The following is a 55,437-nucleotide window of genomic DNA, read 5'->3' on the forward strand; positions in this document are numbered from 1 at the left end:
ACTCCTTCGACCAGTGGGGCGTCGAACTCGGCAAGGTCCTCGCCAAGCGCGTCGAGCCCGCCCTCACCGAAGGCGCCGAGGTCCCCGGCCTCGACGCGTCCTCCCGGGCCCTGGTCGCCACCTACCGCGAGTTGCGCGGACGCTGATCCCCGGAAGCGGGCGGCGGCGAGCCGCCCGCTTCGCCGAACTCCCCGGCGATCACGGGAACGCGCACCCGGGGGAGTGCAAGTCGAGTCGTCCGCGCGGGAGTCGGACCGACGGCACATCGACCGTGCGGGACTTCCTCCCACCGCACCGGGCGGCCCGGGCGCTCTTCCACGTTCTCACCACGCCTCCAGCGGCACCCGGCTCCGGGCGGCGCGGGCCGCCGGGACCGCGGCGACCGCCGCCGCGCCCAGCACCGCGGCGGCGCCGAACGCCAGGAGCAGCACGGCGGACGGGCCGTCCGCCACCCCGGCCCCGATGCCGCTCGACCGGCTCTGCGCGTCGATCAGCCACCGCCCCAGCGGCGCCCCCAGCGCGGTGCCCGCCACCACCGCGGCCAGGGTCGTGCACACCGTCGCCGTGACCGTGATCCCCGTGATCTGCCGGGGCGAGAGACCGATCGCCCGCAGGGCCAGCAGATCCCGCTCGCCCTCGCGCACCAGCCCGCCGATCGCCGTCAGCAGTTCGATCAGGCCGATCAGGGCCAGCACCGTGATCAGCCCGACGACGACACCGCGCAGCGGGGAGAGCCCGTCGGCCGGGTTGGGCACGGTGTGCACGTCCAGCTGCCCGCGCCCGGCCGAGGAGAGCCGGTCCGCGACCGCCGCGGCGTCCGCGCCGGGGCGCAGCCGCAGCTCGTAGCGGCTCGGCGTGAGCCCGGGGTCGTTCTCGCGGAGGGTGTCGAGCGAGGTGGAGATGACCCGCCCGGCGTTCTCCGGTTCGATGCTGCGGCCGACGATGTGCAGGATCTGCGGCTGGTCGCCCACCGTCATCCGCACCCAGTCGCCGACCCGCACGTCCAGCAGGTTCAGCAGCCCCTGCCCGGCGACCGCCTCGTCACGGCCGAGCGCGGGCCGCCCCTCGGCCAGCGCGTAGGGATAGGGCTCGGCCCGGGTGCCGAGGCCGCGCAGGGCGATCGTGGAGGTCTGGCCCGGGACCAGCGCGGCGACCTCGACGCCCGGGTAGACCGCCGTGATACGCGGGTCCCCGGCGAGCAGCGCGCGGGTGTCCCGGGCGTCGATCCCGGGGTCGGGGTGCACGGTGAGCGCGGTGGGCAGGCCGATCCGCTCGGGGTCGCTGCGGAAGCGGTCGATGGTGCTCCAGGCGCTGAGCGCCACCACGATCAGCAGCAGCGGCAGCGCCAGCCGGGCGACCGTGGCGAGGGTGCGCGGACGACGGGCGAACGCGGTGTGCCAGCCCAGCACCAGCGCGGGGGACAGGCGTGGGCCGAGCAGCCGCCGGACCGGCCCGGACAGCCCGCCGCCCACCGGAGCGGCCGGCCGGGGCACCGGCACCGGAGGCACCCGCCCCGCCCGCCAGGCCGCGAGGCCGGTCGTCGCGCCGATGAACAGCACCGCGCACACCGGGACGGCGAACAGCGCCACCGCGTGCCCGGGCAGCCCCTGCCACACCCCGACCGCGTCCCCGAGGCGTCCCGGGAACCTCTCGCCCAGCGCCCCGATGAGCGCGGCCGCCGCGACGGCGCCGAGCAGGGCGTAGGCGAGATGCTGGAGCAGATAGCCGCGGACGACCTGGCCCGGGGTGAAGCCGATGGCCTTCAGCACCGAGATGTCCCGCAGATGACCGCGGATGCGGGTGGCGATCGCCCCGTGCACGGCGAGTCCGGCGGCGACCAGCGCGCCCAGCCCGAACAGGCCCAGCACCTGGCCGAGCAGCCGGTTGTCGCCCTGCGCCTCGGCCCGCGCCTGCTGCCAGGTGGTGACCTCGCCGACCGCGCCGGCGCCCATCAGGGTCACGGCGCGCTGGACGGCGTAGTCGGTGTCCCCGGGGTCGGTCAGACGCAGTCCGGTGACCTGGCCGCCCGGGTCGTGGACGGCGGAGGGCAGCGCCCAGACCAGTCCGGGCCGGCCGCCCGGCCGGTAGCGGGGCTCCGCGCTGTCGGCCACCCCGAGGACGGTCAGGGTCCGCCCCGTCCCGGGCAGCGTCAGCGTGTCGCCGGGGGCGGCGAGCAGGGCGCGGGCGAGGCCGGACTCCAGGACCACGCCGTCGGGCGAGGCCGGATCCAGCCAGTGGCCGGCGCCGAGCAGCGGGCGGCCCACCGAGGGAGGCTCGGGGGTGCCGCGCAGCTCCACCGAGGCGCGGGCGCCGCGCGAGGCGAGGGTGGCGGAGGCGGTGGGGTAGGGGCCGGCGACGGTGTCCACGCCGTCGAGGGCGGTCAGCTTCCCGGCGTCCGCGGGGCCGGCCGTGTGCAGCCACACATGGGCGCCGCGGGACTGGGTGAAGACCCGCTGCCAGGGGTTGGTGGCGTAGCCGAACAGGGCCGTGGCCAGCAGCAGGGAGAGCACGACGCCCGCGGTGGCGAGGACCAGGAACAGGGCCTCGCCGCGGTGCGCGCGCAGATCGGAGTGGGCCCAGCGCAGGGTGGCTCGCATCCGGCTCAGGCTCCCCGGGGATCGTCGTCGGACCGCATGTCAGTCCCTGAGCTCCAGGACGCCGGAGATCCCGGCGCGGCGCGGCGGGGTGTCGTCGGCGAGGGCCGCGTCGTCGGCTATCCGGCCGTCGAAGAAGCTGATCACCCGGTCCGCGGCGCTGGCCAGCCGGGCGTCGTGGGTGACCAGCAGGATCGTCTGGCCGCGCTGGTGGAACCGGGACAGCAGCCGCATCACCTCGCGGGTGCCGCGGCTGTCCAGGCTGCCCGCCGGCTCGTCGGCGAGCAGCAGCGGCGGATGGTTGACCAGGGCCCGGGCCAGGGCGACCCGCTGCTGCTCACCGCCGGACAGCTCGCCGGGCATGCTGCGCTCCTTGCCCGCCAGGCCCAGCCCGTCCAGCAGCTCCTCCCGCTCGGCGCGGGCCTTCCTGGGCGGGACACCGGCGAGCAGGGCTGGCAGTTCGACGTTGTCGGCGACCGACAGGTTCGACACCAGGTTGAAGAACTGGAAGACGATGCCGATGCGCTTCCTGCGCTCCACCGCCCAGCGCGCCTCGCTCCAGCCGTCCGTGGACTCGCCGTCCAGGCGGATGCTGCCGGCGTCCGGCCGCTGGAGCCCGCCCAGCAGATGCAGCAGGGTCGACTTCCCCGCGCCGGACGGCCCGGTGACCGCCGTGAACTCGCCGGGCGCCAGGGCGAGGTCGACGCCGCGCACGGCGTGTGCCGGGGCGCCCTCGCCGTGGTGCGTCTTGACCAGGCCCCGCGCGTGCAGCACGGGAGCGGGACGGTCGCTCATTCCAGCTCCTCCAGCTCCTCCTGGCAGCGCTCCAGCCAGTCGAGATCGGCCTGCAGATGCAGCATCGCGCCCTCGATGAGCAGATGGGCGATGCGGTTGTCGCGGTCCTCGGCGGCGGCCAGCTTGGAGAGGGTGCGCATGGTGGTGAGGTACTGACGCCGCTGCCTGTTGATGAGAGCGATCTGGTCGGCGAGGCCGGTCCGGGGGGCGAGGGCCAGTTTCATGAAGAACTCGTCCCGTACCCGCGGCTCGTCCTCGGTGTCCTCGAACCAGACGCTCAGCGCCTCCCGACCTGCGTCGGTGAGGTGGTAGACCTTCTTGTTGGGCCGGCTGGACTGCTCGACGTCCTCGCCCTCGATCAGTCCCGTCTTCTCGAGGCGGCCGAGGGTGACATAGATCTGGCCGACGTTCGGCTGAGGGTACGCCGAGCCCAGGAGTTGCTCAAGGTCCTGCTTGAGCTCGTAGCCGTGGGCGGGGCCGCGCGCGAGGAGTGCCAGGAGGGGCAGGCGCACTCGTGCTGTCCTCCTCGGTCCTGTGCAATGTGCGTAATGTGCGACGGGCCCTAGTATCGCGCATACCTAACAGGTATACATGGCCTCTGACCCGGGCGACGACGCCCGTGTGCCGGTGTACAGGGAGGAACCTATGCGGTGGATCCACACCGCCGGTAGGGGCCTCCTCGTCCTGCTCGTGGTGCTCACCGGTTACGCGGCCTCCGGGGTGCGGTCCCCGGAGGCGCCCGGAGCGGGTCGCGGCCCGCTGACGCTGGCCACCGCCGGTGACCTCACGGGCTATCTCGGGCCCCTGCTGGAGGGCTGGAACCGCTCCCACCCCGGTGAACGGGTCACCCTGGTCGAGCTGCCGGACTCCGCCGACGAGACCCACGCCCAGATGGCCATCGACCTGCGGGACGACGGCCGCGGCCGCTTCGACCTGCTGAACATCGACGTCAACTGGACCTCGGAGTTCGCCGCCGCGGGCTGGATACGCCCGCTGCCCCACGACCGCTTCCCGCTGGAGTCCTTCCTGCCCCCGGTCGTGGACACGGCCACCTACGACGGGCGGCTGTACGCCGTCCCCTACGTCACCAACGCGGGTCTGCTGCTGTACCGCAAGGACGTCCTGGCCGCCGAGGGCGAACAACCCCCGCGCACCTGGGCCGAACTGGAGCGGCTGGCGCGGACCGTCGCGCCGGAGCACGGACTGGACGGCTACGCGGGCCAGTTCCTGCCCTACGAGGGGCTGACCGTCAACGCGGCCGAGGCCGTCTACTCGGCGGGCGGCTCCATCCTCGGCGGTGAGGGCGAGCGGGTCACCGTCGACTCGGCCGCCGCCCGCGAGGGCATCGGCTTCCTGGCGCGCGGGGTGCGGGAGGGCTGGATACCCCGGCGGGCCCTGTCCTACAAGGAGGAGGAGTCCAAGGCGGCGTTCCAGGAGGGCCGGCTGCTCTTCCTGCGGAACTGGCCCTACGCCTACGTCGCCGCCTCCGCCGAGGGCTCGCCGGTCGCCGGGAAGGTCGGCGCGGTGCCGCTGCCGGGGCCCGACGGACCGGGCACCAGTGTGCTCGGCGGCTCCAACCTGGCCGTCTCCCGCCATGCCCGGCACCCCGACTCCGCGGCCCGGCTGATGGCGTACCTGACCAGTGAGCGCGTCCAGCGCCAGGTCCTCACGCGGGGCGCGCTGCCGCCGGTGCGGGCCGCCCTGTACGAGGATCCCGCGCTGGTACGGGCGTTCCCGTACCTGCCGACGCTGCGCGAGAGCGTGCTCACGGCCGCTCCGCGCCCCAAGAGCCCGCGCTACGACCAGGTCAGCCTGGTGGTGCAGGCGGTCGTGCGGGACGCGATGACGGGGCGCACCACGCCCGCCGCGGCGGTCCGCCGACTGGCGCGCGAGCTGGCCGCCGTCTCGGCTCGATAGTTACCTGTTAGGTAACGCGAAAATCTCATCTGACGGCCGAGTGCCGGTTTAAGTCCGCATTTGTACCCCCAACCCGCCAGTAGTATCTGTTCCCTTCATTGACACCTCTCGGACTCGCCTACATAACATGCATACATGTTGAGTAAGTACCGCTGGTGGCGGGACGCGGTGATCTACCAGGTGTACGTCCGCAGCTTCCTGGACAGCACCGGCGACGGCGTCGGCGATCTCGCCGGGGTGCGGGCCGGACTGCCGTACCTGAAGAAGCTCGGCGTCGACGGGATCTGGCTGAGCCCCTTCTACCCCTCGCCGCAGCACGACCACGGCTACGACGTCGCCGACTACCGCGACGTCGACCCCCTCTTCGGCGACCTCGCCGAGTTCGACCTGCTGATGGCCGCCGCCCGGCGGCTGGGCGTCAAGGTGCTGCTGGACATCGTCCCCAACCACTGCTCCAGCGAGCACCCGGCGTTCCGCGCCGCCCTCGCCGCGGCTCCCGGCAGCGCGGCCCGCGCCCGCTTCCACTTCGCCGACGGCCGCGGCCCGGACGGTGCCGAGCCGCCCAACAACTGGCACGCCATGTTCGGCGGCCCGGCCTGGACACGGGTCGACGACGGCCAGTGGTACCTCCACATGTTCACCCCGGAGCAGCCCGACTGGAACTGGCGCGACCCCGAGGTCGGCGCCGACTTCGACAGCACCCTCCGGTTCTGGCTCGACCGCGGCGTCGACGGCTTCCGTATCGACGTCGCCGCCGGCCTCTACAAGCACCCCGGACTCCCCGACTCCGACGACCCGGAGGCCGACGCCCGCACCCGCGACTCGGTCAACCCGCTCGCCTGGAACCAGCCCGAGGTGCACGAGGTGTGGCGGCACTGGCGGGCCGTGTGCGAGGAGTACACCGCCCGCGACGGCCGCGAACGGCTCCTGGTCGGGGAGGTGTCCGTGCCGACCGCGCGCGAACACGCCCGGTACGTCCGGCCCGACGAACTCCACCAGGCGTTCTTCTTCGACCTGCTCGGCGCGGCCTGGGACGCGGACGCCTTCCGCAAGGTCATCTCCGAGGCCATGCAGGACATCGCCGGCACCGGCTCCACGGTCACCTGGGTCCTCAACAACCACGACCAGGTCCGCACCGTCACCCGGTACGGCGAACCCGCGACCGGGGGCAGCGGCCTCGGCGCCGCCCGCGCCCGCGCCGCCGCCCTGCTGATGCTGGCGCTGCCCGGGGCCGCGTACATCTACCAGGGCGAGGAACTGGGGCTGCCCGAGGTCGTCGACCTGCCCGACGACGTGCTCACCGACCCGATCTACCGGCGCACCGGCAGCAGGGCCCGGATCCGCGACGGCTGCCGGGTGCCGCTGCCCTGGTCGGGACAGGCGTCACCGTTCGGCTTCACCTCCGGCGCCGAGGGCGCCCGGCCCTGGCTGCCGCAGCCGGAGTGGTTCGCCGAGCATGCCACCGACCGGGCCCTCGCCGACACCCGCTCCTTCTGGCACCTCTACCGCGACGGCCTCCAACTGCGCTCCTCACTGCCCCAGTTGGGTGAGGGGGAACTGCGCTGGCTGGACTCCGGGCCCGGCGTGCTCGCCTTCACCCGCGGCGACGGGGTCGTCTGCGCCGTCAACTTCGGTACGGCTCCCGCCCCCGCGCCGGTCTCCGGCACCCCCCTGCTGTCCAGCGGCCCCTGCCCGGCCGGTGTACTGCCCGGCTCCACCGCGGCCTGGTGGATCGGCGACCTCTGATTTTCCGTCAACTCCCCATCCTCGAAGGGACATCAACGATGATGCGACGACGCTCCACCCTGCTCATGAGCTGCACCGCCCTCGTCCTGGCGGTCGGCGCGAGCGCCTGCGGCGGCGAGCCCGTCTCCGCCGGCGGCGGCGAGAAGGACCTCGGCGGCCAGACCGTCACCGTCGCCGGCGTCTGGTCCGGCAGCGAGCAGAAGAACTTCCAGAAGGTGCTCGACGCCTTCTCCGAGAAGACCGGTGCCAAGACCCGGTTCGTCTCCACCGGGGACAACGTCTCCACGGTCGTCGGCAGCAAGATCGAGGGCGGCAACGCCCCCGACGTGGTGCTCGTCCCGCAGGTCGGCGTCCTCAACCAGTTCGCCGAGCAGGGCTGGCTCGAACCGCTGTCCGCGCGGACCGAGAGCGCGGTCGACGACGGCTTCGCGAGCGTCTGGAAGGACTACGGCAGCGTCGACGGCACCTTCTACGGCCTCTACTTCAAGGCCGCCCACAAGTCGACCGTCTGGTACAGCCCCGACGCCTTCGACCAGGCCGGGGTCGAGCCGCCGCGCACGTTCGAGGCGATGCTCAAGACCGGCCGGACCGTGTCCGACTCCGGGCTCGCCGCCTTCTCCGTCGCCGGACAGGACGGCTGGACGCTCACCGACTGGTTCGAGAACGTCTACCTCTCCCAGGCCGGACCCGAGAAGTACGACGCGCTCGCCGCCCACGAGCTGAAGTGGACCGACACCAGCGTGGTCGAGGCGCTCACCACCCTCGGCACCCTCTTCGAGGACGAACGGCTCATCGCCGGCGGCCGGGACGGCGCCCTCAACACCGACTTCCCCGGCTCCGTCGAGCAGGTCTTCGGCCCCGAGGCCGAGGCCGGCATGGTCTACGAGGGCGACTTCGTGGCCGGCGTCGCCAAGGACCAGTTCGGCAGGTCCATCGGCGACGACGCCAACTTCTTCCCCTTCCCGGCGGTCGGCGACGGCGAGGCGCCCGTGGTCAGCGGCGGGGACGCCGCCGTCGTCCTGAAGGACGGCAAGAACCCCGAGGCCGCCCAGGCGCTCGTGGAGTTCCTCGCCACACCGGAGGCCGCCGCCGTGTGGGCCGACGCGGGCGGGTTCCTCTCCCCGAACAAGAAGCTCGACCCCGCCGCCTACAGCGACGCCGTCACCCGCGCCACCGCCAAGTCCCTCACAGCAGCCGGGGACTCGGTCCGCTTCGACATGTCCGACCAGGCGCCCGCGGCCTTCGGCGGCACCAAGGGCGCGGGCGAGTGGAAGATCCTCCAGGACTTCCTGCGCGACCCCGCCGACCCGGAGGCGACCGCGGCCAAGCTGGAGGCCGCCGCGGCCAAGGCGTACAAGGACTGACGCGCCATGACCGCGACCCTCGTCAAGGAGACGAACCCGCCGCCGCCCGTCACGCTCCCCGGGCCCGCCCGGCGCCTGCGGCGGCGCGGGCGGATCGTCGCCCTCCTCTTCGTCCTCCCCGCGCTGCTGCTGCTCGGCGCGCTCGTCGTCTACCCCGTGCTGTTCTCCGTCGGCCGCAGCTTCTTCGACGCCTCCGGCACCCGGTTCGTGGGCGGCGACAACTACACGGAGATGTTCCGCGACCCCGCCACCCTCAAGGCCGTCCGCAACACCGCGATCTGGGTGGTGGTGGCCCCCGCCCTGCTGACCGGGCTCGGCCTGATCCTGGCCGTGCTGGTGGAGAAGGTCCGCTGGGCCACCGCGTTCAAACTGCTGCTGTTCATGCCGATGGCCGTGTCCTTCCTGGCCGCCGGCATCATCTTCCGGCTCGCCTACGACGAGGACCCCGACAAGGGCGTCCTCAACGCCGCCGCGGTCTCCCTGCACGACGCGGTCAAGGGCACCTCGCCCTACCCCACCGCCCGCGCCCGGGAGGGCCAGGGCCTGGACCTGGCCGCCGACGGCTCGTACCGCACCGGCGACGGCGTCTCCCCGGGCGAGAGCGTCACCCTCGGCCTGGTCGGCGTCCCGCCCGCGGACCTGCCCGCCGGTGCCGAGCCCGCCCACCGGGCGGCCGCCCGCCCCGCCGCACCCGGAGAGCTGAGCGGGGTCGTCTACCTGGACTTCACCCGCGGCGGGGGAGGAGAGGAGGGCGTGGTCGACCCGCGGGAGAGCGGGCTGCCCGGGGTCCGGGTGGAGGCGGTGCGCGACGGACGTACCGCCGCGACCGCGACCACCGCCTCCGACGGCTCCTTCCGCTTCGCGGACCTGGACCGCGGCCCGTACGAGGTACGCCTGCTGGCGTCGAACTTCGCCGCGCCGTACGAGGGGATCTCCTGGCTCGGGCCGGTGCTCGTCACCCCGGCGATCATCGGGGCCTACCTGTGGATCTGGACCGGGTTCGCGATGGTCCTGATCGGCGCCGGACTGGCGACGCTGCCCAGGGACGCCCTGGAGGCCGCGCGGATGGACGGCGCCAACGAGTGGCAGATCTTCCGGCGGATCACCGTGCCGCTGCTGGCGCCCGTGCTGACCGTGGTCTTCGTGACCCTGGTGATCAACGTGATGAAGGTCTTCGACCTGGTCTACATCATCGCGCCGGGACCGGTGCAGGAGGACGCCACGGTGCTCGCCACCCAGATGTGGCTGGTCTCCTTCGGCGGCGGCAACGACCAGGGGCTCGGCAGCGCCCTCGGCGTGCTCCTGCTGCTGCTCGTCGTGCCCGCGATGGTCTTCAACCTCCGCCGCTTCAGAAGGAGTCAGCGATGAACGTGATCCGCCGGGCCCTCGGCAGCGGTGCGGTACAGGTCTTCCTCGTACTGACCGGGCTTGTCTGGGTCACCCCGCTCGCCGGGCTGCTGGTGTCCTCGCTGAGGTCCGCCGAGGACACCGCGCGGGGCGGCTGGTGGACGGTGTTCACCAGTCCCGGTCAGCTGTCCGTGGACAACTACTCGGCGCTGCTGGAGAACGCCGGGATCACGCGGGCGTTCTGGAACACGGTGCTGATCTCGGTGCCGACCACCGTGCTGGTGGTGGTTCTCGCGGCGCTCGCCGGATACGCCTTCGCCTGGCTGGAGTTCCCCGGGCGGGACGCGGTCTTCCTGGTCGTGGTCGCGCTGTTGGTGGTGCCGGTGCAGGTCGGGCTGCTGCCGGTGGCCAAACTCTTCGGTCAGCTCGGGTTGTTCGGCACGATTCCCGGGGTGGTGCTGTTCCACGTCGCCTACGGGTTGCCGTTCGCGGTGTTCCTGCTGCGCAACTACTTCGCGGAGCTGCCCAGGGAGATGCTGGAGGCCGCGCGGATGGACGGGGGTGGGGAGTGGCGGATCTTCACGCGGCTCGTGCTGCCGGTGGGGCGGCCGGCGATCGCCAGTCTCGCGATCTTCCAGTTCCTGTGGGTGTGGAACGACATGCTGGTCGCGCTGCTCTTCGCGGACAGTGGCTCGCAGCCGCTTACCGTGGAACTCCAGTCCCAGATACGGCAGTTCGGCAGCAACATCGACGTACTGGCGCCGGGGGCGTTCGTGTCGCTGGTGGTACCGGTGATCGTGTTCTTCGCCTTCCAACGCCACTTCGTACAGGGCGTGATGGCGGGCTCGGTGAAGTAGGGGGTTCTCGCCCCCGCCACCCCTTCCCATTCCCGACCCTTGGGGGCTCCGCCCCCAAACCCCCGTTCGGCCCTGAAGGGGCCTCGTCCTCAAGCGCCGGACGGGCTGGTAGTGCCGGTCGCGGCTCAATTCAGCCCCTCCGGCGTTTGAGGAGCGGGAGTCTGGCGGCGGGCCCCGGGGATGGGACGGGAAGGGGCGGCGGGGGCGGATTCAGTCCTCGCCGCCCCGGCTCACGGGGAGGACGGGGGGTACAGGGCGCGGGGGAGTTGGGAGGCTGCTGGGGCGTCCAGTAGCCACAGGGTGCGCTGTCTGCCGTACGCCCCCGCCGCCGGCGCCTGGATCTCACCGGCGCCCGACAGGGCGATGGCCGCGGCCTCCGCCTTGTCCTCGCCCGCCGCCAGCAGCCACACCTCACGCGCCGCCCGGATCGCCGGAAGCGTGAGAGTGACCCGGGTCGGCGGCGGCTTCGGCGCACCGTGCACCCCGACCACCGTCCGCTCGGTCTCCCGCACCGCGGGAAGCTCCGGGAACAGCGACGCCACATGCGTGTCCGGACCGACGCCCAGCATCAGGACGTCGAACACGGGCACGGCGCCATGGTTCTCGGGCCCCGCCGCCCGCGCCAGCTCCTCGGCGTAGGCGGCCGCGGCGGCGTCCACGTCCGCGCCGAGCGGACCGTCCGAGGCGGGCATGGCGTGCACGCGCTCGGGGTCCAGGGCCACCTTGTCCAGCAGGGCCGCACGGGCCTGCGTGACATTGCGCTCCGGGTCGCCCTCCGGCAGGAACCGCTCGTCGCCCCACCACAGGTCCAGACGCCCCCAGTCGACGGCGTCCCGGGCCGGGGCCTCGGCCAGCGCGGCCAGCAGCCCGTTGCCGTTGCGGCCGCCGGTGAGGACCACGGACGCGTGGCCCCGGGAGGCCTGGGCGTCCACGATCTTCGTGATCAGCCGGGCCGCCGCGGCCTGCGCCATCAGCTCCTTGTCGCGGTGCACGACCAGTTGCGGAGTACTCACTTCGCTGCCGCCTTCTTCGCCGGAGCCTTCTTCGCGGCCTTCCGGGCCGCAGGCGCCGACTCAGCAGACTCAGCCGGCTCAGCCGCCTCGGCCGACTCCGCGGAGCCGACGGCAGCCGCAGGCTCCGCGGCCAGCCGCCCCACCCCGAACCGCAGCGCCGAGGCGTAGGTGTCGTCCGGGTCCAGCCGGCGCAGCTCCTCCGCGATCAGCTCGGCGGTCTCCCGCCGCTTGAGCGCGACCGCGCGGTCCGGCTGGCCCTCGATGGACAGGGTGGCCAGCGAACCGTCCGCCCGGTCCAGGACGATCGGACCGCAGTCGGTGGCCATCCGGACGGCCGTCAGACCGGGGCCCGAGGACAGCGACCGCTTGACGGGGACGTCGAGCCGGTCCGCGAGCCACATCGCCAGCAGCTCGCAGCTCGGGTTGAACTCCTCGCCCTCCACCTCGACACCCTTGACCTCGCAGGCGACCTGGTCCAGGGCCGCGGCCAGCATCGAGCGCCAGGGCGTGATGCGGGTCCACGACAGGTCCGTGTCACCGGGGGTGTAGGTGCCCGAGCGGGCCTCCAGGTCCCGTACCGGCTGCTCGGAGGCGTAGGTGTCGGTCACCCGGCGCTGGCCGAGCGCGCCCAGCGGGTCGCTGGCCGGGTCGAGCGGTGCGTTCACCGGCCACCAGACCACCACCGGGGCGTCCGGCAGCAGCAGCGGCAGGACCACCGACTGGGCGTGGTCGATCACTTCGCCGTACAGGCGCAGCACGATCGTCTCGCCGGTGCCGGCGTCCGCGCCCACCCGCACATCGGCGTCCAGGCGGGACTTCGTGCGGTCGCGGGGCGAGCGCGAGACGCGCTTGATGACCACGATCGTGCGCGAGGGGTGCTCGCGCGAGGCGTCGTTCGCGGCCTTGAGAGCGTCGTAGGCGTTCTCCTCGTCCGTGACGATGACCAGCGTGAGCACCATGCCGACGGCAGGGGTGCCGATGGCCCGGCGCCCCTTCACAAGGGCCTTGTTGATCTTGCTGGCGGTGGTGTCGGTCAGGTCGATCTTCATGGCCTGCGCCAGCTCCGTCCGTCTCGCTCCAGCATCTCGTCCGCCTCGACGGGACCCCAGGTGCCGGCCGGGTACTGGGCCGGTGAGCCGTGCTTGTCCCAGTACCGCTCGATCGGGTCGAGGATCTTCCAGGACAGCTCGACCTCCTCGGTGCGCGGGAAGAGGTTCGAGTCGCCGAGCAGGACGTCCAGGATCAGCCGCTCGTACGCCTCGGGGCTGGACTCCGTGAAGGACTCCCCGTAGGCGAAGTCCATGGACACGTCCCGGATCTCCATCGAGGTGCCCGGCACCTTGGACCCGAAGCGGACCGTGACGCCCTCGTCCGGCTGGACGCGGATCACGATCGCGTTCTTGCCCAGCTCCTCCGTCGCCGTGTGGTCGAAGGGGGAGTGCGGCGCCCGCTGGAAGACCACCGCGATCTCGGTGACCCGGCGGCCCAGCCGCTTGCCGGTGCGCAGGTAGAAGGGGACGCCCGCCCAGCGGCGGTTGTCCACCGACAGCTTGATCGCGGCGTAGGTGTCGGTCTTCGACTTGGGGTCGATGCCCTCCTCCTGGAGGTAGCCGACCGCCTTCTCGCCGCCCTGCCAGCCGGCCGCGTACTGCGCGAACACGGTGTCCCGGCCCAGCTCCTTCGGCAGCCGTACCGCGCCGAGGACCTTGGTCTTCTCCGCGGCCAGCGCGTCCGCGTCGAAGGAGGCGGGCTCCTCCATGGCCGTCAGGGCCATCAGCTGGAGCAGGTGGTTCTGGATGACGTCCCGCGCCGCGCCGATGCCGTCGTAGTAGCCGGCCCGGCCGCCGATGCCGATGTCCTCGGCCATCGTGATCTGGACATGGTCCACGAAGGACCGGTTCCAGATCGGCTCGAACATCGTGTTGGCGAAGCGCAGCGCCAGGATGTTCTGGACGGTCTCCTTGCCCAGGTAGTGGTCGATCCGGAAGACCTGGTCCGGCGCGAACACCTCGTGCACGACCTGGTTGAGCTCCTCGGCCGAGGCGAGGTCGTGCCCGAAGGGCTTCTCGATGACCGCGCGCCGCCAGGAGCCGCCCGTCTGCTCGGCGAGACCGTGCTTCTTCAGCTGCTGGATGACCACCGGGAAGGAACGCGGCGGCACGGACAGGTAGAAGGCGAAGTTGCCTCCGGTGCCCTGCGCCTTGTCCAGCTCCTCGATGGTGCCGCGCAGCCGCTCGAAGGCGTCGTCGTCGTCGAAGGTGCCCTGGACGAACCGCATGCCCTGGATGAGCTGGTGCCAGACCTCCTCGCGGAAGGGGGTGCGGGCGTGCTCCTTGACCGCGTCGTGGACCTCCTGTGCGAAGTCCTCGTGGGCCCACTCCCGCCGGGCGAAGCCGACCAGCGAGAAGCCCGGCGGCAGCAGACCCCGGTTCGCGAGGTCGTACACCGCGGGCATGAGCTTCTTTCGTGACAAATCGCCCGTGACGCCGAAGATCACCAGGCCCGACGGCCCCGCGATGCGCGGGAGCCGTCGGTCGGCGGGGTCACGGAGCGGATTCGCTCCGGAACCGGAAATTGGGGCCAAGGTGTCAGCCCTCCGAGGGGGCGAGGCGCTCCAGCTCCGCCTCGGTCGACTTGAGCAGGTCGTTCCAGGACGCCTCGAACTTCTCGACGCCCTCGTCCTCCAGCAGCTGCACCACGTCGTCGTAGGCGATCCCGAGCTTCTCGACGGCGTCGAGCTCGGCGCGGGCCTGCTCGTAGGTGCCGGCGACCGCGTTGCCGCGGATCTCGCCGCCCTCCTCGGTGGCCTGCAGCGTGGCCTCCGGCATGGTGTTGACCGTGTTCGGCGCCACCAGCTCGTCGACGTACAGGGTCGCCTTGTAGGCAGGGTCCTTCACACCGGTGGAGGCCCACAGCGGACGCTGCTTGTTGGCGCCCGCCTTCTCCAGCGCGTTCCAGCGGTCGGTGGCGAACACCTCCTCGTACGCCTGGTAGGCCAGACGCGCGTTGGCGACGCCGGCCTTGCCGCGGGCGGCCTTGGCCTCGGGGGTGCCGAGCGCGTCGATCCGCTTGTCGATCTCGGTGTCCACACGGGACACGAAGAAGGACGCCACCGAGTGGATCAGGGAGAGGTCCAGCCCCTTCTCCCGGGCCTTCTCCAGACCCGCGATGTACGCGTCCATGACCTCGCGGTACCGCTCCAGCGAGAAGATCAGGGTCACGTTGACGCTGATGCCGTTGCCGATCACCTCGGTGATCGCCGGCAGGCCCGCCCGGGTGGCCGGGATCTTGATCAGCGTGTTGGGGCGGTCGACCAGCCAGGCCAGCTGCTTGGCCTCGGCGACGGTCGCCCGGGTGTGGTGCGCGAGCCGCGGGTCGACCTCGATCGACACCCGGCCGTCCTGTCCGCCGGTCGCCTCGAAGACCGGGTGCAGGATGTCGGCGGCGTCCCGGACGTCCGCCGTGGTGATCATGCGGACCGCCTCTTCGACGGTCACCTTGCGGGCGGCGAGGTCCGACAGCTGCTGCTCGTAGCCGTCGCCCTGCGAGATGGCCTTCTGGAAGATCGACGGGTTGGTGGTGACGCCCACGACGTGCTGCTGGTCGATCAGCTCGGCGAGGTTGCCGGACGTGATCCGCTTGCGCGACAGGTCGTCCAGCCAGATCGCGACGCCCTCCTCGGAGAGGCGCTTGAGTGCGTCTGTCATGGAATTACATCTCCTACGTGTCGTATGTCAGCGTCAGCGCCGGGCGGCGGCGAGGGATTCCCGCGCCTGGGCGGCCACGTTCTGGGCAGTGAAGCCGTACTCCTCGAAGAGCACCTTGCCGTCGGCCGAAGCACCGAAGTGCTCCAGGGAAACGATGCGGCCGGCGTCCCCGACGTACTTGTGCCAGGTGAGTCCGATACCGGCCTCCACCGCGACACGCGCCCGGACCGAGGGCGGCAGGACGCTGTCCCGGTACCCCTGGTCCTGCTCCTCGAACCACTCCACCGACGGCATCGACACGACGCGGGTCGCGACCCCGTCGGCCTCCAGCCGCTCACGCGCCTCCACGGCCACGTGCACCTCGGAGCCGGTGGCGATCAGGATCACCTCGGGTGTCCCGGTCGACGCCTCGAACAGCACGTAGCCGCCCTTGGCGGCGTCCTCGTTGGGCTCGTACGTCGGCACGCCCTGCCGGGTCAGCGCCAGACCGTGCGGGGCACCCTTGCCGAAGACCTTCGTGTACCGCTTGAGGATCTCCCGCCAGGCGATGGCGGTCTCGTTGGCGTCCGCGGGGCGGACCACGTTCAGACCCGGGATCGCGCGCAGCGAGGCGAGGTGCTCGACCGGCTGGTGGGTCGGGCCGTCCTCACCGAGACCGATGGAGTCGTGCGTCCACACGTACGTCACCGGCAGGTGCATCAGGGCCGACAGGCGCACGGCGTTGCGCATGTAGTCGGAGAACACCAGGAAGGTGCCGCCGTAGACGCGGGTGTTGCCGTGCAGCGTGATGCCGTTCATCTCCGCGGCCATGGAGTGCTCGCGGATACCGAAGTGGATCGTGCGGCCGTACGGGTCGGCCTCCGGGAGCGGGTTGTCCGCCGGGAGGAAGGACGACGTCTTGTCGATCGTGGTGTTGTTCGAGCCGGCCAGGTCGGCCGAGCCGCCCCACAGCTCCGGGATGACCGGGCCGAGCGCCTGGAGCACCTTGCCGGACGCGGCACGGGTGGCGACACCCTTGCCGGGCTCGAACACCGGGAGCTTCTCCTCCCAGCCCTCGGGCAGCTCGCCGGCGTTGATCCGGTCGAACTCGGCGGCGCGCTCCGGATTGTTGTTGCGCCACTCCTGGAACGACTTCTCCCACTCCGCCTTGGCCTGACGGCCGCGCTCCAGCGCCTGGCGGGTGTGGCCGATGACCTCGTCGGAGACCTCGAAGCTCTGCTCCGGGTCGAAGCCGAGGACCCGCTTGGTGGCCGCGACCTCGTCGCCGCCGAGCGCCGAGCCGTGCGCGGCCTCGGTGTTCTGGGCGTTCGGGGCCGGCCAGGCGATGATCGAGCGCATCGCGATGAACGACGGCCGGTCGGTGACGGCCTTGGCCTTCTGCACGGCCTCGAAGATCGCGGCCGGGTCGAGGTCGCCGTTGGCCTGGGGCTCGACGCGCTGCACATGCCAGCCGTACGCCTCGTACCGGGCGGTGACCTCCTCGGAGACGGCCGTCTCGGTGTCGCCCTCGATCGAGATGTGGTTGTCGTCCCACAGCAGGACCAGGTTGCCCAGTCGCTGGTGTCCGGCGAGCGAGGACGCCTCGGCGGAGATGCCCTCCTGCAGGCAGCCGTCACCGGCGATGCAGAAGACGTAGTGGTCGAAGGGGGACTCGCCGGTGGGAGCCTCCGGGTCGAACAGACCGCGCTCGTAGCGGGCGGCCATCGCCATGCCCACCGCGTTGGCGACACCCTGGCCGAGCGGGCCCGTGGTGGTCTCGACGCCCACGGTGTGGCCGTACTCGGGGTGACCGGGCGTCTTCGAGCCCCAGGTCCTGAACGACTTCAGATCGTCCAGCTCCAGGCCGAAACCGGCCAGGTAGAGCTGGGTGTAGAGGGTCAGGGACGAGTGTCCCGCGGACAGCACGAAGCGGTCCCGGGCGACCCAGTCCGCGTCCGCGGGGTCGTGCCGCATCACCTTCTGGAAGAGGGTGTACGCGGCGGGCGCAAGGCTCATCGCCGTACCGGGATGGCCGTTGCCGACCTTCTGTACGGCGTCGGCGGCCAGGACGCGGGCGGTGTCAACGGCCCGCTGGTCCAGCTCGGTCCACTCGAGGTCTGTGGTGGTCGGCTTGGTGCTCACCCTGGGTCAGGGCTCCTCTCCACATGTCACGCATTGTCGAATGCCGGTGCACGGGGCGCCCCGGACGTTGTCGAGCCTACCCCCGTATGTACGTGCGTTTTTTCGAGTCATTCCAGACTGCCGGGACTAGCCGGTATCCGCCTCCCGACTGGCCCGTTCCGTGTTCGGCAACTGAATACGGAGCCGCTCGAACGAGTGCTCAATCGAGTCGCGATCGGCTCTTCCAGCGGTGCTCCCCAACACGAGGCCACCCCCGCGAATGTCCGGGTCTGGGCAACGTCTACAGTGGCGTGGTACGCGCGAGCCTTTACCCGGACTTCACACGGGCGGGCTTGCTGGGATGTCTCTGTCAGGGGTGTGCGTGACGGCCGTTGAATCCCGTCCACCGGGGATTGTCGGGACGAGCCAGAGCCCGAGTCGGCGGCCGATCGGGGCCAGGGTCATGGCGTTCGTCGCGCTGACCAAGCCGCGGATCATCGAGCTGCTGCTGATCACCACCGTTCCGGTGATGTTCCTGGCGGAGCAGGGCGTGCCCGATCTGCAGCTCGTGCTGCTCACCTGCCTCGGCGGCTACCTCTCCGCGGGCGGCGCCAACGCGCTGAACATGTACATCGACCGCGACATCGACGCGCTGATGGACCGCACCTCGCAGCGTCCGCTGGTCACCGGCATGGTCAGCCCGCGGGAGTGCCTGGCCTTCGGCATCACCCTCGCGGTCGTCTCCACCCTGCTCTTCGGCCTCGCCGTCAACTGGCTGTCGGCCTGGCTCGCCCTCGGCGCGCTCCTCTTCTACGTGGTCGTCTACACGATGATCCTCAAGCGCCGCACCTCCCAGAACATCGTCTGGGGCGGTATCGCGGGCTGTATGCCGGTGCTGATCGGCTGGTCCTCGGTCACGAACTCGCTGTCGTGGGCGCCGGTCATCCTCTTCCTGGTGATGTTCTTCTGGACACCGCCGCACTACTGGCCGCTGTCCATGAAGGTAAAGGACGACTACGCCCGGGTCGGCGTGCCGATGCTCCCGGTCGTCGCCTCCAACAAGGTCGTCGCCAAGCAGATCGTGCTCTACAGCTGGGTCATGGTCGCGGTCTCGCTGCTGCTGACCCCGCTCGGCTACACCGGCTGGTTCTACACCCTGGTGGCCCTGGTGGCCGGCGGCTGGTGGCTGTGGGAGGCGCACGCCCTGCAGAACCGGGCGAAGGCCGAGGTCACGGGCGGGAAGCTGAAGGAGATGCGGCTGTTCCACTGGTCCATCACCTACGTCTCGCTGCTCTTCGTCGCGGTCGCGGTGGACCCCTTCCTGCGCTGATCCCCCGCCGGGGCGAGCACGGGAACGCAGGTCCGAGACACGGGTCACTCACCCCACCCGTCGCCCTTTGATCTACCCGTCGGTAGCATCCTGGCCATGGCAGACACGCAAGCGGTTGACGCGAAGGCCGAGCGCCGGGCGGCCAAGCTGGCCAAGCAGATCAGCGCCTTCTCCAAGGCACACGGCGGCGCCGAGGGCCAGGTGGCCTACCTCGGCGAGCGCGGCGCCCGGATCGCCCTGGTCGGCGCGGACGGCGAGTGGGGCAACCTGGTGGCCCCCACCTACCGGATCGCCGAAGAGGCGGTGCGCAAGGCGGAGATCACCGTTCACGAAGAGTTCGACGGGGAGTTCGCCGCCAAGGTGCGGACCGGCCCGTACGAGTGGTCCCGGATGGCCGGGATCCAGATCGGCGGCCCGAGCAACGGCTGAGGAAGCCGCCGCCTCCCCACACCTGAAAGCCCGGTTCACCCGTTAAGCCCCGTAAAGGCGAGCGCGGGGAGTGACCGGATGATCGAAACGCCGTCCCTCGTGGACCAGTACTGCCACGGGGTGCTGCGCACGGAGCTGGGCCTCGGCACGTTCGAGGCCCGTCTCGCCCGCACCGAGGGCCCGCCCGCGCCCGGCACCACCCTCTTCGACACCCAGACGGGTTTCGCCGTACGGCGCTGGTGCCCGCCGCTGCTCGGTCTGGAACCGCACTGCCTGCCCGCCCGCTACCTGGCCCGCCGTCGTGAACTCGGCGTCCTGGAGGCGGGCCGGCGGCTGCTGCGCGGCAGCGGCATCACGACCTATCTCGTCGACACCGGGCTGCCGGGCGACCTCACCGGCCCCGAGGAACTCGCCTCGGCCGGCCAGGCGCGGGCGCACGAGATCGTCCGCCTGGAACTCCTCGCCGAACAGGTCGCCGACACCTCCGGCACCGTGGAGTCCTTCCTCGCCAACCTCGCCGAGTCGGTGCACGCCGCCGCCGGCCACGCCGTCGCCTTCACCTCGGTGGCGGGGGTACGGCACGGTCTGGCGCTGGCCCCCGAACCGCCGGGGCCGGGCGAGGTGCGCGGCGCGGCCGGGCGCTGGCTGGCCGGGCGGCGGGTGGGCGGCGAACTGACCGACCCGGTGCTGTTACGGCATCTGCTGTGGAGCGCCGTCGCCTCGGGTCTGCCGCTGCAACTGCACGCGGGCCTCGGCGAGCCGGGCCTGCGCATCGACCGTACGGACCCGGTCCTGCTCACGGACTTCGTCCGCGCCACGGCGGGCCTCGGCACCGACCTGATCCTGCTCCACTGTTACCCCTACCACCGGCACGCCGCCCATCTGGCCGGCGTCTTCCCGCACGTCTACACCGACTCCGGCGCCGCCCTGGTGCGCACCGGCGCCCGCGCCGCGACGGTGCTGGCGGAGATCCTGGAACTCGCCCCCTTCGGCAAGATCCTCTTCTCCAGCGGCGCCCAGGAACTCCCCGAGCTGCACGTCGTCGGCGCCCGGCTGTTCCGCGAGGCCCTGGGACGGGTGCTCGGCACCTGGGTCGCGGACGGGGCGTGGTCGCTGACGGACGCGCAGCGGGTGGCGGGGCTGATCGCCGCGGGCAACGCCCGGCGGGTGTACGGGCTGGGGTGAGCCGTACAGACTGGGCGGATGGAGACAGAGGAGCTGCTCGACCGCTTCGTCCGCGCGCTGACGGCTCTGGACCCCCAGGCCGTCTGGGCCCACGGCTCGCTCGCCGGCGGCGACTACCAGGAGGGCCGCAGCGACCTGGATCTGATCGCGGTGCTGCCCGCTCCCGTGACACCGGGCGTCGTGTGGAAGCTCGCCCTGCTGCACGCCCGGCTGCGGTCCGAGCCGCTCGCGGCGCAGCTGCACTGCACCTATCTCACGCCGGACACGGCGGACGACGCCGGGCGCAGCCATCTGACCTGGGCGCACCAACAGCTCTTCAGACGACCGGTCACGCCCGTGACCCGGCGCGAGCTGCACGCCTTCGGACGGGTCCTGCACGGGCGCGGCCCCGCCGGGCTGCTGCCGACGGTGCCGGACCGTGAGCTGAGCGCCTTCGTCGTACGCGACCAGCGGGAGTTCTGGCGGCCCGCCGTCGACAAGGCCCGCCTGTGGACCCGGGACGTCTGGGTCGACCTCGGGATGATCACCCTTGCCCGCGCCACCGTCACCGCGCGCGAGGGACGGCTGATCTCCAAGCGGGAGGCCCTGGACCTGCTGCCCGGCCTAGGCGCCCCGGTCGAGGTCGTCGACGACATCCGACGCCGCCGCTACGGCGATCCCGCGCCGCCCACGGAGGAGTGGACGGCGCGCCGTGCCCGGCTGACCCGGGACTACCTGGGGCCCGCCATCGACGCGCTCAGCGCGTCGGCCTGAGCGGGGACCTCGGGGAGCTGCGTCTGGGGCCGCTCGCGCAGCGACAGCAGCACCCGTACCGTCGCGATCCACACCAGGCAGGAGCCGAACATATGGGCTCCCACCAGGACCTCGGGGAGGTCGGTGAAGTACTGGACGTACCCGATGAGGCCCTGTGCGAGGAGGATCACGAAGAGGTCGCGGGTGCGGGAGAGCGGGCCGCGGGGGGCGTCGACCGCCTTGAGCACGAACCACAGGGCGAAGGTGAGGGTGACCACGATCCAGGCGAGGACCGCGTGCAGCTTGGTCACGGTCTCCCAGTCCAGCGGCATCCGCTCGACCTCGCTGGAGTCACCCGCGTGCGGGCCGGCGCCGGTGACCACGGTGCCGGCCGCGATCAGCAGCACGGTGACCCCGGTCAGCACCCAGACCAGCTGCTGCACCGACTTGCCGACCAGCGGGCGGGGCGCGTCGTCGCCCTCCCGGGTGCGCTGCCACATCACCGTGGCGACCGCGATCAGCACCGAGGAGAGCAGGAAGTGCGCGGCGACCGTGTACGGGTTCAGGCCGACGAGCACCACGATGCCACCGAGGATCGCGTTGCCCATCACCACCCAGAACTGCGCCCAGCCCAGCCGGGTCAGGCTGCGCCGGTACGGCTTCGCGGAGCGCGCGGCGATGATCGCCCAGCCGACGGCGGCGCACAGCACATAGGTCAGCAGCCGGTTGCCGAACTCGATGTAGCCGTGGATGCCCATCTCGGCGGTGTTGTTGATCGAGTCCTCGGTGCACTTCGGCCAGGTCGGGCAGCCGAGGCCCGAGCCGGTCAGCCGCACCGCGCCGCCGGTGACCACGATGACCACCGACATGACGAGCGCGACGAGGGCCGCCCGCTGGACCGTCCTCGGATCGGGGGTCCAGCGTGCGGCGATGAAGGCGAGCGGGTTGCGCACGGCCGCGAGGGCGTCGGCGCGGTTCAGATTCGGCACGCGGACCATCGTAGGCCCGTGCTTGTGCACGCTTTCACGAGGGGGTTACTCCCAGCGGAAGAACCGGCCGGCCGCGGCCAGGCCGGCCACCGCCCACACCGCGAGGATCCCCAGGTCGCCCCAGGGCGTCCCGGCCCCGTGCTGCAGGACGTCCCGCAGCCCCTCCGACAGCGCCGTGATGGGCAGCAGACCGAGCACGTCCTGGGCCGCCGGCGGGAACTTCTCCAGCGGCACGATCACGCCGCCGCCGACGAGCAGCAGCAGGAAGACCAGGTTGGCGGCGGCCAGTGTGACCTCCGCCTTCAGGGTGCCCGCCATCAGCAGGCCCAGCCCGGAGAACGCGGCCGTGCCCAGCACCAGCAGCAGGACGACGGCCAGCGGGCCGCCCTGCGGGTCCCAGCCGAGGGCGAGCGCGATCACCGTCACCAGCAGCACCTGAAGCACCTCGGTGACCAGCACCGACAGGGTCTTCGCGGTCATCAGGCCCCAGCGCGGCAGCGGGGAGGAGGCCAGCCGCTTCAGGACGCCGTAGCGCCGCTCGAAGCCGGTGGCGATGGCCTGGCCGGTGAACGCCGTCGACATCACCGCGAGTGCCAGGATGCCGGGGGCGAGGAAGTCGACGGCCTCGCCCTCGCCGGTGTCCACGACGTCCACGGTGCTGAACAGGACCAGCAGCAGGGTCGGGATCACGACGGTGAGCAGCAGCTGCTCGCCGTTGCGCAGGAGCATCCTCGTCTCCAGCGCCGCCTGCGCCATGATCATGCGGGGGAGCGGGGCGGCTCCGGGCTTCGGGGTGTAGGTACCCGTGGTCACGAACGCAGCTCCCTGCCGGTCAGTTCCAGGAAAACGTCCTCCAGGGTGTGCCGTTCCACCGAGATGCGGTCCGGCATCACACCGTGCTGCGCGCACCAGGAGGTGACGGTGGCGAGCAGCTGGGGGTCGACCTTGCCGGCCACCCGGTACGAGCCCGGGGTCACCTCCGCGGCCGTGCTGTCCGCGGGCAGGGCCTTGAGCAGGGAGGCGACGTCGAGGCCGGGGCGGCCGACGAAGCGCAGGGTGTTCTCGGCGCCGCCGCGGCACAGCTCCTCGGGGGAGCCCTGGGCGACGACCCGGCCCGCGTCGATGATCGCCACGTCGTCGGCGAGCTGCTCGGCCTCGTCCATGTGGTGCGTGGTGAGGATCACCGAGACGCCGTCCGCGCGCAGGTCCCGGATCAGGTCCCAGGTGGCCCGGCGGGCCTGGGGGTCGAGGCCGGCCGTCGGTTCGTCCAGGAACACCAGTTCCGGGCGGCCGACCACGGCCATCGCCAGCGCGAGGCGCTGCTGCTGCCCGCCGGAGAGCCGGCGGTAGGAGGTGCGGCCGCAGCCGCCGAGGCCCAGCCGCTCGATCAGGGCGGCCACGTCCAGGGGGTGGGCGTGCAGCCGGGCGACGTGGCGGAGCATCTCCTCGGCGCGGGCGCCCGAGTAGACACCCCCGGACTGGAGCATGACGCCGATCCGGGGACGCAGCGCGCCGGACTCCCGGACCGGGTCGAGCCCGAGGACCCGCACGGTCCCGGAGTCGGGCGCGCGGTATCCCTCGCAGGTCTCGACGGTGGTGGTCTTGCCCGCGCCGTTGGGTCCGAGCACGGCGGTCACCCCCGCCCGGGCCACCAGGTCCAGGCCGTCCACCGCGGTCTTCGTGCCGTACCGCTTCACCAGGGCCTGTACCTGGACCACGGGCTCAGTTCGCATGGCTCAAGAGTCTAGGTAGCCGCCCGGTGGCCCGGAGCGCCGGGTTCAGATCTCCTCGGCGAAGGGGCGGTGGATCTCCAGCCACCGGCACGCGTAGGCCACCGCGTCCGCCAGCGGGAAGAGGCGTGCCTCGGCGGCGCCGACCCGGGCGCGCAGGACCGGACGGTCCCGTTCGAAGTCGTGTCCCAGTTCGTCGAAGCGGTCCGAGCTGATGGACACCTCGGTGACCGTCTCCCAGCCCGCGGGGCCCGGACGGCCCACCTTCACCAGGGGTGCCGGGACGCGGTACTCGGCCAGGTGGAAGCCGGTGCAGGTGTCGTAGCCGGTGCCGAGCAGCAGCACGCGGGCGCCTAGCGCCTCCAGCCGGGCCAGCGGGCTGCGCTCGCCGAGCCGGCAGTCGGCGGCGTGCCCCTCCATCAGCTGTGCCGCGCGCGCTCCGAGGGCGGCGAACGAGGTCTGCGGATGGGCGCTGCGCCGGGCGCCGGGCCAGGTCCGCACGGTCTCCGGGACCACGCCGACGCCGCGGGTGGGCGTCACGAGCGGGTCGTAGGCGGGCATCGAGGCGCGGATCGCCTCCCACCACTCCTCGGGCACCGGCGGGTTTCCCCACACCGCGGGGTCGGAGAGGTCGCCGGACTGGGCGGGGACCACGAGGGTGCCGTCCGGTCCCAGAGCGTCCAGCAGTCCCTGGACGACCGCGACGGCTCCGCCGCAGACCCAGCCCAGCGAGCTGAGCGAGGAGTGCACGAGGAGGGTTTCGCCGGGTATGACCCCCAGCTTGCGAAGCCCGTCGGCGAGGGTCGTCCGGGTGACGAGTGGGCCGGTCGGAGGGGGTGTCGACATGTGTCGGCAGTGTTGCCGAAGCGGGCCGCGGACGCTACCGGATTACCCCGCCGTTTGATCGATCAAAGATCGTTCGCGCAGGTCAGATTAGGTATACCTAAGTGACGCAGGGCACCGTGCACGGGTTCGGACGCGGCTTGCCCGAGTCTGAGGAATTACGCAACAATGGCGTTGTGAAAAACGTCGGCGAGTCCCATGAGGAGCTCGCGGCCGGGTTGCGCTCGGACACGTCCACCCGCAACCGGGTCGCGCGGTCCATCCTGGACCACGGCCCGTCGACCGTCACCGAGCTCGCCGGACGGCTGGAGCTCACGCCGGCCGCCGTACGACGGCACCTGGACGCGCTCGTCGCCGAGGACGTCGTGGCCGCGCGCGAACAGCGGGTGTACGGAGCCCGCACCCGGGGACGCCCCGCGAAGGTCTTCGCACTCACCGACTGCGGCCGGGACGCCTTCGACCAGTCGTACGACAAGCTCGCCGCCGACGCCCTGCGCTGGATCCAGGAGCGGTTCGGCGGGGACGAGGCCGTCGTCGCCTTCGCCCGCGCGAGGATCGCCGAGCAGGCCGCCGCGTACCGCGAGGCCGTCGAGGCGGCCGCCCCCGAGGAGCGGACCGAAGCCCTGGCCAAGGCCTTGAGCGCGGACGGGTACGCTGCTACGGCGCGCAGCGCACCGGTCGGCGAGCAGCTGTGCCAGCACCACTGCCCCGTCGCCCACGTCGCGGAAAAGTTCCCGCAGCTCTGCGAGGCGGAGACCGAGATCTTCTCCCAGCTGCTCGGAACGCACGTCCAGCGACTGGCGACCATCGCGCACGGTGACGGCGTCTGCACGACGTTCATCCCCAAGATTTCCCACACCACACACAACGCATCTGCAAGCACGGCCGGGAGGAACCCCGCATGACTCTCCCCATCGAGGAGACTGCCCACCCCGAGCTCGAGGGCCTGGGTAAGTACGAATACGGCTGGGCGGACTCCGACACGGCCGGTGCTTCCGCGCGACGCGGCATCGACGAGGACGTCGTCAAGGACATCTCCGCGAAGAAGTCCGAGCCGGAGTGGATGACCAAGCTCCGTCTCAAGGGCCTGCGCCTGTTCGACAAGAAGCCCATGCCGAACTGGGGCTCGGACCTCTCCGGCATCGACTTCGACAACATCAAGTACTTCGTGCGCTCCACCGAGAAGCAGGCGGAGTCCTGGGAGGACCTGCCCGAGGACATCAAGAACACCTACGACAAGCTGGGCATCCCGGAGGCCGAGAAGCAGCGCCTCGTCGCCGGTGTCGCCGCCCAGTACGAGTCGGAGGTCGTCTACCACCAGATCCGTGAGGACCTGGAGGAGCAGGGCGTCATCTTCCTGGACACCGACACCGCGCTGAAGGAGCACCCGGAGCTCTTCAAGGAGTACTTCGGCACCGTCATCCCGGTCGGCGACAACAAGTTCGCGTCGCTGAACACGGCCGTGTGGTCCGGCGGCTCCTTCATCTACGTCCCGCCGGGCGTCCACGTGGAGATCCCGCTCCAGGCCTACTTCCGTATCAACACGGAGAACATGGGCCAGTTCGAGCGGACCCTGATCATCGTCGACGAGGGTGCCTACGTGCACTACGTCGAGGGCTGCACCGCGCCGATCTACAAGTCGGACTCGCTGCACTCCGCGGTCGTCGAGATCATCGTCAAGAAGAACGCCCGCTGCCGCTACACGACCATCCAGAACTGGTCGAACAACGTCTACAACCTGGTCACCAAGCGCGCCGTGGCGTACGAGGGCGCGACCATGGAGTGGATCGACGGCAACATCGGCTCCAAGGTGACGATGAAGTACCCGGCCGTCTACCTGATGGGCGAGCACGCCAAGGGCGAGACCCTGTCCATCGCCTTCGCGGGCGAGGGCCAGCACCAGGACGCCGGCTCCAAGATGGTCCACATGGCGCCGAACACCTCCTCCAACATCGTCTCGAAGTCCGTGGCGCGCGGTGGCGGCCGTACGTCCTACCGCGGTCTCGTCGAGATCGGCGAGGGCGCCGCCGGATCCAAGTCGAACGTGCTGTGCGACGCGCTGCTCGTCGACACCATCTCCCGCTCCGACACCTACCCCTACGTGGACGTCCGCGAGGACGACGTGTCCATGGGCCACGAGGCGACCGTCTCCAAGGTCTCCGAGGACCAGCTCTTCTACCTGATGAGCCGCGGACTCTCCGAGTTCGAGGCGATGGCGATGATCGTGCGCGGCTTCGTCGAGCCCATCGCCAAGGAGCTGCCCATGGAGTACGCCCTCGAACTCAACCGGCTGATCGAGCTGCAGATGGAAGGCGCGGTCGGCTAGATCCGGCCCGCACCGCAAGCAGCTAGCGAAATCTGACGCAGGAAAGAGAGCAGACCGACAGCCATGGCTGAGGCTCAGAACTCCCCGGTGGGCAGCAGCACCACCGCAGGCGCCATCGCGGTGGCCGCCGAATCGACCGTCGCCACGCGCATGAGCGCGCCGCCGTCCTTCGACGTGGCCGACTTCCCGGTCCCGCACGGACGCGAGGAGGAGTGGCGCTTCACTCCGCTGGAGCGCCTGCGCGGCCTGCACGACGGCACCGCCGTCGCCACCGGTGACGGCGTGAAGGTCACCGTCGAGGCGCCCGCGGGTGTCGTCGTCGAGACCGTCGGGCGGGACGACGCGCGGCTCGGCAGGGCGGGCACCCCCGTGGACCGCGTCGCGGCCCAGGCGTACTCCGCCTTCGAGGCGGCCTCCGTGGTGACCGTGCCCAAGGAGACCGTGCTCACCGAGCCGATCCGCATCGCGGTGCACGGCGAGGGCGGCACCGCCTTCGGCCACCAGGTCGTCGAGCTCGGCGCCTTCGCCGAGGCCGTCGTGGTCATCGACCACACCGGTGACGCGGTGCTCGCCGCCAACGTCGACTTCGTCCTCGGCGACGGCGCCAAGCTGACCGTCGTCTCCGTCCAGGACTGGGACGACAAGGCCGTGCACGTCGCCCAGCACAACGCCCTGGTCGGCCGGGACGCGAGCTTCAAGTCGGTCGTCGTCACCTTCGGCGGCGACGTCGTACGCCTGCACCCGCGCGTCAACTACGCGGGCACCGGCGGCGAGGCCGAGCTGTTCGGCCTGTACTTCACCGACGCCGGCCAGCACCAGGAGCACCGCCTCCTGGTCGACCACGACACCCCGCACTGCAAGTCGAACGTCGTCTACAAGGGCGCGCTCCAGGGCGAGCAGGCACACGCGGTGTGGATCGGTGACGTGCTGATCGAGGCCAAGGCCGAGGGCACCGACACCTACGAGATGAACCGCAACCTCGTCCTCACCGACGGCGCCCGCGTCGACTCCGTGCCCAACCTGGAGATCGAGACCGGCGAGATCGTCGGAGCCGGCCACGCCTCCGCGACCGGCCGCTTCGACGACGAGCAGCTCTTCTACCTGATGTCCCGCGGCATCCCGCAGCACGAGGCCCGCCGCCTCGTCGTCCGCGGATTCTTCGCCGAGCTCGTTCAGCAGATCGGTGTCGACGACATCGAGGAGCGGCTCATCGCGAAGATCGAGGAGGAGCTGGAGGCTTCGGTCGCATGACGACCTTCGTACGCGTCTGCGGGCTGGGCGAGCTGGAGGAGGACACCCCGAAGCGGGTGGAACTCGACGGTACGCCGGTCTCGGTCGTCCGTACCGAGGGGGAGGTGTTCGCCATCCACGACATCTGCTCCCACGCGAACGTCTCGCTCTCCGAGGGCGAGGTGGAGGACTGCCAGATCGAGTGCTGGCTGCACGGCTCCGCGTTCGACCTCCGCACCGGCAAGCCGTCCGGCCTTCCCGCGACGCGCCCCGTCCCCGTATACCCCGTAAAGATCGAAGGGGACGACGTGCTCGTCTCCCTCAACCAGGAGTCCTGAGGCACCCATGGCTACGCTTGAAATCCGAGACCTGCGCGTCACCGTCGAGGCCGACAACGCCGAGAAGGAGATCCTCAAGGGCGTCGACCTCACCGTGAAGCAGGGCGAGACGCACGCCATCATGGGCCCCAACGGCTCCGGCAAGTCGACCCTCGCCTACTCCCTCGCGGGTCACCCGAAGTACACGATCACCGGCGGCACCGTCACCCTCGACGGTGAGGACGTCCTGGAGATGTCCGTCGACGAGCGCGCCCGCGCCGGCCTGTTCCTGGCCATGCAGTACCCGGTCGAGGTTCCCGGTGTCTCCGTGTCGAACTTCCTGCGCACCTCCGCCACCGCCGTCCGCGGCGAGGCCCCCAAGCTGCGCACCTGGGTGAAGGAGGTCAAGGAGGCCATGGAGCGCCTTCACATGGACCCCGCCTTCGCCGAGCGCAACGTCAACGAGGGCTTCTCCGGCGGTGAGAAGAAGCGCCACGAGATCCTCCAGCTGGAGCTGCTCAAGCCGAAGGTCGCGATCCTCGACGAGACCGACTCCGGCCTCGACGTCGACGCCCTGCGCGTCGTCTCCGAGGGCGTCAACCGCGTCCGCGAGACCGGCGAGGTCGGCACCCTGCTGATCACGCACTACACGCGCATCCTGCGCTACATCAAGCCCGACTACGTCCACGTCTTCTCCGCGGGCCGGATCGTCGAGTCCGGCGGTGCCGAACTCGCCGACAAGCTGGAGAACGAGGGCTACGAGGCCTACACGAAGGGTGGCGCATCCGAGTGACACAGCTGCCGGGCCTCCTCGACACCGAGGCGATCCGCAAGGACTTCCCCGTCCTGGACCGCCAGATCCACGACGGCAAGAAGCTCGTGTACCTGGACAACGCGGCGACCTCGCAGAAGCCGCGCCAGGTGATCGACGCCCTGAGTGAGTACTACGAGCGCTACAACGCCAACGTCCACCGCGGTGTGCATGTGCTCGCCGAGGAGGCCACGGCACTGTACGAGGGCGCGCGCGACAAGGTCGCGGCGTTCATCAACGCGCCCAGCCGCGACGAGGTGATCTTCACCAAGAACGCCTCGGAGTCTCTCAACCTCGTGGCGAACATGCTGGGCTGGGCCGACGAGCCCTACCGCGTGGACGCCGAGACCGAGATCGTCATCACGGAGATGGAGCACCACTCCAACATCGTGCCGTGGCAGCTGCTCGCGCAGCGCACCGGCGCGAAGCTGAAGTGGTTCGGCCTGACCGACGACGGCCGCCTCGACCTGTCGAACATCGACGAGATCATCACCGAGAAGACGAAGATCGTCTCCTTCGTGCTGGTGTCGAACATCCTCGGCACGGTCAACCCGGTCGAGACGATCATCCGCCGGGCGCAGGAGGTCGGCGCCCTCGTCTGCATCGACGCCTCGCAGGCGGCGCCGCACATGCCGCTGGACGTACAGGCCCTCCAGGCCGACTTCGTGGCCTTCACCGGCCACAAGATGTGCGGCCCGACCGGCATCGGCGTCCTGTGGGGCCGCCAGGAGCTGCTGGAGGACCTGCCTCCGTTCCTGGGCGGCGGCGAGATGATCGAGACGGTGTCGATGCACTCGTCGACGTACGCCCCCGCCCCGCACAAGTTCGAGGCGGGCACCCCGCCGATCGCGCAGGCGGTCGGTCTGGGCGCGGCGATCGACTACCTCGACTCGATCGGCATGGACCGCGTCCTCGCCCACGAGCACGCGCTCACCGAGTACGCGGTCCGCCGCCTCCAGGAGGTTCCCGACCTCAGAATCATCGGCCCCACCACGGCCGAGGACCGCGGCGCGGCGATCTCCTTCACGCTCGGCGACATCCACCCGCACGACGTCGGCCAGGTGCTGGACGAGGAGGGCATCGCCGTTCGGGTGGGCCACCACTGCGCCCGTCCGGTCTGCCTGCGGTACGGAATTCCCGCGACCACGCGAGCGTCGTTCTATCTGTACTCCACGCCCGCCGAGATCGACGCTCTGGTGGACGGCCTGGAGCATGTGCGGAACTTCTTCGGCTGACGGGACGAGCGATCGCATGAAGCTGGATTCGATGTACCAGGAAGTCATCCTGGACCACTACAAGCACCCGCACGGGCGGGGCTTGCGGGACGGTGACGCCGAGGTGCACCACGTCAACCCGACGTGCGGCGACGAGATCACCCTCCGCGTGAAGTACGACGGCACGACCATCGAGGACGTCTCGTACGAGGGGCAGGGCTGTTCGATCAGCCAGGCCTCCGCCTCGGTGCTGAACGAACTGCTGGTCGGCAAGGAGCTGACCGACGCGCAGCGGATCCAGGAGACCTTCCTGGAGCTGATGCAGTCCAAGGGCAGGATCGAGCCCGACGACGCGATGGAGGAGGTGCTGGAGGACGCGGTCGCGTTCGCCGGCGTCTCCAAGTACCCGGCCCGGGTGAAGTGCGCTCTCCTGAGCTGGATGGCGTGGAAGGACGCGACGGCCCAGGCCCTGGACGGAGCCGACGCCGAAAGGAAGACGGCATGAGTGACACCGTGGAGATGAAGCCGGCCTCCGAGGAGGAGGTCCGCGAGGCCCTGTACGACGTGGTCGACCCCGAGCTGGGCATCGACGTCGTCAACCTCGGACTGATCTACGGCATCCACATCGACGACGCGAACATCGCGACGATCGACATGACCCTGACCTCGGCGGCCTGTCCGCTGACCGACGTCATCGAGGACCAGGCCAAGTCCGCCACGGACGGCCTCGTCAACGAGCTGCGCATCAACTGGGTCTGGATGCCGCCGTGGGGCCCGGACAAGATCACGGACGACGGCCGGGACCAGCTCCGGGCGCTCGGCTTCAACGTCTGAGACGTCCGAGACGTCCGCGCGGAACAGGCAAGCGGCGGTGCCCCTTCGGGGTGCCGCCGCTTTCTTGTCGCTGTCGCTTCTTGTGGTGCTTCCGCCGCCGCTCAGCCCACCAGCCGGAACGCCGAGTCCGCGCGGAACTGCTCGCTCGACCGGTAGGGATCCAGGCGCAGCCGGAAGTCGCTGTGCCGCAGGTAGTGGCCCGGGAAGTTCACCGACTCCAGCATGACCGCGCCGCTCGAAGACGCGGAGCGCGCGCAGAAGGTGGCGTCCCGGGCGAACAGGGCGGAGTCGTCGCTGCGTTCGGCGCGCAGCACGAAGTCCCGGTGGCGCAGATAGCGGCCGTCCGCCGTGGCGAAGGTGTAACAGGACGGCTCGGCCAGGCCCTCGACCAGCTCGAAGGCGTCCGGGGACGAGGTCAGCCGTACCAGGCCGTCGCTCACCTCCCAGCCGCGGTCGGGGTAGTTGACCGCGCGGACCGTGCGCCGGTCGGCCTCCGGCGCAGGGGCCGACGAGGTGGCCGACGGCCCGGTGGGGCGGCGGGGGGCGGTCGCCGAGGGGGTGGCGCGGGTCGCGCTCGCGCTCGGGCGGGCGGACGGGTCGTGGTGCCGGGAGGTGGCCAGGGCGGTGGGGCTCGGGCTGGCGGAGGGGCTCGCGAAGGAGATCAGGCCGGGCGGGGCGGTGGTCACCGAGGGCGCCGGGGCGGCTGACAGGTCGTCAGTGGGCCTGCGGGTCAAGGCGATCGCCGTCACGCAGCCGGCGATCGTGGCCAGCGCCAGGGCGCCGGCCAGCCAGAGCCGGCGGGTCCCGGGGGTCCGGGAGCCGTCCGGTGCCCAGCCGCTCTCCCAGGGGCGCTCCTGGGACGGCCGGGACGGGGTGTGTGGCATGCGTGACCCTTCGGCGGGATGACTGTGGGGGTGCCCGCGGCTGCGAAGGCCAGGTGTGCGAGCGGTGAAACAGTAGTGGAGGGTGGGGCGTTTCGAGCAGATGTTTGGGTAATTGAAGCGAGCGCTTTCTTCCAAACTGCCGTGCTACCGACCGGCGTTGGCCCTGCGTGCCGCGTCCCGTGCCGAACGGGACACCCTCGACCGCCTGACGTGGCCGCGCGAGCCCGGACCGGTCGCCCCGGTCACGCCGTGAACTGTGTACGCGCGTACACATGGCTGGGTACGCTGGTCCGCATGGGTTACCTGACGCTCGCCGGCGCCATCGCCGCCGAGGTGGCCGCGACCACCGCCATGAAGTACAGCGACGGCTTCAGCAGGCTCTGGCCGTCACTGCTGACGGCACTCGGCTACGTCGTCTCCTTCGCGCTGCTCGCCCAGACCCTGAAGACGGTCGGCATCGGCGCCGCCTACGCCATCTGGGCCGGTGTCGGCACCGCGAGCATCGCCGTCATCGGCCTGGTGGCGTTCGGCGAGGCGCTCACCGTCACCAAGGTCGCCGGGATCCTGCTGATCGTGGCGGGGGTCGTGGTCCTGAACCTCGGAGGCGCGCACTGATGGCTCGGCGGCACGACCCGGAGCGGCGGCAGCGGATCATCGACGCCGCGATTCGCGTCGTCGGCGAGAAGGGACTCGCCGGACTGACCCACCGCACGGTCGCCGCCGCGGCGGACGTCCCGCTCGGCTCCACGACGTACCACTTCGCCACCCTCGACGAGCTGATGGTGGCCGCCCTGCGCCAGGCCAACGAGGGCTTCGCCAAGGTCGTCGCCGCGCGCGGCGCCCTGACCGACCCGGACGCCGACCTGGCCGGCGAACTCGCGCGCTGGATCGGTGAATGGCTCGCCGGCGACCGCACGGGCGTGGAACTGGAGTACGAGCTGTACCTCGCCGCCCTGCGCCGTCCCGCCCTGCGCCCGGTGGCCGCCGAGTGGGCGGCGGACCTCGCGGAACTGCTCGGCCGCCGCACCGACCCGGTCACCGCGCGGGCGCTGGTGGCGCTCCTGGACGGCATCTGCCTCCAGGTCCTGCTCACTGGGGCCCCCTACGACGAGGAGTACGCCCGCGACGTGCTGCGACGCGTCATCGGTGACCCCGTCGGCTGAACCGGCGCCCGGCACGTGAGATCCCGCGGGCACCGGTTCGCCCCGGCGGGCCCCACCAAGTTAGGTTGCCCTCATGACCGACACGACCGCAGCTCGCACCACCGGCGCCGTTGCCGCCGGCCTCGCCACCCTCGCCGCCGACGGCACCGTCCTCGACACCTGGTTCCCCGCTCCGGAGCTCGTCGCCGAGCCCGGCCCGTCCGGCACCGAGCGGCTCTCCGCCGAGCGGGCCGTGGAACTGCTGGGCGAGGGCGCCGCGAAGGCGATCGGACCGGACGCCCGCCGGGGCGTCGAGGTGATCGCGGTCCGCACGGTCGTCTCTTCCCTCGACGCGAAGCCGATCGACGCGCACGACGTCTACCTGCGCCTGCACCTGCTCTCCCACCGCCTGGTCAAGCCGCACGGCCAGAGCCTGGAGGGCATGTTCGGCTTCCTCGCCAACGTCGCCTGGACCTCGCTCGGCCCGGTCGCCGTCGACGACATCGAGAAGGTCCGCCTCAACGCCCGCGCCGAGGGACTGCACCTCCAGGTGACGTCCGTCGACAAGTTCCCCCGCATGACGGACTACGTGGCGCCCAAGGGCGTCCGGATCGCCGACGCCGACCGGGTGCGCCTCGGCGCGCACCTCGCCGAGGGCACCACGGTCATGCACGAGGGCTTCGTCAACTTCAACGCCGGCACCCTGGGCACCTCGATGGTCGAGGGCCGCATCTCCGCGGGCGTCGTCGTCGGCGACGGCTCGGACATCGGCGGCGGCGCCTCCACCATGGGCACCCTCTCCGGCGGCGGCAACGTGATCATCTCCATCGGCGAGCGCTGCCTGGTCGGCGCGGAGGCCGGGGTCGGCATCGCGCTGGGCGACGAGTGCGTGGTGGAGGCCGGCCTGTACGTCACCGCCGGCACCCGGGTCACCATGCCCGACGGGCAGGTCGTCAAGGCCCGCGAGCTGTCCGGCGCGTCCAACATCCTCTTCCGCCGCAACTCGGTCACCGGCACGGTCGAGGCCCGCCCGAACAACGCGGTGTGGGGCGGCCTCAACGAGATCCTGCACAGCCACAACTAGGTTCTGCCGAGGGGGAGTCGGGGGCAGGCCGCCTCCGGCTCCCCCTCACCCTTTTGCACCCGAGGCGAAGTCCCGCAGCGTCGTGAAGTCCGGCTCCCGCAGGCCGATGCGCGGGTTCACATGGTGCAGCAGCGCCGGCCCCGGGTGGTGGGCCGCCACGTACGCGTCGTCCGCCGCGCTCTGTTCGTCGTCCACCCACGCGAACGGGCGGCCCGCCGCGTACTCCACGAGCGTCGCCGTCTTCCAGTGGACGCCGTCCGGGCGCTCGGCGAACAGACGGTCGCCGAAGTCGACCCAGGGCAGCAGGGGCAGGCCCACGACCGGGGCGATCCAGCGGTTGGCAGCCTCCATCCACGTCGTCGCCCAGCACAGGTCGTAGCCGAGCGCCAGTAGCGCCGGGCCGTGCTCCGGGTTCAGCCAGACCCGCAGCGGCTTCCCCGGGCGTACCGAGGCCCTGATCGTGGTGTACCCCTCCGGGCGGCGCTCGGGCTTGGCGGCCCACGGGTTCAGGGGGCCGTCGACGTCGAGGAAGAGCAGGGGGCGGCTCACCGGCTCACCGTACGGGAGGCGTCCCGCACGGGGCGGGCACTTTTTTCGCGGCACCGGCATAGCGGGGCGCGGGTGCGCGCGTCCTTCCGGGTGGAGGGGGCGGGCAGAGTGCTCGTCCGGGGGAAGCGAAGGTGACGATGGATGGCCAGGCGCAGAACGGTTTCCGGGAGTTCGTGGAGAACCGGTCGTCCGCCCTGCTGAGGACCGCCGTGCTGCTCAGCGGCGGGGACCGGCACGCCGGTGAGGACCTGCTCCAGAACGCGCTGGTCAAGGCGGCCGGACGCTGGCACCGGATCGAGGACCCCGAGGCGTACGTACGGCAGGTGCTCTACCGGCAGCAGGTCAGCCGCTGGCGGCTGAAGTGGCCCCGGCGCGAGCTGAGCGTCGCCGAGCCGCCCGACAGCGGCGCCCGCCCCGACGACAGTGCCGCCGCCGACCTGCGGCTCGTCATGCGCGGCGCGCTCGCCCGGCTCACCGCGCGGCAGCGGGCGGTGCTCGTGCTGCGTTACTTCGAGGACCTGCCCGAGGCCGACGTGGCCCGGATCCTCGGCTGTTCCGTGGGCACGGTGCGGTCCACCACGCACCGCTCGCTGGCCCGGCTCCGCACCCTCGCACCCGAACTGGCCACCCTCACCGCCGTGGAACCCGGCTTCACCCCCGTGGAGGTACGTCCGTGAACGTCGACGAACTCGTCCGGGACACACTGCGGGAGACCGCCGAGGCGCAGGCCGCGGCCCCACCCGGCTTCGCCGACCGCGTCCTTGCCGTACGGCGCCGCCGGCACCGCCGCCGGATCGCGGCCGCCGCCGTGGGTACCGCGGCCGTCCTCGCACTGGGCCTGGGCGTGCAGCGCCTGGACTCCGGACGCGACGAGGTGCGGCCCGCCGCCGTCCTCGACGACGGCGCCACGCACGCGCACCCGGACCAGTCGCCGCCCCGCGACCTGGTCGCGGCCGGCGACGTGGCGCTGGCCGCCTACTACACGATCGCGACACGGCCCCAGGGCGACCAGGGCGACCAGGGACTGCTGGAGCGCACCTACTGGCTGCTCGACCCGGCTACCGGCAGGTACGAGCAGGACGACCGCTGGTCCTACGTCGCCGTCGCACCGGGCCTGCGGACCGCCGCCGTACTGGAACGGACCTGGCCCGCGCTGCGGGTGGGAGTGCTCGACCTCGCGACGGGCAAGGTCGTGCGGTGGATCCCGGTCCGCGGGGACGGGATAGGGGGGATCGCCTACTCGCAGGACGGGACGAAGCTGGTCGCGACGACCTACGCGGAGAACCCCGACCTGCTGCCGCGGCGGGGCATGGACGACGCCGGTGAGCCGGCCTACTTCCCGGGCCCGGACCCGGGCACCCGGACCGGGTTCATGATCCTGGACCCGGACGGACAGAGCGGCGGCGCCAGGTTCGGCGCTCCGGACGACGAGCTCTTCAACCCCCGCTCGGACTTCCGGTTCAGCCGCGACGGGCGGCTGGTGTACGCACAGGTCATCGGCGACAAGGACGGGATGCAGCAGTACTACGACCTCACTGGTGAGAAGGTGGCGGCGCCCGCCGAGGAACGGCACCTGCGCTCGGACGTCGAGGCCCGGCTCTCCCCGAACGGCGCGCTCGCCGCGAGCGGCCTGACCGAGGAGAAGGGGGGCCGGTCGTACTCCTCGATCCGCGACCCGCGCAGCGGCAAGGAGATCACCAGGGTGCGCGGCGGCGAACTGCTCGCCTGGGTGGACGACCGGCGGCTCATCGCCTGGGAGCGGTCGGTCAATCCCGAGGTGTACGAGCCGCGGCTCGTGCTGGTCACGATCGGCAGCGACGAGGTGACCCGGCTGAGCGGAGTGCGCAAGCACCGGCCGGACAGCCGGTGGGAATGGGAGCCGGTGTTCGCGCGCCGCTGATCAGGCCGCCACGAGATCCTCGTACAGCCCGAGCAGCCCGTCGGCCGTCTCCCGGCCGGCGGGCCTCAGCGGGGCGCGGACCGGGCCCGCCGGGAGGCCGAGCCGGGCGAGGAGCGCCTTCGCGGTGACCGTGCCGGGCAGGCCCGCGTGCATCATCGCCTCGATCAGCGGGGTGGCCCGCCGCTGGAGGGCGGCGGCCTCCGCGGTCCGCCCCGCGTCGAACAGGTCCAGCACCGAACGCAGCGCGGCCGGTACGGCGTTGGCGACCGTGCTCACGAAGCCCGCGCCGCCCACCGCGTACAGGGCGAGGTTGTGCTCGTCGCAGCCCGCGTAATAGGCCAGCCCGGTACGGGAGATGACCTTCTGGGCGGCGAGGAAGTCGCCCGAGCAGTCCTTCACCGCCACGATGCCCGGGTGCCCGGCCAGCCGCAGCATGGTCTCCGGCTCGACGCGGACCCCGGTGCGGACCGGGATGTCGTAGACCATGACCGGCAGCGCGCAGGCGTCGGCGACCTCCCGGAAGTGGGCTTCGAGCGCGTCCTGCGGCGGCCTGCTGTAGTACGGCGCCACCACCAGCAGGCCGTCCGCGCCCGCCTTCTCGGCGGCCAGGGCGCCCTCGACCGTGTGCCGGGTGTCGAAGCTGCCCACCCCGGCGAGCACCTTCGCCCGGCCGCCCACCGCCTCCCGCACCGCGCGCACCAGGTCGGCCTTCTCCGCGTCCGAGGTGGTCGGGGACTCGCCCGTGGTGCCGGAGAGCACCAGTCCCTCGCAGCCCTCGCCGACCAGACGCTCGGCGAGGCGCCGCGCACCGGCGAGGTCGAGCGCCCCGTCCGGGGTGAAGGGGGTGATCATCGCGCACAGCGCGCGGCCGAAGGGGGAGCCGGTGGTCGTCATGGGAGTAGTCTCTGCACCATGACTGTGAAGCTCCACTTAAATTTTCTACCAGGTATCGATAAGTGCTGCTGATGCGTTGGGGGCAGGCCCTATGTCCAGACCGGGGCGTCATGGGTCACCATGGGGCGGACGGTCAACGACCACAGGTCCTGGAGGCGTCATGAAGCTCGGCAAGGCACTCGCCACCGGAGTCGCCGAGGAGCGGCCGCACCACCACGACGAGGAACCCGGCCTGCCCGAGGCCGTCGAGGAGACCGCGGAGGCGAAGGCCCCCGAAGAGGTCCCGGCGGCCCGATGAGGCTGCGGCTTCCGGAGGAACGCCCGACGGAGCCGCCGACCGGATACAAGATCGCCCACCCGGTGCTGTCCCAGGACGGCGCCCGGGCGGGCTTCACCGGTGTGTCGCTCGGCGGCGCGCTGCCGTACGGAGTCCTGGCCGACGCGTCCTGCGTCTACGGCCTCAAGCACCGTGCGCCGCAGCGGCGTTGCGACTGCGGCTTCCACTGCGTCCACGAACGGACCGCCGCCGAGGCGCTGTTGTGCACGGCGGAGCACCGCGCGGCCGTGCTCCTGGAGATCACCGTGCTCGGCCGCTACCTCCGCTTCGAACTCGGCTTCCGCTACGCCCGCCAGCGGGTGCGCACCGCGACCGTGGGCCCCTGCGCCTGCGGTGCCGTCGCCGCCGCGCTGGCCGACGCCGGCTGGGGCAGACCCGGGTGGCTGGGCCTCGCGCCCTCCTGCGCGGGCTGCCTGGGCGGCCGCAGGGCCCTCTCGCTCGCCGGGTTCGCACGGCTGGCGGGGGAGGGGCTGCGGGTGGTGGCGGGGCGTGCGGGGCCGCTCGCCGCCGTGGCGGACCCCGGGGTGTCCGAACCGCTCGGGGAGGGGTTCGGGGTGCCCGAACTGGCGGCGGAGGCGGCCCTGTTGCAGGCGCGCCTCGACTGGTTCCAGACCCAGCTGTCCCGGCTGGGGGACGGAGAGGCGGACGGCCGGGCGGGCGGCCTGGGGGAGCGGTAGCCCGGGCCCGCCTCCGAAGGGCTTGGCGGCCGCTCCCGTCCCCGCCTCCGAAGGGCTTGGCGGCCGCTCCCGTCCCCGCCTCCGCAGGGCATCGGCGGCCGCTCCCGTCCCCGCCCCAACAGGCCCCACGACACCCGGACTTGACCTCAAGCGAAGTTGAGGTCGGAGGCTGGTCGGCGTACCGATCACCGACGTACCGGAGGCCGGCCATGACCAGTCGCACCCACGCCCACCCCGACCTCACCCGCCCCGAGGCCGGGGCGCCCTTCTTCAGCACCTGGCGGGTCGGCAGTCCCGAGCGCCAGGCGGAGACCGTCGAGGCCGTCGCCCGCACCTGGGAGCGCCGCCCCTGGGGCAGCGCCGACCTGCTCGGCTACCACCTCTACGCCGGGCACGACGGCACGACCCTGCTGCACCACTCCCAGTGGCGCAGCGAGCAGGGCTACGAGGCCTTCGTGAAGACCCGGCGCCAGGAGCGCAACGACGAGATCGACACCGCCGTGCCCGGCATCGAACGCGTCCGCCTCGACCGCTACCGGCGCTACCGCAGCCGGGAGCGGGCCGCCGGGGACGCCCGGGTGCCGGGGCTGGTCGTCACCGTCCGCATCGACTTCGAACCGGACGCGGCCGACCGGCGTGCCGACTGGGTCGACCTCGTGCTCGCCGCCCTGGACGGCCCGGACGCCGACCGCGGTCTGATCTCCGCCCACTTCCACCTCGGCACCGACGGCACCCACGTCCTCAACTACGCCGAGTGGGAGAGCGACGGGGCCTACGACGAGGCGATCGGCGGACCGGAGTCGCCCGAGTTCGAGCGGGTGCGGACGTATCCGGGGGTGAAGGGGTTCACCGGCAGCCGGTACCGGCACGCGCTCGGGCTGGTCCCCTGACCGACAAATTCGCTCGCCTGGACAAAAAAAGTTTTCGGTGAGACGGTGGACCCATGCTGGACGTGACCGTGATCGAGGACCCCGAGGCCGCCGCCGTCTCCCTGGACCCCACCAGGGCGCGGCTGCTCGCCGAACTGGCGGCCGGCCCCGCGTCGGCCGCGATGCTGGCCGGCAAGGTCGGACTGCCCCGGCAGAAGGTGAACTACCACCTGAAGGCGCTGGAGCGGCACGGCCTGGTCGAGCTGGCCGGGGAGCGCCGCAAGGGCAATGTCACCGAGCGGCTGATGCGGGCGACCGCCGCGTCGTACGTGATCTCGCCGCTCGCCCTGGCCGCCGTGCAGCCGGACCCGGAGCGCTTCCGGGACCAGCTGTCCGCGCGCTGGCTGCTGGCGCTCGGCGCCCGCCTGGTGCGGGACGTCGGCTCGCTGGTCACCGGCGCGGCCAAGGCCCGTCAGCGGCTGGCCACCTACGCGCTCGACGGCGAGGTGCGGTTCGCCTCGGCGGCCGAACGGGCCGCGTTCGTGGAGGAGTTGACTGCCGGTGTCACCGCGCTGATCCGCAAGTACGACGCCCCGGACGCCGAGGGCGGCCGTGGCCACCGGATCGTCGTGGCCGTTCACCCCACGCTCAAGCAGTCCGAGCCGGAGATTCCCCAGTAGTTCAGGAGCCCACCATGTCCAAGGAATTCGAGATCGCCCGGGAGTTCGAGGTCGACGCCACCCCGCAGCAGGTGTGGGAGGCGGTCACCGCCGGCACCGGCGGGTACCTGTGGCCCATGGAGCCGCCGGAGCCCCGGGTCGGCGGTCAGGGGCCGTTCGGATCGAGGGTCACCGCCTGGGACCCGCCGCACCGCTACACCAACCGGGTGGAGAACGTCGACGGCATCGAGGAGCAGACCCTCAACCAGCTCGACTACACCATCGAGCCGCGTGACGACGGCAAGCGGGCCTGGGTGCGGTACGTGCACAGCGGGATCTTCGTCGACGACTGGGACAACCAGTACGACGGAGCCGCCCGGCACACCGACTTCTATCTGCACACCCTGCGCGAGTACCTTGTCCACTTCGCGCCCCGACCGGCCGCCTTCGCCACCTTCGACGGGCCCGAGGGCTCCAAGGCCGCCGACGCCCTGGAGACCGTGGCACGGGCACTCGGTGTCGGGACGGAGGAGACCGCCGGGAGCCGGGTGCGGGTGCACGGACCCGACGAGTTCGACGCCGTGCTCGACTTCCGCAACCCGTACTTCATCGGACTGCGCACCGACCGGGGCCTGACCCGGATCTTCGGGCGGAACCACTGGGGCCACCCGGTCGGTGTCTCCCTGCACGACTTCGCACCCGGCACGGACATCGCCGGGTGCGAGACCGCCTGGCAGGACTGGCTGAACGGGCTGTTCAGCCGGTCCTGACCGGACGCGGGGTCACGGCTTGAAGCGCAGCACCTGCGGGTCGTGGTCGCTGATCTGGTCGTTGAACTCCGCGTTGATGTGCACGCTGTCGTACTCGAAGTCGCAGCCGCGCCGGATCGACGGGCTGACCAGGATCTGGTCCAGGACCTGGCTGTTGCCCTGGTAGACGTACGAGTAACGCTCGCCGCGCGGCAGCGACTTGACCGCCGACCACAGGGCGCCGTCGCTCTCCAGGATCTTCGCGGTCCCGGAGAACTCGAAGTCGTTGATGTCGCCGAGCGTGACGACGTCCGCGTTCCTCTCGGCGGCGAGGATGTCCTTGACGAAGGCGTTCACCGCGGTCGCCTGCTGGTGCCGCTGCGTCTCCGAGCTGCGGGCCACCGGCTGGTACTGCGAGGTCAGACCCTGGTCGCCGCCCTTGGAGTTGAAGTGGTTGGCGATCACGATGACCGTGCGGCCGCGGAAGGTGAACTCGCCGGCCAGTGGCTTGCGGCTGGAGTTCCAGGCCGCGTTCGCCGGGTCGATACGGCCCGGGGAGACCGTGAGGGCGGCCTTGCCGCGCACCTCGGTGACCCCGGCTGCCGTGGTGGCGTCGCCGCCCGCGCGGTCGGTGAAGGAGACCCGCTCCGGGTTGAACAGGAACGCCTGGCGGATGTTGCCGCCCGGCTCGCCGCCGTCGGTGTTGTTCGCCGGGTCGATCGAGCGCCAGTCGTAGCGGGGGCCGCCCGCGGCGACGATCGCGTCGATCAGCTTCTGCAGCGTCCGGTCGGCGGCGACCGTGCCGTCGTTGACCGCGCCGTTGTTGTCCTGGATCTCCTCCAGGGACACGATGTCGGGCGACTGAAGGTTGTTCACGATCGCGGCGGCGTGCGCCTCGAAGGTGGCGTCGGACGGGTCGAGGTTCTCGACGTTGTAGGTGGCGACCGCCAGCTCGCCCCGCTTCTGCTTCTCGGTGGTCTCCCGCTCCAGGCCGCCGCTCTCCAGCGTGCCGAGCTGGTTGGCCACCAGCGTGTAGCCGCCGAACTGGTTGTAGTCCAGCGGGCCCGCGGTGGTGCCGGCGAGGGTGTCACCGACGTTCGCCTTCGGGAAGTCGGCGCTCGCGCCCAGCGACTGGATCTGGATCCGGCCGGTGTTCTGCGAGGTGTACGAGCCGTACACGGTGCCGCCGCCCGAGCTGCGGTTCTCCCACGGCTTCACCGTGACCCACAGCTCGGTGTACGGGTCGGTGGCACCGACCACCCGGGTGTCGGAGACCTGGACGTTCATGCCCTCCAGGGACTCGTACAGGTCCAGGGCGTACTTCGACGGCCTCAGCGTCAGACCGTTGACCGAGTTGCCGGCGGCGGCGTCACCCGTGGGGGCGTACGCGCCGGGCACCGAACGGCCGTCGACGACCGTCGCGGCCGGGACCGCGTTGCCGCTGGAGACCACGGTGAACGTCGGCTTGGTGATCTCGGTCAGCGCCTGGTTGCCCGAGGAGGCGCCGCCCGGCACGAACTCGGTGACCGTGCCGGAGACCGACACCAGGTCGCCGACGGCCACACCCTTGGGCGTGGAGCCGGTGAAGACGAACACGCCCTCGCTGGTGGCGGGGTCGGCGTCCGGGTTCGGGTCCTGGATCCAGAAGCCGCGGGACGAGCCGTAGGTGCGGATGCCGGTGACGATGCCCGTCACGTCCGTGACCGCCTGGCCGGCGTACGGGGATGTGCGGGTGGTGCCCTGGATGTCATGGACGCGCACCGAGTCGGCGTGCGCGGGCGAGGTCAGAACGATGCTGGACGCGACGGAACAGACCGCGGCGACGGTGAGCGCGGCGAGGCGCGCGGACGACTTGCTCGGCAACGGGATCCCTCCGGGGACGTGCGTGGGCGCCGGGACGAGGGTGGTGCATCAGAAGTGTGGGAGCCGCGCCCGGCGGGCCGGGGCGACGCGCGTAGAGATTCGGTGAACAGCTGTCCTATGAATGTCTACGCGCGTAATCTCCTGCCTGGTCACGCCACTTGTCAAGGTTTCGGCCATGTACACCGGTCAACGGGTAGATGAACCGGGCGGCATGGGGCCAAAGCGGTCTAGGCTGAGCGGCTGAGTCGTACGACGTGCCCCTAGGAGAACCAGCCGATGTCAGACAGCTCCCCCCTGCCGCCGGTGCGGCTGCGTCCCGAAGCGGAGCTGGCGCGGGACGCGCTGTCCACGCCGCTGCTCTCCCGGGCCGCCCGGCTCGCCCGCTGGGCCGGCCCCGACCTCCGCGTCGACGCCGGGGGCGGGCTCGCCGAGGAACATCTCCCGTCCGCCGCCGAGGAGTTGGGGCTCACCGGAGACGACGCCGCCGCCCACGCCAGTGAGGCGTGGCGGGTCGCCGTCGACGCCGGGCTCGTCGAGATCACCGACGAGGAGGAAGGCACCGTCACGGCCGGCGAGGACCTCGCCGCGCTCACCGGCGGTTCCCCGCACGACGTCCTCGCGGTGTGGCTCGCGGCGCTGGAGACGGTCCTGGCGGACGCCTCCGTGCCGGACCTCGACGACCTCGTCGACGCCATGGACGCGGGCGGCGAGATCGACCTCTCCGCGCTGGACTGGGACCCCGAGGCCGAGGCGGACTTCCTGGACGGGGTCCTCGGCAACCTGTACCTGCTCACCGCCGACGAGGACGCACCCGGCGAGGCGCCGGTGCCGCTGCCCGCGCTGGCCGCCTCCGTGATCGTCCCCAGCGACATGGGCGAGCCCACCAACGACGTGCTCGAACAGGTCTCCGACGCGATGATGCGGCTGGACGACCAGTTCCGGATGCTGGAGCCGGTCGGCCTGGTGGCGTACCAGCCGGTCGACGAGGCGCTGATGGCGGACGCCGACGAGGAGCCGTCCGCGCCGGTCGACGAGACGGACGTCTCCCGCTACGGCATGGTGCGGCTGACCCCGCTCGGGCTCTACGGGCTGCGGGCCCGGCTGCTGGAGGCGGGCTTCGAGGCGCCCGCCGTGGGCGACCTCGCCGACAAGGGTGCCGACGCGCTCCTCGACGGCACCGCCGAGTTCCCGCCGGGTGCCGCGCAGGCCGAGACCGAGCAGTGGCTGGCGGCACGCCAGGCGCTGCCCGCCGCACGGGAGTTGCTCGCCGCCGCCCGGGGCTCCGACGCCGGGGCGCCGTTGCGCCGGCTGCGCTGCCAGCAGGCGCTGTCGCTGGTCGGCGCGGAGGCGGAGCCCGCCCTGCGCGAGGTCCTCGACGACCCCGAACTGGGCGGACTGGCCCGGGTCTGGCTCGCCGAACACGGCGCCCCGGACGTCCCGGCGCCCTCCGAGGAACTGGTGTTCTGGCTGACCATCGACACCGTCGCCGCCCAGCTCGCGGCCGAGGGCAACTCCGAGGAACTGCGCGCCCTGGTCTCCGGGCTCGCCGAGCAGCACAGCGGCTTCTTCGCGGCGGCCTGGCGGGTGGAGCACCCGGCCACCGCGGAGGTGCTGGAGGCGATGGGGCGGCTGCACCCGGACAAGCGCATCGCCAAGGAGGCCCGCAAGGCGGCGTTCAAGGCACGGTCGCAGGGCTGAGGGGGCGGAGGGCGTCATAGGGGGCGCGCCGTACGGGACGAGTAATTCGCTCGCCCGCCCCGAGTCGCGCCTCCTACAGTGAGATCACGACGTCACGCACCTCCCGGTGCGAAGGCAGCGGCTACTTCTCTTTCAAAGAATCCACGCCGCCGCCGTACTGATCTCGGGAGGCGCAGCTCATGGTGGATGCCCGGTGCGCAGGCAACGGGTACTTCCGGATCGAAAGGCTGCGGGTTCGAATCCCGTCATCGACTTCGGGTCGGTGTAGCTCAATCGGATAGAGCATTTGACTGTTTCCGTCGCCGACTTCTGATCTCGGGCATCCACCTTCCGCTGTGCCTCCTCCGAAACCGCTTCGAATTCGGGGGAATTCAGCATGTCCCGTTTCAACACGCGTGCCGCGAAGGCGCAGCCGGCCTCCCGGGTCACCTCGACCGGCCGCGTGCTGCGCACCTACGAGGGCGGCCGCGGACACGAGCGCGAGGCGCGCTCCGAGCTCTTCCTGCTCGCCGTCTCCCACCTCGTCAGCCAGCAGACCTTCTACGAGTCCGGCGCCGACCGCGACGACCGGTTCCGCACCCTGGTGCGCGAACTCGCCGTCGCCGACCCGGAGTGGACGGCCGGGCTGCTCGGCTGGCTGCGCGGCGAGGGCAACCTCCGCTCGGCCGCCGTGGTGGGCGCCGCCGAGTACGTCAAGGCCCGCCTGGACGCGGGAGCGAGCGACGGTCCGTCGAACCGGCGGGTCGTGGACTCGGTGCTCCAGCGGCCCGACGAGCCCGGCGAACTGCTCGCCTACTGGACGTCGCGGTACGGCCGCGCCGTGCCCAAGCCCGTGAAGCGGGGCATCGCCGACGCCGTGCGCCGGCTCTACAACGGCCGGGCGCTGCTGAAGTACGACACCGCCTCCAAGGGCTACCGTTTCGGCGACATCCTCAACCTGGTGCACGCGGCGCCGGACCCGGCGAAGGACTGGCAGGGCGACCTGTTCCAGTACGCGCTGGACCGCCGGCACCACCCGGAGACCGCCGAGCCGCCCGCCTCGAACCGGACCCTGGTGGCGCACCGCGAACTGATGGCACTGCCCGTCGGGGAGCGGCGCGCCGTGGTGACCTCCGAGGGCGGCGCCGAGCGGCTCGCGGCGGCCGGGATGACCTGGGAGGCGCTGGCGGGCTGGCTCCAGGGGCCGATGGACCGGGCGGCCTGGGAGGCCGTCATCCCGTCCATGGGCCCGATGGCACTGACCCGGAACCTGCGCAACTTCGACGAGGCCGGTGTCTCGGACGAGGTCGCGGCGCGGGTCGCCGCCCGGATCAGCGACCCGGCGGAGGTCGCGCGCTCGCGGCAGTTCCCGTTCCGGTACCTCGCCGCGTACCGGCACGCGCCGTCGCTGCGCTGGTCGTACCCGCTGGAGCGGGCGCTCGGTCACTCGCTGGCGCGGGTTCCCGCGCTGCCCGGCCGGACCCTGGTGCTGGTCGACCGCTCGGGCTCGATGTTCTACTCGCGCCTGTCGGACCGCTCCGAGCTCAACCGGGCCGACGCGGCGGCGGTCTTCGGCACGGCGCTCGCGCTGCGGGCGGCGGACGCGGATCTCGTGGAGTTCGGCACGACGAGCCGGCGGCTGGAGTTCGGCAGGGGCGAGTCGGTGCTCAAGGTCCTGGAGCGCTTCGGTGACCTGGGCGGCACCGACACCACCTCCGCGGTGCGCGCCCACTACCGGGGCCAGGACCGGGTGCTGATCGTCACGGACGAGCAGTACGCGCCCAGCCGCCACGGCGGCCCGACCGAGCAGATTCCGGCGCACGTCCCGGTCTACACCTGGAACCTCGCCGGGTACCGGGCCGGCCACGGGCCGTCGGGCCGGGGGAACCGGCATGTGTTCGCGGGGCTCTCGGACGCGGCCTTCCGGATGGTTCCGCTGATCGAGGCCGCCCGGGACGCCGACTGGCCCTGGGCCGCCTGACCCCGATCGTGGCCCGCACTCACGGGGGTGCGGGCCACTTCCCTGTCCCGAACCGCCCCTACAGCGCCTGGGCCGCGGGCTTCACCATCCCGCGGACCGTGCGGGACTTCACGAAGTCGCCCATGGCCGTCATGTCCCACTCGCCGGAGAACTGGCGGATCAGTTTCGCCATCATCACTCCGGTCTGCGGTTCGGCCGAGGTCAGGTCGAAGCGGGCCAGCTCCTCGCCGGTCAGCCCGTCGATGAGCCGGCAGTACGCCTTGGCGACCTCGGTGAACTTCTGCCCGGAGAACGAGTTCACGGTGAAGACCAGGCCGGTGACCTCCTGCGGGAGCCTGCCCAGGTCGACGGTGATCACCTCGTCGTCGCCGCCGCCCTCGCCGGTGAGGTTGTCGCCGGAGTGGCGGATCGCGCCGTTCACGATCTGGAGCTTGCCGAAGTAGCAGCTGTCGATGTGGTTGCGCTGCGGACCGTAGGCGATGACCGAGGCGTCCAGGTCGATGTCCTTGCCGCGGTACGCCGGCTCCCAGCCCAGGCCCATCTTGACCTGCGAGAGCAGCGGGCGGCCGCCCTTGATGAGGGAGACCGTCTGGTTCTTCTGGAGGCTGACGCGGCCCTTGTCGAGGTTGATCTTTCCGGCGCCGATGCCGGCGCCCGCGGTGGGCGGGGCGGACGGGGGCGGGGGTGTGGCCGTCGTGGGCTGCGGCGGGGCCGGCTGGGCGGCGGGGGCGGCCGGGGTGGCGGGGGCGGCGGGGGCGGCCGGGGTGGCCGGGGTGGCGGGGGTCTGGGCCGGGGCCGGCTCCTCGACCGAGACGCCGAAGTCGGTGGCGATGCCCGCCAGGCCGTTGGCGTAGCCCTGGCCCACGGCGCGGGCCTTCCAGGCGCCGTTGCGGAGGTAGACCTCCACGATGACCAGCGCGGTCTCGGTGCCGAGCTGCGGGGGAGTGAAGGTGGCCAGGACGGAGTTGTCGTCGGCGTTGCGGATGGTCGCCGTCGGTTCGATGCCCTGGAACGACTGGCCTGCGGCGTCGGGGCTGGCGGTGACCACGATCTTCTCGATGCCCGGGGGGACGGCGGCGGTGTCCACCACGATCGCGTCGGGGGCCGTGCCGCCGCCCGAGCGGTAGGTCACGCCCGGGCCGTTGGGCTGGTTGTAGAAGATGAAGTCGTCGTCCGAGCGCACCTTGCCGTCGGCGGTGAGCAGCAGGCTCGATACGTCGAGGCGCACCGGGGCGGCGACGTCCACCGTGACGCGGGCGGCGGAGAGAGGGATGTTCGAGCCGGGGGTCATAGCTGTCATGCCTCGTTGAACGACCGAGGTCGATTTACCGTTCCCTTACCTGGGACCGATCGGGTCAACGGCGGTTTCGGGGGTGGTCACGGGCCGTGCGTTCGTTGCCGCGCTTGTAGTTTCCGGTCCAGCGGGCCATGACCAGCTGGGGGTCGTCGGTGGTGACCTCGGTGAGGAAACGGGCCGCTCGGGCGGAGCGGAGGGTGGTGGCGGGGCGGCCGGCGTGGGTGATGTGGACGGTGCCGTCCCGGGTTGTGTCGTAGGCGAAGCCGGTGGGTCTGGGCATGGTCGGGATGGTACGGGTGGAGTGGGGGCCGGGGCCCGTGGGTTTTCGCCCCCGCCGCCCCTCCCGTCCCGACCCCGGGGGCTGTGCCCCCGGACCCCCTTCGGCCCTTGAGGGGCCTTGTCCTCAAACGCCGGACGGGCTGGATGGGCTGGAGGGGGTGGAGGGGCTGGTGGGGGTCACGATGATTTTTCGGCCTTCTCCTGCGGCGAACCGGGTCAGGGCGTCGGGGTACTGCTGCAGGGGGAGGCGGTGGCTGATGAAGACGTCGGGGTTCAGGACGCCGGTCGCGAAGAGTTCCGCCGCTCGTTCGAAGCTGTGCAGGACCGCCATCGAACCGGTGATGGTGATCTCCTGGTTGTAGATGCGGTACGGGTCGATCGTCACCCGGGTCGCGTAGTCGGCCACGCCGAACTGGAGGAACGTGCCCGCCCTGGCGACCCGGTCCAGGCCGTCCTGGATCGCCGCCGCGTTGCCCGTGGCGTCCACCACCACGTCCCAGCCCTGCGGGCGGTCCAGCTCGTCCGCGTTCGCCGCCGCCCCCGACACCCCGAGCAACCGCGCCGTCTCCAGCCGGGCCGGGTTGACGTCCACGACGTCCACGCTCGCCGCGCCGGTCCGCTTGGCCAGCTCCAGCATCATCAGGCCCATCGTTCCCGAGCCGTAGACCAGGACGTGCGCGCCGAGGCGGGCGCGGAGCACGTCGTAGCCCCGGACCGCGCAGGACAGCGGCTCCACCAGGGCCGCGTCCTCGGTCCGGACGTGGTCGGGCAGCGTCACGCAGTTGGCGACCGGGGCCACCGCGTACTGCGCGGCGCCGCCCGCGGTCGTCACGCCGATCGCGGCCCAGCGCTCGCACAGGTTGTTGTGGCCGGTACGGCAGTAGCTGCACTCGTAGCAGTACAGCGAGGGGTCGACGGCCACCCGGTCGCCCTCGGCGACCTCGGTGACCCGGCCGCCCACGGCGACCACGGTGCCCGCGAACTCGTGGCCGGGCACGATCGGCAGCTTCGGCGCGAACTCGCCCTGGAGGATGTGCAGGTCCGTCCCGCACAGGCCGCAGGCCGCGACCTCGACCACGACCTCCCGCGGGCCCGGCGTCGGATCGGGGACCTCGGTGACGACGGCCCGGCCCACGGACTCGATGACGGCGGCCTTCATTTCACGGCTCCCAGCGACAGGCCCTGGACCAGTTTGTCCTGGGCGGCGAACCCCGCGGCGAGCACCGGCAGGGAGATGACGAGCGACGCGGCGCACACCTTCGCCAGGAACAGGCCCTGGCTGGTGATGAAGCCGGTCAGGAAGACGGGGGCGGTCTCCGCCACCACACCGGTCAGCACCCGGGCGAACAGCAGCTCGTTCCAGCTGAAGATGAAGCAGATCAGGGCCGTGGCCGCGATTCCGGGCAGGGCGATCGGGGCGACCACCCGGGTCAGCACCGTCGGCAGCCGCGCGCCGTCGACCCGGGCCGCCTCGATCACCGCGACGGGCACCTCGGACAGGAAGGACTGCATCATCCAGACGGCGATCGGCAGGTTCATCGAGGTGTAGAGCAGGACCAGCAGCCAGATGTTGTCCAGCAGGCCGGTGTTCTTCGCGAACAGGTAGAGGGGCAGCAGGCCCGCGACCACCGGCAGCATCTTCGTGGAGAGGAAGAAGAACAGGACGTCCGTCCACTTCTTCACCGGGCGGATCGACAGCGCGTAGGCCGCGGGCAGCGCCAGCAGCAGCACCAGCAGGGTCGAACCCACCGACGCCACCGTCGAGTTGATCAGCGCCGGCCAGGGACTGGCGCCGCCGTCCGTGCCGAAGAACTCCCGGTAGCCGTCCAGGGTCAGGGCGGCCCCGAAGGACGGCGGGTTGGTCGCCGCGTCCTCCTCCGAGTGGAAGGAGGTCAGCGCCATCCAGGCGATGGGCAGGAAGAACAGGATTCCGGCGGTCCAGGCCAGCAGACCGGGACCGGCCCGGCGTACGGCGTTCATGCGCGGGACACCTCCTCGCGGAACAGGGACGAGACGACCCGCAGCGCGAAGGTCGCGATGATGATCGAGCCGATGACGACGAGGACGCCGGCGGCGGAGGCCAGGCCGTTCTCGTGGGCCTGGTAGAAGCTCTGGTAGACGGTGTAGGGGAGGTTCGCGGTGCCCAGGCCGCCCGAGGTGATCGTGAAGACCGCGTCGAAGTTCTGGACGATGTAGATCGAGCCCAGCAGGGCGCCGAGCTCCAGGTAGCGGCGCAGGTGCGGGAGTGTCAGATGGCGGAAGACCTGCCAGTCGCTCGCGCCGTCCACCCGGGCCGCCTCGATCTGCTGCTGGTCCCTGCTCTGCAGGCCCGCCAGCAGGATCAGCATCATGAACGGGGTCCACTGCCAGACCAGGGCCGCCTCCACCGCGAGCAGCGGGGTGTTGGAGATCCAGTCCGGTTCGGGACCGCCCACGTAGTGCAACAGGCCGTTGAACAGGCCGTATTCGGGGTTGTACAGGACGTGCTTCCACAGCAGGGCCGCCGCCACCGGGACCACCAGGAACGGGGCGATCAGCAGGGTGCGGACCACTCCGCGGCCCTTGAAGCGGCGGTCCAGCAGCAGGGCCAGGGCCAGGCCCAGGACCAGGCTCGCCAGCACGACGGCGACCGTGAGCAGCACCGTCGTCCACACCGAGCGGCGCAGGTCGGGGTCGCTGAGCACCTCGGAGTAGTTGCCGAGGCCGGTGAAGCTGCGGGCGTCGGGGTAGAGGGAGTTCCAGTCGAAGAAGGAGATCACCAGCGTGGCCACGAACGGCAGCTGGGTCACCGCGATCATGAAGATCAGGGCCGGCAGGAGCGGGGCGCGGGTCGCCCAGGCGCGCAGCCGGCGCGAGGGCGGTTTGCCGGCGCGGACGGACGGTGCGGTGAGCGGAGCGGTGGTCGTGGCGGTCATCGTCCCTCGTACTCCTCGGAGATCTTCTCGGCGAGCTCCTGCGACTTCTCCAGGGCCGAATCGACGGACTGGCGTCCGGCGATGGCCGCGCTGATCTCCTGGGAGACCTTGGTGCCCAGATCGGTGAACTCGGGGATGCCGACGAACTGGATGCCGGGCGCCGGGCGCGGCTGCACCCCCGGGTCGTTCGGGCGGGCGCCCTCGATGGCCTCCTTGGTCATCTCCTGGAAGGCCGCGGCCTCCTCCCGGTACGCGGGGTTGGCGTAGGTGGAGGCGCGCTTGCCCGCCGGGACGCCGGACCAGCCGATCTCGTCGCCGACCAGCTGCTCGTACCCCTTGCCGGAGGCCCAGGAGACGAACTGCCAGGCCTTGTCGGGGTTGCGGGACGCGTCCTGGATGCCCCAGGCCCAGGTGTAGAGCCAGCCGGAGGACTCGGTCTCCTCGACCGGCGCGGGCGCGTAGCCGACCCTGCCCTTGACCGGGGAGTCGTCGGACTCCAGGGAACCGGCCGCCGAGGTGGCGTCGTACCACATGGCGACCTTGCCCTGGGTCATGTTGTTCAGGCACTCGGCGAAGCCGGACTGGGCGGCTCCGGACTGGCCGTGCTCGCGGACCAGGTCGACATAGAACTTCGTCGCCTTCTTCCACTCCGGGGAGTCGAGCCGGGCGGTCCAGTCCTTGTCGAACCAGGTGCCGCCGAAGGTGTTCACGACCGTGGTGAGCGGGGCCATCACCTCGCCCCAGCCGGGCAGACCACGCAGACAGATGCCCTTCATGCCGGGCTCGGCGCCGTCCAGGCGCGCCGCGAAGTCGGCCACCTGCTGCCAGGTGGGGTGCGCGGGCATGGTCAGACCGGCCCGGTCGAAGACGTCCTTGCGGTACATCAGGAACGACGACTCGCCGTAGAAGGGCTGGCCGTAGAGCTTGCCGTCGTCGCCGGTCAGGGACTGGCGCATCGGGGTGAGGATGTCCCGCTCGTCGTAGTCCGGGTCGTCGGCGACGTAGGAGTCCATCTCCTTGAGCCAGTCGTTGCGGGCGTAGATCGGTATCTCGTAGTTGGAGAGGGTGGCGACGTCGTACTGGCCGGCCTGGTTGGCGAAGTCCTGGCTGATCTTGTCGCGGACGTCGTTCTCGGGCAGGACGGTGAAGTTGACCTTGATGCCGGTCTCTTCGGTGAAGTGCGGGGCGAGTTTCTGCAGTTCCACCATCTGCGGGTTGTTGACCATGAGGACGTTGATCGAGTCGCCGCCCGATCCGGTGCCGCCCGCTCCGACCCAGCAGCCGGTGAGCAGTGGGGTGAGCAGCGTCCCTGCGGCGGCCGCGGCGAGCGTGGCTCGCGGCCTCCGTCGGCTCTGGGTTCGCATGGATCGCTCCTGGACTCATAGGGGTATACGGGGTACTTGCGGGCATGGGGGTGCCGGGGAAGGGGCGGAGAAGCGGAGCAGGGGCGGGTTCGGGTAGCCGGCCGGTCAGACGCGGATCATCTGCGGTCCCAGCAGGGAGTAGCGGTGGGCCTCGGCGGCCGGGAGGAGGGTGCTCGTGACGATCGCGTCCAGCGTGCCGATCTCGGCGAACCGGCAGAAGCCGACCGCCCCGAACTTGGTGTGCACCCCCGCGAACACGGTGCGCCGGGAGGCTCGTACGGCCTGCGCCTTGACCTCGCCGACGGCGGGGTCGGGGGTGGTCAGGCCGTGTTCGCGGGAGATGCCGTTGGCGCCGATGAACGCCAGGTCCAGGACGAAGCCGGCCAGCATCCTCGTCGTCCAGTGGTCGACGGTGGCCAGCGTGCCGGCCCTGACCCGGCCGCCGAGCAGCAGCACCGAGGTGTTCTCCGCCTCGGCCAGGGCCCCCGCGACCGGCAGGGACGCGGTCACCACGGTCAGCGGGCGGTCGCGGGGGAGTGCCTCGGCGATGAGCTGCGGGGTGAACCCCTCGTCGACGAAGACGGTCTCGGCGTCCCCGAGCAACTCGGCCGCCGCCGCGGCGATCCGGCGCTTCTCGGGTACGTGGCTGGTGGCGCGGAAGGCGAGCGTGGTCTCGAAGCCGGCGCTCTCCACGGGGTAGGCGCCGCCGTGCGTGCGGCGGACCAGGCCGTGGTCCTCCAGGGCGCGCAGGTCCCGCCGTACGGTCTCCTTGGCGACGCCCAGGTGTGCGGCGAGGGCGTTGACGTCCACGGACCCGGCGGTGCGGGCCGCGTGGACGATCTCGCGCTGGCGTTCCTCCGCGGTTCTGCCCATGGTCGTCACCTGCCGTTCCGCCGTTTCACCGCGCTGCCGTCGCCCGTTCGGGCTCTGGGGGAAGTTCTACAGCGGGTGTGTGGCGGTGGCCAGGTTTGTTACCGGGGGGATGCTGCCCGGTGTGTGACCGTTCGGTCGTGGGCGGGTTCGGGCCGGGCGGAGGGGGTGGGGGGTGCGGTGGTTCGGCGGGTGCGGGTGCGTTGTGGCTGGTCGCGCAGTTCCCCGCGCCCCCGGGGGAGGTGCGTCGGCCGTTTCCCGGGCCGCTCGGGAGTCCGGCGCGCCGTGCCCGAGTGCGGGGGCGGGCGTGCCCGTTCGGTGCCCGCGCGGCGCTCTTCCGGTCAGTACGGCCAGATCGGGGGGTCGTTGACGAAGTGGCCGCCGAGGTGGGCGTGGGCCTCGTTGGCGGGGTCCAGTTCGCCCTGTTCCGCGATCAGCTTCTCGGCGTAGGGCTCGGAGTCGTCCCGGGGGGCGTAGCCGAGGGCGCGGGCCGAGGTGAGGTCCCACCACAGGCGGGTGTTGGCGGAGGAGCCGTGCACGACCGTGTGCCCGACGCCCTCGGCGGTCAGCGCCGCGTGCAGCAGGCGGGCGCCGTCGGCGGGGCTCATCCAGACCGACAGCATGCGGACGCTGGTCGGCTCGGGGAAGCAGGAGCCGATGCGCACCGAGACCGTCTCCAGGCCGAACTTGTCCCAGTAGAACTGGGCGAGGTCCTCGCCGAAGGCCTTGGACAGGCCGTAGAAGGTGTCCGGGCGGTGCGGTGTCTCGATCGGGATCAGCGGGTCGTCGCCCCGCGGGCGGGGGGTGAAGCCGACCGCGTGGTTGGAGGAGGCGAAGACGATCCGCCCGACGCCCTCCTCGCGTGCCGCCTCGTACAGGTTGTAGGTGCCCTCGATGTTCGCCGCGAGGATCTTCTCGAAGGAGGCTTCCAGGGAGATGCCGGCGAGATGGATGATCGCGTCGACACCGCGGACGGCCTCGCGCAGCGCCTCCCTGTCGGCGAGGTCGGCGACGATCGCGTCCGGCTCGCCGTCGACCGGCCGCAGGTCGAGCAGGCGCAGCCGGTACCCGTACGCGGGCAGCAGGTCCCGCATCAGGGTGCCGAGTCCGCCGGCGGCGCCGGTGAGCAGGACGGTGCGGGGCGCTGGCATCCTCGGGTCTCCTTGAGTAGACGGCCGCGTGACTGCACGGTATTCACATTCGTGGACAAGCTAGGGATCATCGCGCGGTTCCGTCAAGGGTGGCGGAGGCGATGTTCATAAACATAAACTCTGATCAGACACTTGCACGCATTCGTGATCGCACCCGTTCTAGGGAGAGCCTGTGACGCCAGCCGACCTCGCCGCTCGACTCGGCATCCCCAGCGGGCCACTGTTCTTCCCCGTCACGGCCTTCGCGCCCGACGGCACCGTCGACCTAGACGTCTACCGCGCCCATGTGCGGCGCGGGGTGGACGCCGGCGCCGCCGCCGTCTTCGCCTGCTGCGGCACCGGGGAGTTCCACGCGCTGACCCCCGAGGAGTTCCAGGAGTGCGTACGGGCCGCCGTGGAGGAGACGGCGGGCCGGGTGCCGGTCGTCGCGGGCGCCGGGTACGGCACCGCCCTCGCCGTGCGCTACGCCCGGCTCGCCGAGGAGGCCGGCGCCGACGGACTCCTCGCCATGCCGCCGTACCTCGTGGTCGCCGGGCAGGAGGGACTGCTGCGGCACTACCGGGAGATCGCCGACGCCACCCCGCTCCCGGTGATCGTCTACCAGCGGGACAACGCCGTCTTCACCCCGGACACGGCGGTCCGGCTGGCCCGCACCGACGGTGTCGTCGGCCTCAAGGACGGCCTCGGCGACCTGGACCTGATGCAGCGGATCGTGAGCGCCGTACGCACCGAGGCGCCCGGCGACTTCCTCTACTTCAACGGACTGCCGACCGCCGAGCAGACCCAGCTCGCCTACCGCGCCCTCGGCATCACGCTCTACTCCTCCGCCGTGTTCTGCTTCGCCCCCGAACTCGCCCTCGCCTTCCACCAGGCGCTGCGCCACGGC

Annotated in this window: 55 protein-coding genes (1 of these 55 only partly in view); 31 read left to right on the forward strand and 24 right to left on the reverse strand. The window is 71.7% G+C overall.

Annotation, left to right across the window (positions count from 1 at the left end; all coding sequences use genetic code 11):
• Positions 1-146: phosphoglucose isomerase-related protein (locus tag ABT296_RS20445; protein ID WP_351929566.1), on the forward strand; the 146-nt coding region annotated here is incomplete at its 5' end.
• A 177-nt stretch (positions 147-323) separates the two neighbouring features.
• Here ABT296_RS20445 and ABT296_RS20450 read toward each other — a convergent pair.
• From ABT296_RS20450 to ABT296_RS20460, 3 genes are read right to left on the reverse strand one after another with little or no spacing between them, the layout of a single operon-like run.
• Positions 324-2,597, reverse strand: a complete 2,274-nt coding sequence (locus ABT296_RS20450) for an ABC transporter permease (RefSeq protein WP_351929247.1) — start codon at positions 2,595-2,597, stop codon at positions 324-326.
• Positions 2,598-2,636: 39 nt separating this feature from the next.
• Positions 2,637-3,389 (reverse strand): ABC transporter ATP-binding protein, encoded by a 753-nt coding sequence (locus ABT296_RS20455; RefSeq protein WP_351929249.1) that lies wholly within the window; start codon positions 3,387-3,389, stop codon positions 2,637-2,639.
• A complete protein-coding gene (locus ABT296_RS20460) occupies positions 3,386-3,901 on the reverse strand; it encodes a PadR family transcriptional regulator (protein ID WP_351929251.1) in 516 nt (171 codons plus the stop codon). The genes ABT296_RS20455 and ABT296_RS20460 overlap by 4 nt, the downstream gene beginning before the upstream one ends.
• Before the next feature lie 133 nt (positions 3,902-4,034).
• On the opposite strand from ABT296_RS20460, the gene ABT296_RS20465 reads away from it, so the two are divergent.
• The 5 genes from ABT296_RS20465 to ABT296_RS20485 all read left to right on the forward strand — a co-directional run bounded on the left by ABT296_RS20465 (position 4,035) and on the right by ABT296_RS20485 (position 10,620).
• Positions 4,035-5,306: an ABC transporter substrate-binding protein gene (locus ABT296_RS20465; protein WP_351929253.1), complete on the forward strand. Its 1,272-nt coding sequence runs from the start codon at positions 4,035-4,037 to the stop codon at positions 5,304-5,306.
• Between the two features lie 135 nt (positions 5,307-5,441).
• Positions 5,442-7,052, forward strand: coding sequence for a glycoside hydrolase family 13 protein (locus ABT296_RS20470; RefSeq protein ID WP_351929255.1), 1,611 nt, complete (start codon positions 5,442-5,444; stop codon positions 7,050-7,052).
• Positions 7,053-7,090: 38 nt separating this feature from the next.
• Positions 7,091-8,416, forward strand: coding sequence for an ABC transporter substrate-binding protein (locus tag ABT296_RS20475; protein WP_351929257.1), 1,326 nt, complete (start codon positions 7,091-7,093; stop codon positions 8,414-8,416).
• Positions 8,417-8,422: 6 nt separating this feature from the next.
• Complete coding sequence (locus ABT296_RS20480) at positions 8,423-9,784, forward strand: carbohydrate ABC transporter permease (RefSeq protein WP_351929259.1); 1,362 nt, start codon at positions 8,423-8,425, stop codon at positions 9,782-9,784.
• Entirely contained in the window at positions 9,781-10,620 is an 840-nt protein-coding gene (locus tag ABT296_RS20485; protein WP_351929261.1) for a carbohydrate ABC transporter permease, read from the forward strand. Before ABT296_RS20480 ends, ABT296_RS20485 begins: the two co-directional genes overlap by 4 nt.
• A 230-nt stretch (positions 10,621-10,850) precedes the next feature.
• On the opposite strand, the gene pgl is transcribed toward ABT296_RS20485, so the two are convergent.
• From pgl to tkt, 5 genes are read right to left on the reverse strand one after another with little or no spacing between them, the layout of a single operon-like run.
• Positions 10,851-11,633 carry a 6-phosphogluconolactonase gene (gene pgl / locus ABT296_RS20490; protein ID WP_351929263.1) on the reverse strand — a complete coding sequence of 261 codons (783 nt, stop codon included), beginning with the start codon at positions 11,631-11,633 and terminating at the stop codon, positions 10,851-10,853.
• Positions 11,630-12,682, reverse strand: a complete 1,053-nt coding sequence (gene opcA, locus ABT296_RS20495; protein WP_351929265.1) for a glucose-6-phosphate dehydrogenase assembly protein OpcA — start codon at positions 12,680-12,682, stop codon at positions 11,630-11,632. The genes pgl and opcA overlap by 4 nt, the downstream gene beginning before the upstream one ends.
• Positions 12,679-14,208 (reverse strand): glucose-6-phosphate dehydrogenase, encoded by a 1,530-nt coding sequence (gene zwf / locus ABT296_RS20500; RefSeq protein WP_502977295.1) that lies wholly within the window; start codon positions 14,206-14,208, stop codon positions 12,679-12,681. Before zwf ends, opcA begins: the two co-directional genes overlap by 4 nt.
• Before the next feature lie 13 nt (positions 14,209-14,221).
• Positions 14,222-15,340 carry a transaldolase gene (tal, locus tag ABT296_RS20505; RefSeq protein ID WP_351929269.1) on the reverse strand — a complete coding sequence of 373 codons (1,119 nt, stop codon included), beginning with the start codon at positions 15,338-15,340 and terminating at the stop codon, positions 14,222-14,224.
• 33 nt (positions 15,341-15,373) lie between these two features.
• Positions 15,374-17,461, reverse strand: coding sequence for a transketolase (tkt, locus tag ABT296_RS20510; protein ID WP_351929271.1), 2,088 nt, complete (start codon positions 17,459-17,461; stop codon positions 15,374-15,376).
• A 355-nt stretch (positions 17,462-17,816) separates the two neighbouring features.
• Here tkt and ABT296_RS20515 point away from each other — a divergent pair, with 355 nt between their 5' ends.
• The 4 genes from ABT296_RS20515 (at position 17,817) to ABT296_RS20530 (ending at position 21,137) form a co-directional block, all read left to right on the forward strand.
• Positions 17,817-18,770, forward strand: coding sequence for a heme o synthase (locus ABT296_RS20515; RefSeq protein WP_351929567.1), 954 nt, complete (start codon positions 17,817-17,819; stop codon positions 18,768-18,770).
• Between the two features lie 96 nt (positions 18,771-18,866).
• Positions 18,867-19,199 (forward strand): hypothetical protein, encoded by a 333-nt coding sequence (locus ABT296_RS20520; protein ID WP_351929273.1) that lies wholly within the window; start codon positions 18,867-18,869, stop codon positions 19,197-19,199.
• A 78-nt stretch (positions 19,200-19,277) separates the two neighbouring features.
• Complete coding sequence (locus ABT296_RS20525; protein ID WP_351929275.1) at positions 19,278-20,384, forward strand: amidohydrolase family protein; 1,107 nt, start codon at positions 19,278-19,280, stop codon at positions 20,382-20,384.
• A gap of 18 nt (positions 20,385-20,402) precedes the next feature.
• A complete protein-coding gene (locus ABT296_RS20530) occupies positions 20,403-21,137 on the forward strand; it encodes a nucleotidyltransferase domain-containing protein (RefSeq protein ID WP_351929277.1) in 735 nt (244 codons plus the stop codon).
• Here ABT296_RS20530 and ABT296_RS20535 read toward each other — a convergent pair.
• From ABT296_RS20535 to ABT296_RS20550, 4 genes are read right to left on the reverse strand one after another with little or no spacing between them, the layout of a single operon-like run.
• Positions 21,095-22,114 (reverse strand): COX15/CtaA family protein, encoded by a 1,020-nt coding sequence (locus ABT296_RS20535; protein WP_351929279.1) that lies wholly within the window; start codon positions 22,112-22,114, stop codon positions 21,095-21,097. The two genes, ABT296_RS20530 and ABT296_RS20535, sit on opposite strands and share 43 nt — an antisense overlap.
• 36 nt (positions 22,115-22,150) lie before the next feature.
• Complete coding sequence (locus ABT296_RS20540; RefSeq protein ID WP_351929569.1) at positions 22,151-22,867, reverse strand: ABC transporter permease; 717 nt, start codon at positions 22,865-22,867, stop codon at positions 22,151-22,153.
• 47 nt (positions 22,868-22,914) lie between these two features.
• Positions 22,915-23,838, reverse strand: a complete 924-nt coding sequence (locus tag ABT296_RS20545; protein ID WP_351929281.1) for an ABC transporter ATP-binding protein — start codon at positions 23,836-23,838, stop codon at positions 22,915-22,917.
• A 45-nt stretch (positions 23,839-23,883) separates the two neighbouring features.
• Positions 23,884-24,681 (reverse strand): AAC(3) family N-acetyltransferase, encoded by a 798-nt coding sequence (locus ABT296_RS20550; protein ID WP_351929283.1) that lies wholly within the window; start codon positions 24,679-24,681, stop codon positions 23,884-23,886.
• A 173-nt stretch (positions 24,682-24,854) separates the two neighbouring features.
• On the opposite strand from ABT296_RS20550, the gene ABT296_RS20555 reads away from it, so the two are divergent.
• From ABT296_RS20555 to ABT296_RS20590, 8 genes are all read left to right on the forward strand, one after another.
• Positions 24,855-25,583, forward strand: a complete 729-nt coding sequence (locus tag ABT296_RS20555; RefSeq protein WP_351929285.1) for a helix-turn-helix transcriptional regulator — start codon at positions 24,855-24,857, stop codon at positions 25,581-25,583.
• On the forward strand, positions 25,580-27,004 hold the full coding sequence (gene sufB, locus ABT296_RS20560) for a Fe-S cluster assembly protein SufB (protein WP_351929287.1): 1,425 nt from the start codon (positions 25,580-25,582) through the stop codon (positions 27,002-27,004). The genes ABT296_RS20555 and sufB overlap by 4 nt, the downstream gene beginning before the upstream one ends.
• Positions 27,005-27,067: 63 nt before the next feature.
• Complete coding sequence (gene sufD, locus ABT296_RS20565) at positions 27,068-28,255, forward strand: Fe-S cluster assembly protein SufD (RefSeq protein ID WP_351929289.1); 1,188 nt, start codon at positions 27,068-27,070, stop codon at positions 28,253-28,255.
• Positions 28,252-28,572 carry a non-heme iron oxygenase ferredoxin subunit gene (locus tag ABT296_RS20570; protein ID WP_351929291.1) on the forward strand — a complete coding sequence of 107 codons (321 nt, stop codon included), beginning with the start codon at positions 28,252-28,254 and terminating at the stop codon, positions 28,570-28,572. The genes sufD and ABT296_RS20570 overlap by 4 nt, the downstream gene beginning before the upstream one ends.
• Positions 28,573-28,579: 7 nt before the next feature.
• Positions 28,580-29,344: a Fe-S cluster assembly ATPase SufC gene (gene sufC / locus ABT296_RS20575; protein WP_351929293.1), complete on the forward strand. Its 765-nt coding sequence runs from the start codon at positions 28,580-28,582 to the stop codon at positions 29,342-29,344.
• Positions 29,341-30,597 carry a cysteine desulfurase gene (locus ABT296_RS20580; RefSeq protein ID WP_351929295.1) on the forward strand — a complete coding sequence of 419 codons (1,257 nt, stop codon included), beginning with the start codon at positions 29,341-29,343 and terminating at the stop codon, positions 30,595-30,597. Before sufC ends, ABT296_RS20580 begins: the two co-directional genes overlap by 4 nt.
• A 16-nt stretch (positions 30,598-30,613) precedes the next feature.
• Positions 30,614-31,081, forward strand: a complete 468-nt coding sequence (gene sufU, locus ABT296_RS20585; protein ID WP_351929297.1) for a Fe-S cluster assembly sulfur transfer protein SufU — start codon at positions 30,614-30,616, stop codon at positions 31,079-31,081.
• On the forward strand, positions 31,078-31,410 hold the full coding sequence (locus tag ABT296_RS20590; RefSeq protein ID WP_351929299.1) for a metal-sulfur cluster assembly factor: 333 nt from the start codon (positions 31,078-31,080) through the stop codon (positions 31,408-31,410). The genes sufU and ABT296_RS20590 overlap by 4 nt, the downstream gene beginning before the upstream one ends.
• 101 nt (positions 31,411-31,511) lie before the next feature.
• Here the strand turns inward: ABT296_RS20590 and ABT296_RS20595 are convergent, their stop codons facing one another.
• Positions 31,512-32,294, reverse strand: coding sequence for an AbfB domain-containing protein (locus ABT296_RS20595; protein WP_351929301.1), 783 nt, complete (start codon positions 32,292-32,294; stop codon positions 31,512-31,514).
• Between the two features lie 294 nt (positions 32,295-32,588).
• On the opposite strand from ABT296_RS20595, the gene ABT296_RS20600 reads away from it, so the two are divergent.
• The 3 genes from ABT296_RS20600 to dapD all read left to right on the forward strand — a co-directional run bounded on the left by ABT296_RS20600 (position 32,589) and on the right by dapD (position 34,520).
• Positions 32,589-32,909, forward strand: coding sequence for a DMT family transporter (locus ABT296_RS20600; RefSeq protein ID WP_351929303.1), 321 nt, complete (start codon positions 32,589-32,591; stop codon positions 32,907-32,909).
• Positions 32,909-33,457 carry a TetR/AcrR family transcriptional regulator gene (locus tag ABT296_RS20605; protein ID WP_351929305.1) on the forward strand — a complete coding sequence of 183 codons (549 nt, stop codon included), beginning with the start codon at positions 32,909-32,911 and terminating at the stop codon, positions 33,455-33,457. The genes ABT296_RS20600 and ABT296_RS20605 overlap by 1 nt, the downstream gene beginning before the upstream one ends.
• 73 nt (positions 33,458-33,530) lie before the next feature.
• A complete protein-coding gene (gene dapD / locus ABT296_RS20610) occupies positions 33,531-34,520 on the forward strand; it encodes a 2,3,4,5-tetrahydropyridine-2,6-dicarboxylate N-succinyltransferase (RefSeq protein ID WP_351929307.1) in 990 nt (329 codons plus the stop codon).
• A gap of 45 nt (positions 34,521-34,565) precedes the next feature.
• Here dapD and ABT296_RS20615 read toward each other — a convergent pair whose 3' ends face one another.
• Complete coding sequence (locus ABT296_RS20615) at positions 34,566-35,069, reverse strand: HAD domain-containing protein (protein ID WP_351929309.1); 504 nt, start codon at positions 35,067-35,069, stop codon at positions 34,566-34,568.
• Positions 35,070-35,206: 137 nt separating this feature from the next.
• Here ABT296_RS20615 and ABT296_RS20620 point away from each other — a divergent pair, with 137 nt between their 5' ends.
• Positions 35,207-35,746 carry a SigE family RNA polymerase sigma factor gene (locus ABT296_RS20620; protein ID WP_351929571.1) on the forward strand — a complete coding sequence of 180 codons (540 nt, stop codon included), beginning with the start codon at positions 35,207-35,209 and terminating at the stop codon, positions 35,744-35,746.
• Positions 35,743-36,969: a WD40 repeat domain-containing protein gene (locus tag ABT296_RS20625; RefSeq protein WP_351929311.1), complete on the forward strand. Its 1,227-nt coding sequence runs from the start codon at positions 35,743-35,745 to the stop codon at positions 36,967-36,969. The genes ABT296_RS20620 and ABT296_RS20625 overlap by 4 nt, the downstream gene beginning before the upstream one ends.
• On the opposite strand, the gene dapA is transcribed toward ABT296_RS20625, so the two are convergent.
• Positions 36,970-37,863, reverse strand: coding sequence for a 4-hydroxy-tetrahydrodipicolinate synthase (dapA, locus tag ABT296_RS20630; RefSeq protein WP_351929313.1), 894 nt, complete (start codon positions 37,861-37,863; stop codon positions 36,970-36,972). It abuts the gene before it with no gap.
• 160 nt (positions 37,864-38,023) lie between these two features.
• Between dapA and ABT296_RS20635 the strand changes: the two genes are divergently transcribed.
• The 5 genes from ABT296_RS20635 (at position 38,024) to ABT296_RS20655 (ending at position 41,175) form a co-directional block, all read left to right on the forward strand.
• Positions 38,024-38,161, forward strand: a complete 138-nt coding sequence (locus ABT296_RS20635; protein WP_351929315.1) for a hypothetical protein — start codon at positions 38,024-38,026, stop codon at positions 38,159-38,161.
• Complete coding sequence (locus ABT296_RS20640) at positions 38,158-38,877, forward strand: hypothetical protein (protein ID WP_351929317.1); 720 nt, start codon at positions 38,158-38,160, stop codon at positions 38,875-38,877. The genes ABT296_RS20635 and ABT296_RS20640 overlap by 4 nt, the downstream gene beginning before the upstream one ends.
• A 209-nt stretch (positions 38,878-39,086) precedes the next feature.
• A complete protein-coding gene (locus ABT296_RS20645) occupies positions 39,087-39,767 on the forward strand; it encodes a hypothetical protein (protein WP_351929319.1) in 681 nt (226 codons plus the stop codon).
• A gap of 53 nt (positions 39,768-39,820) precedes the next feature.
• Entirely contained in the window at positions 39,821-40,426 is a 606-nt protein-coding gene (locus ABT296_RS20650; RefSeq protein WP_351929321.1) for an ArsR/SmtB family transcription factor, read from the forward strand.
• Between the two features lie 14 nt (positions 40,427-40,440).
• A complete protein-coding gene (locus tag ABT296_RS20655; RefSeq protein WP_351929323.1) occupies positions 40,441-41,175 on the forward strand; it encodes an SRPBCC family protein in 735 nt (244 codons plus the stop codon).
• 12 nt (positions 41,176-41,187) lie between these two features.
• Here ABT296_RS20655 and ABT296_RS20660 read toward each other — a convergent pair whose 3' ends face one another.
• On the reverse strand, positions 41,188-43,017 hold the full coding sequence (locus ABT296_RS20660; protein WP_351929325.1) for a DUF8508 domain-containing protein: 1,830 nt from the start codon (positions 43,015-43,017) through the stop codon (positions 41,188-41,190).
• A gap of 276 nt (positions 43,018-43,293) precedes the next feature.
• Here ABT296_RS20660 and ABT296_RS20665 point away from each other — a divergent pair, with 276 nt between their 5' ends.
• Both ABT296_RS20665 and ABT296_RS20670 read left to right on the forward strand, forming a co-directional pair.
• Entirely contained in the window at positions 43,294-44,715 is a 1,422-nt protein-coding gene (locus ABT296_RS20665) for a hypothetical protein (RefSeq protein ID WP_351929327.1), read from the forward strand.
• Between the two features lie 376 nt (positions 44,716-45,091).
• Positions 45,092-46,675 (forward strand): TROVE domain-containing protein, encoded by a 1,584-nt coding sequence (locus ABT296_RS20670; RefSeq protein WP_351929329.1) that lies wholly within the window; start codon positions 45,092-45,094, stop codon positions 46,673-46,675.
• Positions 46,676-46,733: 58 nt separating this feature from the next.
• On the opposite strand, the gene ABT296_RS20675 is transcribed toward ABT296_RS20670, so the two are convergent.
• The 8 genes from ABT296_RS20675 to ABT296_RS20710 form a co-directional block, all read right to left on the reverse strand.
• The gene (locus ABT296_RS20675; RefSeq protein WP_351929573.1) at positions 46,734-47,966 is read right to left on the reverse strand and encodes a TerD family protein; all 1,233 of its coding nucleotides are present in this window, start codon (positions 47,964-47,966) and stop codon (positions 46,734-46,736) included.
• Between the two features lie 64 nt (positions 47,967-48,030).
• Positions 48,031-48,252 (reverse strand): hypothetical protein, encoded by a 222-nt coding sequence (locus ABT296_RS20680; RefSeq protein WP_351929331.1) that lies wholly within the window; start codon positions 48,250-48,252, stop codon positions 48,031-48,033.
• A 123-nt stretch (positions 48,253-48,375) separates the two neighbouring features.
• Entirely contained in the window at positions 48,376-49,410 is a 1,035-nt protein-coding gene (locus ABT296_RS20685) for a zinc-dependent alcohol dehydrogenase family protein (protein ID WP_351929333.1), read from the reverse strand.
• Positions 49,407-50,231: a carbohydrate ABC transporter permease gene (locus ABT296_RS20690; RefSeq protein WP_351929335.1), complete on the reverse strand. Its 825-nt coding sequence runs from the start codon at positions 50,229-50,231 to the stop codon at positions 49,407-49,409. The genes ABT296_RS20685 and ABT296_RS20690 overlap by 4 nt, the downstream gene beginning before the upstream one ends.
• Complete coding sequence (locus tag ABT296_RS20695; protein ID WP_351929337.1) at positions 50,228-51,166, reverse strand: carbohydrate ABC transporter permease; 939 nt, start codon at positions 51,164-51,166, stop codon at positions 50,228-50,230. The genes ABT296_RS20690 and ABT296_RS20695 overlap by 4 nt, the downstream gene beginning before the upstream one ends.
• Positions 51,163-52,530 carry an ABC transporter substrate-binding protein gene (locus ABT296_RS20700; RefSeq protein WP_351929339.1) on the reverse strand — a complete coding sequence of 456 codons (1,368 nt, stop codon included), beginning with the start codon at positions 52,528-52,530 and terminating at the stop codon, positions 51,163-51,165. The genes ABT296_RS20695 and ABT296_RS20700 overlap by 4 nt, the downstream gene beginning before the upstream one ends.
• A 105-nt stretch (positions 52,531-52,635) precedes the next feature.
• Positions 52,636-53,403, reverse strand: a complete 768-nt coding sequence (locus tag ABT296_RS20705; RefSeq protein WP_351929341.1) for a DeoR/GlpR family DNA-binding transcription regulator — start codon at positions 53,401-53,403, stop codon at positions 52,636-52,638.
• Positions 53,404-53,741: 338 nt separating this feature from the next.
• Positions 53,742-54,551 carry an NAD-dependent epimerase/dehydratase family protein gene (locus ABT296_RS20710; protein WP_351929343.1) on the reverse strand — a complete coding sequence of 270 codons (810 nt, stop codon included), beginning with the start codon at positions 54,549-54,551 and terminating at the stop codon, positions 53,742-53,744.
• Positions 54,552-54,723: 172 nt separating this feature from the next.
• Here ABT296_RS20710 and ABT296_RS20715 point away from each other — a divergent pair, with 172 nt between their 5' ends.
• Positions 54,724-55,437: the 5' portion of a 5-dehydro-4-deoxyglucarate dehydratase gene (locus ABT296_RS20715; protein WP_351929345.1), read on the forward strand. The gene runs 231 nt beyond the window's last position; 714 of the gene's 945 nt are visible here — the first part of the coding sequence; its start codon is at positions 54,724-54,726; its stop codon lies beyond the right edge, outside the window.

Source organism: Streptomyces sp. NPDC000983 (assembly GCF_040299205.1).
Taxonomy (GTDB): Bacteria; Actinomycetota; Actinomycetes; order Streptomycetales; family Streptomycetaceae; genus Streptomyces.

Bases quoted from the DNA above. Each gene is read 5' to 3' on its own strand.
- ABT296_RS20450 (WP_351929247.1), bottom strand. From the start codon at position 2,597: ATGCGAGCCACCCTGCGCTGGGCCCACTCCGATCTGCGCGCGCACCGC.
- ABT296_RS20455 (WP_351929249.1), bottom strand. From the start codon at position 3,389: ATGAGCGACCGTCCCGCTCCCGTGCTGCACGCGCGGGGCCTGGTCAAG.
- ABT296_RS20465 (WP_351929253.1), top strand. From the start codon at position 4,035: ATGCGGTGGATCCACACCGCCGGTAGGGGCCTCCTCGTCCTGCTCGTG.
- ABT296_RS20470 (WP_351929255.1), top strand. From the start codon at position 5,442: ATGTTGAGTAAGTACCGCTGGTGGCGGGACGCGGTGATCTACCAGGTG.
- ABT296_RS20475 (WP_351929257.1), top strand. From the start codon at position 7,091: ATGATGCGACGACGCTCCACCCTGCTCATGAGCTGCACCGCCCTCGTC.
- ABT296_RS20480 (WP_351929259.1), top strand. From the start codon at position 8,423: ATGACCGCGACCCTCGTCAAGGAGACGAACCCGCCGCCGCCCGTCACG.
- ABT296_RS20485 (WP_351929261.1), top strand. From the start codon at position 9,781: ATGAACGTGATCCGCCGGGCCCTCGGCAGCGGTGCGGTACAGGTCTTC.
- opcA (WP_351929265.1), bottom strand. From the start codon at position 12,682: ATGAAGATCGACCTGACCGACACCACCGCCAGCAAGATCAACAAGGCC.
- tal (WP_351929269.1), bottom strand. From the start codon at position 15,340: ATGACAGACGCACTCAAGCGCCTCTCCGAGGAGGGCGTCGCGATCTGG.
- ABT296_RS20520 (WP_351929273.1), top strand. From the start codon at position 18,867: ATGGCAGACACGCAAGCGGTTGACGCGAAGGCCGAGCGCCGGGCGGCC.
- ABT296_RS20525 (WP_351929275.1), top strand. From the start codon at position 19,278: ATGATCGAAACGCCGTCCCTCGTGGACCAGTACTGCCACGGGGTGCTG.
- ABT296_RS20530 (WP_351929277.1), top strand. From the start codon at position 20,403: ATGGAGACAGAGGAGCTGCTCGACCGCTTCGTCCGCGCGCTGACGGCT.
- ABT296_RS20535 (WP_351929279.1), bottom strand. From the start codon at position 22,114: ATGGTCCGCGTGCCGAATCTGAACCGCGCCGACGCCCTCGCGGCCGTG.
- ABT296_RS20540 (WP_351929569.1), bottom strand. From the start codon at position 22,867: ATGATCATGGCGCAGGCGGCGCTGGAGACGAGGATGCTCCTGCGCAAC.
- ABT296_RS20545 (WP_351929281.1), bottom strand. From the start codon at position 23,838: ATGCGAACTGAGCCCGTGGTCCAGGTACAGGCCCTGGTGAAGCGGTAC.
- ABT296_RS20550 (WP_351929283.1), bottom strand. From the start codon at position 24,681: ATGTCGACACCCCCTCCGACCGGCCCACTCGTCACCCGGACGACCCTC.
- sufB (WP_351929287.1), top strand. From the start codon at position 25,580: ATGACTCTCCCCATCGAGGAGACTGCCCACCCCGAGCTCGAGGGCCTG.
- sufD (WP_351929289.1), top strand. From the start codon at position 27,068: ATGGCTGAGGCTCAGAACTCCCCGGTGGGCAGCAGCACCACCGCAGGC.
- ABT296_RS20570 (WP_351929291.1), top strand. From the start codon at position 28,252: ATGACGACCTTCGTACGCGTCTGCGGGCTGGGCGAGCTGGAGGAGGAC.
- sufC (WP_351929293.1), top strand. From the start codon at position 28,580: ATGGCTACGCTTGAAATCCGAGACCTGCGCGTCACCGTCGAGGCCGAC.
- sufU (WP_351929297.1), top strand. From the start codon at position 30,614: ATGAAGCTGGATTCGATGTACCAGGAAGTCATCCTGGACCACTACAAG.
- ABT296_RS20590 (WP_351929299.1), top strand. From the start codon at position 31,078: ATGAGTGACACCGTGGAGATGAAGCCGGCCTCCGAGGAGGAGGTCCGC.
- ABT296_RS20595 (WP_351929301.1), bottom strand. From the start codon at position 32,294: ATGCCACACACCCCGTCCCGGCCGTCCCAGGAGCGCCCCTGGGAGAGC.
- ABT296_RS20600 (WP_351929303.1), top strand. From the start codon at position 32,589: ATGGGTTACCTGACGCTCGCCGGCGCCATCGCCGCCGAGGTGGCCGCG.
- ABT296_RS20605 (WP_351929305.1), top strand. From the start codon at position 32,909: ATGGCTCGGCGGCACGACCCGGAGCGGCGGCAGCGGATCATCGACGCC.
- dapD (WP_351929307.1), top strand. From the start codon at position 33,531: ATGACCGACACGACCGCAGCTCGCACCACCGGCGCCGTTGCCGCCGGC.
- ABT296_RS20620 (WP_351929571.1), top strand. From the start codon at position 35,207: ATGGATGGCCAGGCGCAGAACGGTTTCCGGGAGTTCGTGGAGAACCGG.
- dapA (WP_351929313.1), bottom strand. From the start codon at position 37,863: ATGACGACCACCGGCTCCCCCTTCGGCCGCGCGCTGTGCGCGATGATC.
- ABT296_RS20635 (WP_351929315.1), top strand. From the start codon at position 38,024: ATGAAGCTCGGCAAGGCACTCGCCACCGGAGTCGCCGAGGAGCGGCCG.
- ABT296_RS20640 (WP_351929317.1), top strand. From the start codon at position 38,158: ATGAGGCTGCGGCTTCCGGAGGAACGCCCGACGGAGCCGCCGACCGGA.
- ABT296_RS20645 (WP_351929319.1), top strand. From the start codon at position 39,087: ATGACCAGTCGCACCCACGCCCACCCCGACCTCACCCGCCCCGAGGCC.
- ABT296_RS20650 (WP_351929321.1), top strand. From the start codon at position 39,821: ATGCTGGACGTGACCGTGATCGAGGACCCCGAGGCCGCCGCCGTCTCC.
- ABT296_RS20655 (WP_351929323.1), top strand. From the start codon at position 40,441: ATGTCCAAGGAATTCGAGATCGCCCGGGAGTTCGAGGTCGACGCCACC.
- ABT296_RS20665 (WP_351929327.1), top strand. From the start codon at position 43,294: ATGTCAGACAGCTCCCCCCTGCCGCCGGTGCGGCTGCGTCCCGAAGCG.
- ABT296_RS20670 (WP_351929329.1), top strand. From the start codon at position 45,092: ATGTCCCGTTTCAACACGCGTGCCGCGAAGGCGCAGCCGGCCTCCCGG.
- ABT296_RS20675 (WP_351929573.1), bottom strand. From the start codon at position 47,966: ATGACCCCCGGCTCGAACATCCCTCTCTCCGCCGCCCGCGTCACGGTG.
- ABT296_RS20680 (WP_351929331.1), bottom strand. From the start codon at position 48,252: ATGCCCAGACCCACCGGCTTCGCCTACGACACAACCCGGGACGGCACC.
- ABT296_RS20685 (WP_351929333.1), bottom strand. From the start codon at position 49,410: ATGAAGGCCGCCGTCATCGAGTCCGTGGGCCGGGCCGTCGTCACCGAG.
- ABT296_RS20690 (WP_351929335.1), bottom strand. From the start codon at position 50,231: ATGAACGCCGTACGCCGGGCCGGTCCCGGTCTGCTGGCCTGGACCGCC.
- ABT296_RS20695 (WP_351929337.1), bottom strand. From the start codon at position 51,166: ATGACCGCCACGACCACCGCTCCGCTCACCGCACCGTCCGTCCGCGCC.
- ABT296_RS20700 (WP_351929339.1), bottom strand. From the start codon at position 52,530: ATGCGAACCCAGAGCCGACGGAGGCCGCGAGCCACGCTCGCCGCGGCC.
- ABT296_RS20705 (WP_351929341.1), bottom strand. From the start codon at position 53,403: ATGGGCAGAACCGCGGAGGAACGCCAGCGCGAGATCGTCCACGCGGCC.
- ABT296_RS20710 (WP_351929343.1), bottom strand. From the start codon at position 54,551: ATGCCAGCGCCCCGCACCGTCCTGCTCACCGGCGCCGCCGGCGGACTC.